48 protein-coding genes and 3 tRNA genes (1 of these 51 running past the window's edge) are annotated in these 56,933 nt (G+C 70.2%); 30 read left to right on the forward strand and 21 right to left on the reverse strand.

The window, feature by feature from the left end; genetic code table 11:
* The first annotated feature begins 30 nt into the window (after positions 1-30).
* Positions 31-639 carry a molybdenum cofactor guanylyltransferase MobA gene (gene mobA / locus HNR28_RS03380; RefSeq protein ID WP_043684307.1) on the forward strand — a complete coding sequence of 203 codons (609 nt, stop codon included), beginning with the start codon at positions 31-33 and terminating at the stop codon, positions 637-639.
* Between the two features lie 113 nt (positions 640-752).
* Here mobA and HNR28_RS03385 read toward each other — a convergent pair whose 3' ends face one another.
* The 5 genes from HNR28_RS03385 to moaC are packed head-to-tail and all read right to left on the reverse strand — an operon-like array spanning position 753 to position 3,772.
* A complete protein-coding gene (locus HNR28_RS03385; protein ID WP_043684304.1) occupies positions 753-1,961 on the reverse strand; it encodes a molybdopterin molybdotransferase MoeA in 1,209 nt (402 codons plus the stop codon).
* Between the two features lie 2 nt (positions 1,962-1,963).
* Entirely contained in the window at positions 1,964-2,491 is a 528-nt protein-coding gene (moaB, locus tag HNR28_RS03390; RefSeq protein WP_043684301.1) for a molybdenum cofactor biosynthesis protein B, read from the reverse strand.
* Positions 2,488-3,006, reverse strand: coding sequence for a molybdenum cofactor biosynthesis protein MoaE (locus HNR28_RS03395; protein WP_043684299.1), 519 nt, complete (start codon positions 3,004-3,006; stop codon positions 2,488-2,490). Before HNR28_RS03395 ends, moaB begins: the two co-directional genes overlap by 4 nt.
* 39 nt (positions 3,007-3,045) lie before the next feature.
* Positions 3,046-3,300 (reverse strand): MoaD/ThiS family protein, encoded by a 255-nt coding sequence (locus HNR28_RS03400; RefSeq protein ID WP_043684297.1) that lies wholly within the window; start codon positions 3,298-3,300, stop codon positions 3,046-3,048.
* Positions 3,278-3,772, reverse strand: coding sequence for a cyclic pyranopterin monophosphate synthase MoaC (gene moaC, locus HNR28_RS03405; protein ID WP_084330722.1), 495 nt, complete (start codon positions 3,770-3,772; stop codon positions 3,278-3,280). The genes HNR28_RS03400 and moaC overlap by 23 nt, the downstream gene beginning before the upstream one ends.
* 106 nt (positions 3,773-3,878) lie before the next feature.
* Here moaC and HNR28_RS03410 point away from each other — a divergent pair, with 106 nt between their 5' ends.
* Positions 3,879-5,432: an MFS transporter gene (locus HNR28_RS03410; protein WP_084330721.1), complete on the forward strand. Its 1,554-nt coding sequence runs from the start codon at positions 3,879-3,881 to the stop codon at positions 5,430-5,432.
* Here the strand turns inward: HNR28_RS03410 and HNR28_RS03415 are convergent.
* Together HNR28_RS03415 and bioB are read right to left on the reverse strand one after the other, a co-directional pair.
* A complete protein-coding gene (locus tag HNR28_RS03415; protein ID WP_043684293.1) occupies positions 5,400-6,293 on the reverse strand; it encodes a hypothetical protein in 894 nt (297 codons plus the stop codon). The genes HNR28_RS03410 and HNR28_RS03415 overlap by 33 nt on opposite strands.
* Positions 6,294-6,315: 22 nt before the next feature.
* A complete protein-coding gene (bioB, locus tag HNR28_RS03420; RefSeq protein WP_151023749.1) occupies positions 6,316-7,332 on the reverse strand; it encodes a biotin synthase BioB in 1,017 nt (338 codons plus the stop codon).
* A 315-nt stretch (positions 7,333-7,647) separates the two neighbouring features.
* Between bioB and HNR28_RS03425 the strand changes: the two genes are divergently transcribed.
* The 3 genes from HNR28_RS03425 (at position 7,648) to HNR28_RS03435 (ending at position 7,918) form a co-directional block, all read left to right on the forward strand.
* Positions 7,648-7,723, forward strand: a tRNA-Ala gene (locus tag HNR28_RS03425).
* Positions 7,724-7,745: 22 nt separating this feature from the next.
* Positions 7,746-7,821 (forward strand) — tRNA-Glu (locus tag HNR28_RS03430).
* Between the two features lie 20 nt (positions 7,822-7,841).
* Positions 7,842-7,918, forward strand: a tRNA-Asp gene (locus HNR28_RS03435).
* Between the two features lie 215 nt (positions 7,919-8,133).
* Here HNR28_RS03435 and HNR28_RS03440 read toward each other — a convergent pair.
* Positions 8,134-9,066, reverse strand: coding sequence for a LysR family transcriptional regulator (locus tag HNR28_RS03440; protein ID WP_151023750.1), 933 nt, complete (start codon positions 9,064-9,066; stop codon positions 8,134-8,136).
* Between the two features lie 107 nt (positions 9,067-9,173).
* Between HNR28_RS03440 and HNR28_RS03445 the strand changes: the two genes are divergently transcribed.
* From HNR28_RS03445 to HNR28_RS03470, 6 genes are read left to right on the forward strand one after another with little or no spacing between them, the layout of a single operon-like run.
* Positions 9,174-10,151: a Bug family tripartite tricarboxylate transporter substrate binding protein gene (locus HNR28_RS03445; RefSeq protein WP_043684287.1), complete on the forward strand. Its 978-nt coding sequence runs from the start codon at positions 9,174-9,176 to the stop codon at positions 10,149-10,151.
* Between the two features lie 13 nt (positions 10,152-10,164).
* Positions 10,165-11,421: a CaiB/BaiF CoA transferase family protein gene (locus HNR28_RS03450; protein WP_043684286.1), complete on the forward strand. Its 1,257-nt coding sequence runs from the start codon at positions 10,165-10,167 to the stop codon at positions 11,419-11,421.
* A gap of 24 nt (positions 11,422-11,445) precedes the next feature.
* Positions 11,446-12,396 (forward strand): SDR family NAD(P)-dependent oxidoreductase, encoded by a 951-nt coding sequence (locus tag HNR28_RS03455; RefSeq protein ID WP_052355932.1) that lies wholly within the window; start codon positions 11,446-11,448, stop codon positions 12,394-12,396.
* On the forward strand, positions 12,393-12,902 hold the full coding sequence (locus HNR28_RS03460; RefSeq protein WP_052355931.1) for a MaoC family dehydratase: 510 nt from the start codon (positions 12,393-12,395) through the stop codon (positions 12,900-12,902). The genes HNR28_RS03455 and HNR28_RS03460 overlap by 4 nt, the downstream gene beginning before the upstream one ends.
* A 40-nt stretch (positions 12,903-12,942) precedes the next feature.
* Positions 12,943-13,404: a tripartite tricarboxylate transporter TctB family protein gene (locus tag HNR28_RS03465; protein WP_043684284.1), complete on the forward strand. Its 462-nt coding sequence runs from the start codon at positions 12,943-12,945 to the stop codon at positions 13,402-13,404.
* Between the two features lie 9 nt (positions 13,405-13,413).
* Positions 13,414-14,919, forward strand: a complete 1,506-nt coding sequence (locus tag HNR28_RS03470) for a tripartite tricarboxylate transporter permease (RefSeq protein WP_043684283.1) — start codon at positions 13,414-13,416, stop codon at positions 14,917-14,919.
* 40 nt (positions 14,920-14,959) lie between these two features.
* On the opposite strand, the gene HNR28_RS03475 is transcribed toward HNR28_RS03470, so the two are convergent.
* Positions 14,960-17,704, reverse strand: a complete 2,745-nt coding sequence (locus HNR28_RS03475) for an HAD-IC family P-type ATPase (protein ID WP_043684281.1) — start codon at positions 17,702-17,704, stop codon at positions 14,960-14,962.
* Positions 17,705-18,019: 315 nt separating this feature from the next.
* Between HNR28_RS03475 and HNR28_RS03480 the strand changes: the two genes are divergently transcribed.
* Positions 18,020-20,905 carry a bifunctional diguanylate cyclase/phosphodiesterase gene (locus tag HNR28_RS03480; protein ID WP_170288403.1) on the forward strand — a complete coding sequence of 962 codons (2,886 nt, stop codon included), beginning with the start codon at positions 18,020-18,022 and terminating at the stop codon, positions 20,903-20,905.
* On the opposite strand, the gene lnt is transcribed toward HNR28_RS03480, so the two are convergent.
* The 11 genes from lnt to queA all read right to left on the reverse strand — a co-directional run bounded on the left by lnt (position 20,902) and on the right by queA (position 34,156).
* Entirely contained in the window at positions 20,902-22,584 is a 1,683-nt protein-coding gene (gene lnt, locus HNR28_RS03485; protein WP_184142491.1) for an apolipoprotein N-acyltransferase, read from the reverse strand. The two genes, HNR28_RS03480 and lnt, sit on opposite strands and share 4 nt — an antisense overlap.
* The gene (locus tag HNR28_RS03490; RefSeq protein WP_052355928.1) at positions 22,574-23,455 is read right to left on the reverse strand and encodes an HlyC/CorC family transporter; all 882 of its coding nucleotides are present in this window, start codon (positions 23,453-23,455) and stop codon (positions 22,574-22,576) included. The genes lnt and HNR28_RS03490 overlap by 11 nt, the downstream gene beginning before the upstream one ends.
* A gap of 178 nt (positions 23,456-23,633) precedes the next feature.
* Positions 23,634-24,107 carry an rRNA maturation RNase YbeY gene (gene ybeY / locus HNR28_RS03495; protein ID WP_043684279.1) on the reverse strand — a complete coding sequence of 158 codons (474 nt, stop codon included), beginning with the start codon at positions 24,105-24,107 and terminating at the stop codon, positions 23,634-23,636.
* A complete protein-coding gene (locus tag HNR28_RS03500; RefSeq protein WP_084330719.1) occupies positions 24,097-25,164 on the reverse strand; it encodes a PhoH family protein in 1,068 nt (355 codons plus the stop codon). The genes ybeY and HNR28_RS03500 overlap by 11 nt, the downstream gene beginning before the upstream one ends.
* Entirely contained in the window at positions 25,161-26,648 is a 1,488-nt protein-coding gene (miaB, locus tag HNR28_RS03505; RefSeq protein WP_151024469.1) for a tRNA (N6-isopentenyl adenosine(37)-C2)-methylthiotransferase MiaB, read from the reverse strand. The genes HNR28_RS03500 and miaB overlap by 4 nt, the downstream gene beginning before the upstream one ends.
* 495 nt (positions 26,649-27,143) lie before the next feature.
* Positions 27,144-28,112 (reverse strand): Rpn family recombination-promoting nuclease/putative transposase, encoded by a 969-nt coding sequence (locus HNR28_RS03510; protein ID WP_043684275.1) that lies wholly within the window; start codon positions 28,110-28,112, stop codon positions 27,144-27,146.
* A gap of 389 nt (positions 28,113-28,501) precedes the next feature.
* Positions 28,502-29,437, reverse strand: a complete 936-nt coding sequence (gene secF / locus HNR28_RS03515; protein ID WP_151024468.1) for a protein translocase subunit SecF — start codon at positions 29,435-29,437, stop codon at positions 28,502-28,504.
* A gap of 45 nt (positions 29,438-29,482) precedes the next feature.
* Positions 29,483-31,354 (reverse strand): protein translocase subunit SecD, encoded by a 1,872-nt coding sequence (gene secD / locus HNR28_RS03520; protein WP_151024467.1) that lies wholly within the window; start codon positions 31,352-31,354, stop codon positions 29,483-29,485.
* A gap of 70 nt (positions 31,355-31,424) precedes the next feature.
* Positions 31,425-31,766 (reverse strand): preprotein translocase subunit YajC, encoded by a 342-nt coding sequence (gene yajC / locus HNR28_RS03525; RefSeq protein ID WP_043684269.1) that lies wholly within the window; start codon positions 31,764-31,766, stop codon positions 31,425-31,427.
* A gap of 180 nt (positions 31,767-31,946) precedes the next feature.
* Complete coding sequence (tgt, locus tag HNR28_RS03530; RefSeq protein WP_043684267.1) at positions 31,947-33,083, reverse strand: tRNA guanosine(34) transglycosylase Tgt; 1,137 nt, start codon at positions 33,081-33,083, stop codon at positions 31,947-31,949.
* Positions 33,080-34,156: a tRNA preQ1(34) S-adenosylmethionine ribosyltransferase-isomerase QueA gene (gene queA, locus HNR28_RS03535; RefSeq protein ID WP_148304984.1), complete on the reverse strand. Its 1,077-nt coding sequence runs from the start codon at positions 34,154-34,156 to the stop codon at positions 33,080-33,082. The genes tgt and queA overlap by 4 nt, the downstream gene beginning before the upstream one ends.
* A gap of 308 nt (positions 34,157-34,464) precedes the next feature.
* Between queA and dacB the strand changes: the two genes are divergently transcribed.
* The 3 genes from dacB (at position 34,465) to HNR28_RS03550 (ending at position 38,341) form a co-directional block, all read left to right on the forward strand.
* On the forward strand, positions 34,465-35,913 hold the full coding sequence (dacB, locus tag HNR28_RS03540; protein WP_409360343.1) for a D-alanyl-D-alanine carboxypeptidase/D-alanyl-D-alanine endopeptidase: 1,449 nt from the start codon (positions 34,465-34,467) through the stop codon (positions 35,911-35,913).
* Between the two features lie 211 nt (positions 35,914-36,124).
* Complete coding sequence (locus HNR28_RS03545) at positions 36,125-37,735, forward strand: AMP-binding protein (protein WP_043684264.1); 1,611 nt, start codon at positions 36,125-36,127, stop codon at positions 37,733-37,735.
* 135 nt (positions 37,736-37,870) lie between these two features.
* Complete coding sequence (locus HNR28_RS03550) at positions 37,871-38,341, forward strand: MarR family winged helix-turn-helix transcriptional regulator (RefSeq protein ID WP_043687604.1); 471 nt, start codon at positions 37,871-37,873, stop codon at positions 38,339-38,341.
* Here HNR28_RS03550 and HNR28_RS03555 read toward each other — a convergent pair.
* Entirely contained in the window at positions 38,327-38,866 is a 540-nt protein-coding gene (locus HNR28_RS03555; protein WP_151024472.1) for a MarR family winged helix-turn-helix transcriptional regulator, read from the reverse strand. The genes HNR28_RS03550 and HNR28_RS03555 overlap by 15 nt on opposite strands.
* Before the next feature lie 178 nt (positions 38,867-39,044).
* On the opposite strand from HNR28_RS03555, the gene HNR28_RS03560 reads away from it, so the two are divergent.
* The 15 genes from HNR28_RS03560 to HNR28_RS03630 form a co-directional block, all read left to right on the forward strand.
* Complete coding sequence (locus tag HNR28_RS03560; RefSeq protein WP_151024466.1) at positions 39,045-41,324, forward strand: thiamine pyrophosphate-dependent enzyme; 2,280 nt, start codon at positions 39,045-39,047, stop codon at positions 41,322-41,324.
* 19 nt (positions 41,325-41,343) lie between these two features.
* The gene (locus HNR28_RS03565) at positions 41,344-42,924 is read left to right on the forward strand and encodes an indolepyruvate oxidoreductase subunit beta family protein (RefSeq protein WP_151024465.1); all 1,581 of its coding nucleotides are present in this window, start codon (positions 41,344-41,346) and stop codon (positions 42,922-42,924) included.
* A 28-nt stretch (positions 42,925-42,952) separates the two neighbouring features.
* The gene (locus tag HNR28_RS03570) at positions 42,953-44,119 is read left to right on the forward strand and encodes a thiolase family protein (RefSeq protein WP_151024464.1); all 1,167 of its coding nucleotides are present in this window, start codon (positions 42,953-42,955) and stop codon (positions 44,117-44,119) included.
* A complete protein-coding gene (locus HNR28_RS03575) occupies positions 44,116-45,372 on the forward strand; it encodes an SDR family NAD(P)-dependent oxidoreductase (RefSeq protein WP_151024463.1) in 1,257 nt (418 codons plus the stop codon). Before HNR28_RS03570 ends, HNR28_RS03575 begins: the two co-directional genes overlap by 4 nt.
* A 19-nt stretch (positions 45,373-45,391) precedes the next feature.
* A complete protein-coding gene (locus tag HNR28_RS03580) occupies positions 45,392-46,201 on the forward strand; it encodes a cyclase family protein (protein WP_151024462.1) in 810 nt (269 codons plus the stop codon).
* Between the two features lie 103 nt (positions 46,202-46,304).
* Entirely contained in the window at positions 46,305-47,471 is a 1,167-nt protein-coding gene (locus HNR28_RS03585) for an ABC transporter substrate-binding protein (RefSeq protein ID WP_151024471.1), read from the forward strand.
* Between the two features lie 61 nt (positions 47,472-47,532).
* Positions 47,533-48,735, forward strand: coding sequence for an ABC transporter substrate-binding protein (locus HNR28_RS03590; RefSeq protein ID WP_170288452.1), 1,203 nt, complete (start codon positions 47,533-47,535; stop codon positions 48,733-48,735).
* 39 nt (positions 48,736-48,774) lie between these two features.
* Positions 48,775-49,830 carry a branched-chain amino acid ABC transporter permease gene (locus HNR28_RS03595; RefSeq protein ID WP_151024461.1) on the forward strand — a complete coding sequence of 352 codons (1,056 nt, stop codon included), beginning with the start codon at positions 48,775-48,777 and terminating at the stop codon, positions 49,828-49,830.
* Positions 49,827-51,608 carry a branched-chain amino acid ABC transporter ATP-binding protein/permease gene (locus HNR28_RS03600; protein WP_151024460.1) on the forward strand — a complete coding sequence of 594 codons (1,782 nt, stop codon included), beginning with the start codon at positions 49,827-49,829 and terminating at the stop codon, positions 51,606-51,608. The genes HNR28_RS03595 and HNR28_RS03600 overlap by 4 nt, the downstream gene beginning before the upstream one ends.
* Positions 51,605-52,351 (forward strand): ABC transporter ATP-binding protein, encoded by a 747-nt coding sequence (locus HNR28_RS03605; RefSeq protein ID WP_043684246.1) that lies wholly within the window; start codon positions 51,605-51,607, stop codon positions 52,349-52,351. The genes HNR28_RS03600 and HNR28_RS03605 overlap by 4 nt, the downstream gene beginning before the upstream one ends.
* Positions 52,338-53,930 (forward strand): ATP-dependent acyl-CoA ligase, encoded by a 1,593-nt coding sequence (locus tag HNR28_RS03610; RefSeq protein WP_184142494.1) that lies wholly within the window; start codon positions 52,338-52,340, stop codon positions 53,928-53,930. Before HNR28_RS03605 ends, HNR28_RS03610 begins: the two co-directional genes overlap by 14 nt.
* Before the next feature lie 101 nt (positions 53,931-54,031).
* Entirely contained in the window at positions 54,032-54,613 is a 582-nt protein-coding gene (locus HNR28_RS03615) for a MarR family winged helix-turn-helix transcriptional regulator (RefSeq protein ID WP_242404208.1), read from the forward strand.
* 276 nt (positions 54,614-54,889) lie between these two features.
* Positions 54,890-56,050, forward strand: coding sequence for an acyl-CoA dehydrogenase family protein (locus tag HNR28_RS03620; protein ID WP_043684242.1), 1,161 nt, complete (start codon positions 54,890-54,892; stop codon positions 56,048-56,050).
* 36 nt (positions 56,051-56,086) lie between these two features.
* The gene (locus HNR28_RS03625) at positions 56,087-56,443 is read left to right on the forward strand and encodes a hypothetical protein (RefSeq protein WP_043684240.1); all 357 of its coding nucleotides are present in this window, start codon (positions 56,087-56,089) and stop codon (positions 56,441-56,443) included.
* Between the two features lie 57 nt (positions 56,444-56,500).
* Positions 56,501-56,933 carry the 5' portion of an SDR family NAD(P)-dependent oxidoreductase gene (locus HNR28_RS03630; protein WP_198408322.1) on the forward strand. It continues 311 nt past the right edge of the window, so 433 of the gene's 744 nt are visible here — the first part of the coding sequence; it begins with the start codon at positions 56,501-56,503; its stop codon lies beyond the right edge, outside the window.

Genomic DNA, 56,933 nt, shown 5'->3' on the forward strand with positions numbered 1-56,933 from the left:
ACCCTTCTGTGCCTGTCGAATCCGAGCCGCGTGCAAGCGGCGAGGTGGAGGGATGTCTCGATCTTGTTCGATGGTCTGATTCTCGCAGGCGGGCAATCCCGGCGCATGCGCTCGGCTGATGCGCCCGAGGCCGACAAGGGCTTGATGCCCTGGCGCGGCGAGCCCCTGGCGGCCCATGCCTGCCGCTATCTGCGCGCCCAGGGCGCGGATGCCGTGTGGATCAGCGCCAACCGTCATCCGGAAGACTACGCCGCCTACGGCACGGTCGTGCGCGACGATCCCGATCATGCGCAGTGCGGTCCCCTGGCCGGGGTGCTGGCGGGGCTGCGGCGGGCGCGCTCGCCCTGGCTGTTCGTGCTGCCGGTGGACGTGGTGCGCCAGCCCGGCGACCTGGCGGCGCGGCTGGCCGCCGCGGCGCGGCCCGACCGCCCGGCCTATGCGCGTACGTCCGATGGCCCGCATCCGCTCTGCCTGATGGCGCACCACGATCTGGCGGACGGACTGCAGGCCTTCCTGGACGCGGGCGGCCGCCAGGTCCAGGGCTGGCTGCGCTCCTGCGGCGCGGTCGCCGTGGATTTTTCCGATGCGGACGCGCTGATCAACCTGAACACGCCCGAGGACTGGGACCGCTGGTCCTGATCCGGACCCGCATCCGGCGGGGCCGCGTCGCCGGGACCGCGCCGTCGGGACCGCGCCCCGGCGTTCGCCTTGCCGTGCGTTTGACGATGGGGGCCGCCGACCCTGGCGGATCGTCAGACCAGCCAGTCGGACAGCGCCATCCAGTCCACTTCGGCGCCGGATTCCAGCCGCGCGCCCGCCGGGATGCGGGCCAGGCCGTGCGCCCAGGCCAGGCTGCCGAGCGCGCCCGAGCTTTGCTGCGTGTGCGGCGTCAGGCGGGGCAGCCCGGCGGCGCCCTGCGCGGCCTGGATGCGCAGGAAATCGTCGCGTTCGCCGCCGACGGGGCGGGACGTGTCCAGGATGCCGCGCCGGATGGGGGGCAGCACGTCCCGGCGGCCCTGCAGGCCCCGGATCAGGGGGCTGACCAGCAGCGTGAACACGGCGAAGGCCGAGACCGGGTTGCCGGGCAGGCAGACCACCGGGCGGCCGTTCAGTTCGGCCAGCGCGACCGGCTTGCCCGGCTTCATGCGCACGCGCCACAGGTCCAGCGTGCCGCCCAGGGCCTCGATGGCGGGCTTGACCAGGTCCTTTTCGCCGACCGAGGCGCCGCCCACGCTGAGCACCAGGTCGCAGGCTTCATTGAGTTCGGCCAGCGCCCGGCGGGTGGCGTCCGCGTCGTCGCGCGCGTGGCGCAGCAGCGGCGCGGCGGTGCCCATCCCGCCGCACAGGCCGGCGAGCATCGGCGCGTTGGAATTGTGGATGGCGGCCGGCGGCAGGGGCTGGCCGGGGGGGACGAGTTCGTCGCCGGTGGTCAGGATGCCGACCGTCAGGCGCGGGAAGACGGGCGCCCGGTCGTGGCCCTGGGCCGCCAGGACGGCCAGCTGCCCGGCGCCCAGGCGGGTGCCGCGGAGGAGGACCGTCTGCCCCGCCCGCATGTCCTCGCCCCGGCGGCGGATGTGCTGGCCGGGCGCGGGCGGCGCGAGGACGGCGACCCGGCCGGCGTCCTCGCGGCAGTCCTCCTGCATGACCACGGTGTCGGCGCCCGCCGGGATCACGCTGCCGGTGAACAGGCGGATGGCCTGGCCGGGCAGCAGGGGGTCGGGCGCCTGGCCGGCGAAGCAGCGCTGCTGGATGGGCAGCGTGGCGCCGGGGGCGGCCGCGTCGGCGGCGCGCAGCGCGTAGCCGTCCATGGCGCTGTTGTCGGCGGGCGGCAGGTCCAGGCCGGCGATGATGTCCTCGGCCAGCACGCGGCCGTACAGGGCGTCGAGGGGCAGGGTCTCGCGTCCGGCGGGCGCGCGTCCGCGCGCCGCCAGCCGCGCCTGGGCGGTATCGAAGTCGAGCATGATCAGGTTTCCGTGCGCGCGCGGTAGGCGCTGGCGAAATTGCAGGGGAGCTGGCGGCTGTCGAGCTGGGACAGGAGGATCTTTTCCCAGGCCAGGCGGCAGGCGCCCGTCGAGCCGGGCAGGCAGAACACCAGGGTGTCGTTGGCCATGCCGCCCAGTGCGTCGGACTGCAGCGAGGAGGCGCCGATGTCCAGCCAGGACAGGTGGCGGAACAGTTCGCCGAAGCCGGGCACGACCTGGTCCAGCAGCGGCGTGACGGCGGGAATGGCGGACTTGCCATGGGTGAAGCCCGTGCCGCCGTTGCACAGGATCACCTGGATGTCCGGATCGGCGATCCAGTCGCTGAGGACCTTGCGGATCCGGTAGCGATCGTCCGGGCACAGCGCGCGGGCCTGCAGGACGTGGCCCGCCTCGGCCAGCGCGGCGGCCAGGTAGTCGCCGGTCGTGTCCTCGGCGGCCGTGCGGCGGCTGGAAATCGTCAGCACCGCGCAGCGCAGGCTGACGGGCGGCAGGTCGGGACGGGCTTTCATGGCGTATCGGGGGGCGTGTTGCGGGGCGCGTCCGGGGATGTGCCGGAGGGCGTGTCCTGGGGCATGTCCCAGCGGGCGGTTTTTTCGGCGTCGGCGGCCTGCTGCTCGACCCAGAAGGCGCGGCCGTCGGCCAGGGTCTCGCGCTTCCAGAAGGGCGCGCGGGTCTTGAGGGCGTCGATGATGTATTCGCAGGCGCGGAAGGCCTGGCCCCGGTGGGCGGCGGCCGCGCCGACGAAGACGATGGGATCGCCCAGCGGCAGTTCGCCGACCCGGTGGACCACCACGGTGTCGAGCACGTCCCAGCGCTGTTTCGCCTGGTCGCACAGCGCCTGGATCTCGCGTTCGCACATGCCCGGGTAATGCTCCAGGAACAGGCTGCGGGAGCCGGCGTCGGGGCTGTAGTCGCGCACCATGCCGACGAAATGCACCAGCGCGCCGGCCCGGCCGGCCGCGCGGGTCTGCAGCAGCTCGGCCAGTTCGGCGACTTCAAAGCGTTCGGTCTGGATGCGGATCATGATGGATGCGGCTGGGTGGATGCGCCCGGGGCGTCGGCCTCAGCCGCCGGTGACGGGCTCGAACACGGCGACCTCGTCGCCCGGGCGGATCGTGGCGGCGCGCCCGGCGTGTTCCTGGTTGATGGCGAGCTTCAGGCGCGCCGAGGGGCCCAGCGCGGGGCAGCGCGCCGCCAGGGCGTCCAGCCAGTCGCCCGCCCGGATGGGCGCGTCCAGGGGCAGGGTCTCGCGCCGCAGGCCCATGTGTTCCGCCACCTGGGCGAAATACAGGACATCAATCGTTGTGCCAGTCGCCACTCTTGCCTCCGGTTTTGCTGAGCAGGCGGATCTGCTCGATGACGATGCCCTTGTCGGCGGCCTTGCACATGTCGTAGACCGTCAGGGCGGCGACCGAGCAGGCCGTCATGGCTTCCATTTCGACGCCGGTCTGGTGGCGGGTGCGGCTGGTGGCGCGGATGGTCAGCGTGCGGCTGGATTCGTCGGCCGAGAAATCCACCCCGACGAAGCTGAGCGGCAGGCTGTGGCACAGGGGGATGAGTTCGGCGCAGCGCTTGGCCGCCAGGATGCCGGCGATGCGGGCGGTGTTCAGGACCTCGCCCTTGGCGTTGGCCTGGGCCGACAGCAGGCTCCAGGCGTGGGCATTCAGGCGCACGCGGCCTTCGGCCACGGCGCTGCGGTCGGTCGGCGCCTTGGCGCCGACGTCGACCATGCGGACCTGGCCATTTTCATCCAGGTGGGTAAGGACGGGGGAGAGGTCTGTTTCGCTCATGGGCCTATGATAAACGAGGACGCCGCCGGGCGGCATGCGCCGCTGCTATGATGCCTGTTTGAGGACGCTGCTGCCGCACCGGCGGTGCTTCCGACCGGAATTCCGCATGGCCAAGACGATCGGCGCATTTTTTTCCCTGTATCTGGCAACCCTGATCCTGTTGCTCAGTTCGGGGCTGTTCAACACCTATCTGGGCCTGCGGCTGACCGCGCTGTCCGTGTCCGAGGTCTGGGTCGGGGCGATGATCGCCGCGTACTACCTGGGCCTGGTGCTGGGCGCCCGGGTCGGGCACCGGCTCATCATCGGCGTGGGCCACATCCGCGCCTACGCGGCCTGCGCGGCGATGGTCACCGTCACCGTGCTGGCGATGATCCTGATCGAGGGCCTGTGGCTCTGGCTGGCGCTGCGCTTCGTGGCGGGCATCGCCATGGTGAGCCTGTTCATCGCCATCGAAAGCTGGCTCAACGAGCAGACCGAGAACGCCTCGCGCGGGACCGTGTTCGGCTTCTACATGGTCGCTTCCTGTATGGGCACCGTGCTCGGCCAGCTGGCGCTGGGGCTGTTCCCGAAGCTGGATTCCGAGCCGCTGGTGTTCGTGGCGATCTGCAGCGTGCTGAGCCTCATTCCGGTGACGCTGACGCGCCGCCTGCATCCGGCGCTGCAGGTGCCGGCCCCCCTGGCCCTGCGCTACTACGTGGCGCGCGTGCCCCTGTCCCTGACGGTGCTGTTCCTGGCCGGCATGCTGACGGGCGCGTTCTACGGCCTGGCGCCCGTCTACGGGCTGCAGCACGGCATGGACAATCACCAGGTCGGGGTGTTCCTGGCGGTGTCCGTGGCGGCCGGCCTGGTGTTCCAGTGGCCGCTGGGCTGGCTCGCCGACCACATGAGCCGGGTGCGCCTGATCCGCATCGGCGCGCTGCTCCTGCTGTGCCTGGGGGTGCCGCTGTGGGGCTGGTTCGAGTTTCCCTACCCGGCCCTGGTGGCCTTCTCGGGCGTGCTGGGGGTGGTGCAGTTCACGCTCTATCCCATGGGGGCGGCCTTCGCCAACGACAACGTCGATCCGGAGCGGCGGGTGGGCCTGAGCGCCCTGCTGTACATGGTCTACGGCCTGGGGGCCTGTCTCGGGCCGCTGGCGGCGGGGGGGCTGATGCGGGTCTGGGGATCGGACGTGTACTTCGTCTTCGTGTCGGCCTGTGCCGCCCTGCTGGTGGTGTTCATCCGCGAGCGCAAGGTCAAGGGCACGCACCGCAGCGAGGACGCGCCCACCCAGTTCGTGCCCATGGCCGACACCCTGCAGAATTCCCATGTGATGGCGGTGCTGGATCCGCGCGTCGATCCGCAGCGCGACATCTCGCACGATCCGGTCATCGACGATCCGCTGGCGGCGCCGGCGACAGCGGCATCGGCGTCAACATCGGCACCGGCGGCAGCGACAGCGGCATCGGCACCAACACCGGCACCGGCTGCGGCATCGGCATCGGCGCCAACACCGGCACCGGCGGCGACGCCGTCACCGGCACCAACGGCGGAGGCGCCGGTTCCTGCATCGGCAGCGGCTCCGGCTTCCCGTCCGGTCCCGGTCCCAGCGTGCGGTCCGCTTTCGCCCCTGGCGCCGGGCCTGCCAGCCTCAGCGGGGAAACAGCAGGACGATGGCGCCTAGCGCCAGGACGATGCCCAGCACGTTCAGCAGGCTCAGGCGCTCGCGGAACACGCCCGCGCCCACCAGCGTGCCGATGGAGATCACGCCGATGTTCATGGCCGCGAACACCAGGGTGGGGTTGTCCGGGAAGGTCTGGTGCGCGCGGATGTAGAAGTAGATGTTGCCGAAGTTCAGCCCGCCCAGCAGGACGCCGGACGCCAGGCTGCGGGCGTGCCAGCGGGTGCCCCGGGCCAGCAGCCACAGGCCCATCAGCACGCCGGCCAGGACGAAGCTCAGCAGCAGGCTGCCGGCGAAGCCCGCGCCGATGCGCGCCATCTGCTTGAACAGGATGTCGATGCAGCCGTAGCCCGCCCAGACGCCCAGCAGCACCAGCCAGCCGCGCGACGCCCATCCCCGCGTCTCGTCCTCGGGCGCCGTCGCCGCGGCGCTCCCGGCTGCCGCGGCCGCGGCCCGGGGGCGCGTCAGCAGGCAGGCCAGGGCGCACAGCGCCAGGGCGATGCCGATGGCCTTGCGGCCCGACAGGACTTCGTGGAACACCAGGAAGGCGGCCAGGATCGGCAGGATCAGCGACAGGCGCTGGGCCGTGTCGCTGCGCACGATGCCCGCGCGGCGCACGGCGGCCGCCATGACCAGGAACACGCTGGGCAGCAGCACGCCGAGCAGGCCCAGGATCAGCCAGACGGCGGCCGGCTGCTCGAACAGCGTGTCCAGCGGCGGGTGCAGCAGCCACAGGCATAGCGCCACCGCCGTCGCGTAGTTCACGGCGATGGCCTGGTCGACGCGGATGCCGCCGCTGCGGGCGAGCTTCAGGAAGATCGAGACGGCGACGCTGAAGGAAATGCTGAGGATCAGGGTGTGCATGGTGGGGCGCGTCGGATGAGGGTCAGGCCGGACTGGCGGCCGCGTGGGTTTCCAGGGTTGCGGATACCGTGTCGTCGGGCATCGGCACCAGCCCCAGGCGCTCGAACAGCCGTGCGTCGGCCTGCGCCTGCGGGTTCGGCGTGGTCAGCAGCCGCTCGCCGTGGAAGATCGAGTTGGCGCCGGCCATGAAGCACAGCGCCTGGGTGCTGTCGTGCATGCTCTCGCGGCCCGCCGACAGCCGCACCACGGCGCGCGGCATGACGATGCGGGTCACCGCAATGGTGCGCACGAATTCGATGGGATCCAGGTCGGGCGCGTCGGCCAGGGGCGTGCCGGGCGCCTTCACGAGCTGGTTGACGGGCACCGATTCGGGATAGGGGTCCAGGCTGGCCAGGGCGGCGATCAGGCCGGCGCGGATCTCGCGCGATTCGCCCATGCCCACGATGCCGCCGCAGCAGACCTTAAGCCCGGCGTCGCGCACGCGCCGCAGCGTGTCCAGGCGGTCCTGGAACGTGCGGGTGCGGATGATCTCGCCGTAGTGTTCCGGCGCGGTGTCCAGGTTGTGGTTGTAGTAGTCCAGGCCGGCCGCTTTCAGGCGTTCGGCCTGGCCGTCCTTCAGCATGCCCAGGGTGACGCAGGTTTCCAGGCCCAGCGACTTGACGGCCTGCACGTGTTCGATCACCTGGTCCAGCTGGCGCTCGGTCGGCGACCGCCAGGCGGCCCCCATGCAGAAACGCTGCGCGCCCGCGTCGCGCGCCTTGCGCGCCGCGGCCAGCACCTGCTCCAGCGGCATCAGCGGCGCCGGCGCCACTTCGGTGTGGTAGCGCGAGGACTGCGGGCAGTAGGCGCAGTCCTCGGGACAGGCGCCGGTCTTGATCGACAGCAGGCTGGACTGCTGCACGGCGTTGGCCGGATGGTGCGCGCGGTGCACGGTCTGCGCCCGCAGCAGCAGGTCGTTGAAGGGCAGGGCGAACAGGTCCAGGATCGCCTGGACCGGCCAGACGGGCGCCAGGGTTTCGTGACGGACGCGGGCGTGCATGACGGATGGGCTCCGAGGGTGTCGAACAGCCCGGATCGTAGGCGTTCCGCACATCGCCCCGCAAGCGCCAACGCCGTGCAACCGGCGTGCAAATGGCCGGTAGTACAGTGATCTTGCTTCTTATTGTGCGATAGCCAGCATCGCTGGCCGGGCTTCTGGTCCGATCTTCTTCTGCTCGCGCAGGTGTAAGGATTTGTGATACAGCGCGCGGAAGCAGGGTTTCGAGGCGGACCCGAATAAAAAAATCCGGGCTCGCTTGCACGCCAAAAAAAATTCGTGCATAATCTCGTTTCTTCGTTAACGAAGACCTTGTTTGGGGGTATAGCTCAGCTGGGAGAGCGCTTGCATGGCATGCAAGAGGTCAGCGGTTCGATCCCGCTTACCTCCACCAAACTTTCGTTGTCGAATGTCCTGTCCCCTTCGTCTAGAGGCCTAGGACATCACCCTTTCACGGTGAGTACAGGGGTTCGAATCCCCTAGGGGACGCCAGGATTTTCTGGCACCGCTGCGGAGCGGTAGTTCAGTTGGTTAGAATACCGGCCTGTCACGCCGGGGGTCGCGGGTTCGAGCCCCGTCCGCTCCGCCAAAGAATTCAACGGGTTAGCTAGGTTTAGCTAACCCGTTTTTCTATTCCGAATTCCAATTTTGGAATATGTTTTGGGCTGGCGTCTCCAAATTGTCCGGCTTTCTGGCCGTGGCGAGGTCGCTGCGCAATCCAGGAGCAAGCCCCGGATCACCCGACGCACGCCCGGCGGCTTCCCTGGCGCCGCGCGGTCACAGGCGGGTGGCTCCTCTTCCCTTCTACAACCCCAAGGCCGCCTGCAGCAGGACGACCCGGGGATTCACCGGCCCCGACCTGAAAATCAGCGCCACCGCGCTGGCGGGCGGCGCGGGTGCGACCCGGATCTGCCTGACCGTGCCCGCCGGCACGATGCCGTGGCGCAACAGCGCCACGTCCGGCACGATTCCGATGCCCAGGCCCGCGGCCACCAGCTGGATGCTGGTGGTCGGGCTCGTCGCTTCGATGATGGGCACGGGGACGGGTACCCCCGCATGGGTGAAGCATTCCTCGATCAGCTTGCGGCCCATGGACCCCTCGACCGGCATCACCCAGGGCTCGCGCACCAGATCGATCCAATCGACGCGCCGTGCGCGCAGCAAAGGATGCGCACGGGCGGCGACGACGGCGAACGGCACCTCGAACAGCTTGACGTACTGGAAGGCGCCCGCGTCGGATTCCAGCAGCTGCAGCGGAAAAGTGGTGATCAGCGCGTCGAGCTCGCCCCGCTGCAGGGCCCCGATCAGCGCGGGCACGCGCTCTTCCAGCAGGTGCACGCGCAAGGGGGCGTCCTGCCGGACCAGCCGCTGGATCACGTCGGGCAGGTAGGTCTGCGCCACGAACGGGGGCGCGCCGATGCGGATCTTGATGGCGCAGCGGTCGGCGGCGCGGGCTTCGGAATGGAGGTGGGCCAGTTCCGTCAGCAGCAGCGTGGCGCCCCGCAGCACCACGGCTCCCTGCGCCGTGGGCGTGAGGCCGCGCGTCGTGCGCGAGAACAATGCGAAGCCGAAGGCGCTTTCGATTTCCGCCAGCGCCTTGCTGAGCGCCGGCTGGGTGAGATTGAGCGACTCGGCCGCCGCCCGCAGGCTGCCCCGGGCCTGTACTTCCGTCAGCAGGTTCAGGTGGCGAAAGCGCAGCCTGGCGACCAGGCGGTCGGATTCGGACGGCTTGTCCATCGCTGGGTATGAAAAAGTGTTATCGCAATATAAAAATATATCACTTTTTATATGCACCAGGATTCACTATCCTGCAGGCATGACAAGGACAAGATCAAGGAGACACCATGCACCGTCGCACCTTCTGTCTGGGCGCCCTGGGCGCCGGCCTGGCGTCCGGTTCCTTCGCGCGCGCCGCTGAAACCTATCCCGCGCGGCCCGTCCGCGTCGTCGTGCCCTATGCCGCCGGCGGCGGGCCGGACATCATGATGCGCCAGTTCGGCCCCACGCTCGGCGAAAGAATGGGCCAGCCCATCGTGGTCGAGAACAAGGTCGGCGCCGGCGGCGTGCTGGCCGCCCAGTCCGTCGCCCAGGCCGCTCCCGACGGCTATACCGTCCTGCTGGGCTCCAATTCGCACCTGATCCAGAAGATCCTGCAGCCCGCCCTGGCGTTCGATCCGGTCCGCGATTTCGTGCCGGTGACCCTCATCGCGGCGTCTCCCACGGTCCTGGTCGTGTCCGCCAAGTCGCCGTACCGCAGCGTGCAGGATCTGGCCGACGCCTTGCGGGCGCACCCGGGCAAGATGAATTACGCCTCGGGCGGCGTCGGTTCGGGGGCGCACCTGGGCGGCGCGACCTTCGTGTCGCTGCTGAAGGCCGACGCGGTGCACGTGCCTTTCAAGGGATCCGTGGAAATCCCGGTGTCGCTCGTGCGGGGCGACACGGATTTCGCCTTTGCCATCGCGGGGACCGCCATTCCGCAGGTGCGGGGCGGCCAGCTGCGCGCCCTGGCCGTCACCGGCGCCGCCCCCCTGGCGGAACTGCCGGGCGTCCCGCCGCTGCACGACGTCCTGCACAGCGACCTGGCGATCCAGGAATTCTGGTTCGCCTTCTGGCTGCCCCGCAATCCGTCCCCGGACGTCGTCGGCACGCTCTATCGCGCCACCACGGCCGCGCTGCGGGACCCGGCCGTGGGGCCGATGTTCGAGGCCGCGGGCAACCGCGTGGTCCGGAGCGACGATCCGCAGGCCGCGGCCGAATTCGTGCGCAGCGAATATCGGAAGTGGGCCGACATCATCAAGCTGGCCGGCGTCACCGCCGGCTGAAACGGGAGCATTCATGGCAAAGCCCCTCGAAGGCGTGCGCGTGCTGGATCTGTCGCACGTGATCGCCGGCCCCCTGGCCTCGTTCTACCTGGCGCAGCTGGGCGCCGAAGTCATCAAGGTGGAACCGCCCCTCGCCGGCGAGGTCCTGCGATCCATGAGGGACGGCGCGGACACCGATACGCCCACCGGCTTCGCCGCCATCAATGCCGGCAAGCAATCGCTGGCGCTGGACATCAGGACGCGGGAGGGGGCGGAACTGCTGCGCGGCCTGGCCGCCGACGCCGATGTCTTCATCGAGAATTTCCGCCCGGGCGTGGTCTCCCGGTACGGGCTGGACCATGCGTCGATCCGGGCGGTCAGGCCGGACATCGTCTATTGCTCCATTTCGGGTTTCGGGCAGCGGGGAGACTGGTCGCAGCGCGGCGCCTACGACCACGTGGTGCAGGCCCTGACCGGCATGATGATGATGTCGGGGGAAGGCGACGACGCGCCGCCGATCAAGGTCGGCTTTCCCGTCGTGGACGTGGCGGTCGGCATGCTCGCCGCGCTGGCCATCGTGTCCTCGCTGCACCGCCGCTCGCGCGAGGGCGCCGGCCAGTATATCGATGCGTCCATGGTCCAGGCGTCCCTGATGCTGATGTATCCGAATGCCTGCGCCTGCCTGAGCGACGGAACGCCGACCCGGCGCGTGGGCAACCGCGGCTATACCGGCAGTCCGGCCGCGGACACCTACCGGTGCGCGGACGGCTGGCTGGCCGTCGCGGCCAATACGCCGGCGCAGTTCCGCAGGCTGGCCGGCGTCCTGGGGATCGAGGCCCTGTGCGACGATGCGCGCGCCCTCGACCTCGCCGCCTTCAATGCCCCCAACGGCTTCGTCGTGCCGAACGATCGCGGATACGTTGCGGACCGGCTGCGCCAGGCCTTCGCGGCCCACAGCGCCATGCGGCTGGAGGCGCAGCTGGCCCAGGCCGGGGTGCCCGCCGCCCGGGTGCGCAAACTGGAAGAATTCCTGCACGAGGCCGATGCTTCCGGCTGCGTGAGCCTGCCCGACCATCGCTTCCGCCAGGGCGGGCGCGAGGTCCGCACCCACGGGATCGGTTTCGTCTTCGATCAGGATGGCGGGCCCACGGCGGCGGGCGCGCCGTCGCTGGGGCAGGGCGGCAAGGCGGTGCTGCTGCGGGCGGGCCTGGACGGACGCCGCATCGCGGAACTCGAACGCGCCGGCATCCTCCGGACCGCCGCCGAGGCGCCCGAGCCCCTGGCCTCCTGATCCTTTCGACCCGACGGAGATCCCATGACACCACTTCTGCAAGACCGGGTCGCCCTCGTGACGGGCGCCGGCCGCGGCCTGGGCCGCGCGCATGCGCTCGAACTGGCGCGCCACGGCGCCCGCGTGCTGGTCAACGACCTCGGCGCCGAGACGCCCGGCTCGGCGGCGCAGGCCGTCGTGGAGGACATCCGCCAGGCCGGCGGGCAGGCCCTGGCGCATGGCGCCGACGTGACCGATCCGCGGCAGGTGCGGACGATGGTGCAGGCGGCCATCGCCCAGTGGGGCCGCATCGACATCCTGGTGAACAATGCCGGCATCCTGCGCGACAGGAGTTTCGCCAAGATGAGCCTCGACGATTTCCGGCTCGTCCTGGAGGTGCACCTGATGGGTTCGGTGCATTGCACCCATGCGGTCTGGGACATCATGCGCGCCCAGCATCACGGGCGCATCGTGATGACCACTTCCTCGTCCGGTCTCTACGGGAATTTCGGCCAGGCCAATTACGGTGCCGCCAAGATGGCGCTGGTCGGCCTGATGCAGACCCTGGCGCTGGAGGGCGAGCGCTACGGCATCCGGGTCAACTGCCTGGCGCCGACGGCGGCCACGGCGATGACGGAGGGGCTGCTCGAACCGCAGGCGCTGGATCTGCTGGCGCCCGAATGGGTGAGCCCCGCGCTGGTCGCCCTGGCGGCGGACGAGGCGCCGACCCGGACCATCCTGCTGGCGGGTGCGGGCTGCTTCGAGCAGGCGCACATCACCATGACCCGGGGCATCTGCCTGGACGGCGCCGAGCTGTCCGCGAACGCCCTGATCGAACGCCTGGACGAGGTGGCCGACCGCCGCGCCGACAGCGTCCCGGCCACCGGCTTCGAGCAGCTGCGCCATGAAATTGCCAAGGCCCAGGCCCGCCGACAGCCATGCGCCGCGCATGCGTCCGACGAAGGGCGGGCACCCGACGAAGGGCGGACGCCATGACGAACCCCCGTGGGCAGCCGGCGGCGGCCCTCCGGGCATTCGATTCCGTCCGGTCGCTGCGCGATTTCGTGGGGCGGCCGGCCATCCGGTCGGCCTCGGTGGTGATCGGCCAGGACCTCATCGACCGGTTCGCGTGCGTCACGCGCGACCGCCAGTGGATCCACGTGGATCCCGTGCGGGCGGCGGCGGAGTCGCCGTACGGCGGCACCATCGCGCACGGTTTTCTCCTGCTGTCGCTGCTGAGCTGCTGGCAGTCGAGCTGCATCGCTTTTCCCGGCGCGGCCGTGGTGCTGAACTACGGTTTCGACCGCGTCCGCTTCACGGCGCCCGTCCGCTCGGGTGCGCGGGTGTCGGCCTGCTTCGCGCTGGACCAGGTGGCCGAGCCCCGGCCCGGGGAGGCCCGCTGCGCGTGGGCCGTCACGGTGCGGGCCGAGGAGTCTCCCCGGCCGGCGGTGCATGCCGACTGGCGGATCGTGGTCCGGTACGAGGAGGCCGGGTCGGGCTGAACCGCTGCGCACGGCCCATCAATAAGAGGAGACGGAGACCATGAAAATACGGTCTGAACAGGATTTCTGGTCGGGATTGATGTTCCTGGCCGCCGGCGCCTTCTTCGCCTGGCGCGCGACGGGCTATGCCCGCGGGACGGCCGCCCACATGGGGCCGGGATATTTCCCGTTCTGGCTGGGCATCCTCCTGGCGGTCCTGGGCGCGGGCATTGCGCTGGCCGCCCTGTCGCCGCGCGCCGCCGGGAGCCGGATCGAGCGGTTCGACTGGCGCGTCGCCGGCTGGATCGTCGGCACCGTTGTCCTGTACGGCGCGGCGCTCGAACCCCTGGGCGTGTATGTGTCCATCTTTCTGCTGGTCGTCCTCGGCAGCCTGGCGGGCCGCGATTTCGACTGGAGGGTCGCGGCCGGCAACGGCGCGTTCCTGGCCGTGTTCGCGTATCTCGCCTTCATCAAGGGGCTGGGGCTGGTTTTCCCCCTGTGGCCCTTCGGCCTGGGCCGTTGAGGAACCGCGATGGAACTGTTCGACCACCTGATGCTCGGCCTGTCGGTCGCCTTCACGCCCGAGAACCTGATGTACGCCTTCCTCGGTTGCCTGCTGGGCACGCTGATCGGCGTGCTGCCCGGCATCGGGCCGGTGCCCACCATCGCCATGCTGCTGCCGGTCACCTACGTGCTGCCGCCCACCGCGGGGCTCATCATGCTCGCCGGCATCTACTACGGCGCGCAGTACGGCGGCTCGACCACCGCGGTGCTGGTGGCCCTGCCCGGGGAGACCTCTGCGGTCGTCACGGTGCTGGACGGGCACCAGATGGCCCGCAACGGGCGCGCCGGCGCCGCCCTGGCCCTCGCGGCGCTGGGCTCCTTCTTCGCCGGCTGCGTCGCCACGGTCCTGCTGGCGGCCTTCGCGCCGCCGCTGGCGGCGATCGCCTTCGAGTTCGGGCCCGCGGAATATTTTTCCCTGATGGTGCTGGGGCTGGTAGGGGCCGTGGTGCTCGCCTCCGGCTCCCTGCCCAAGGCCATCGCCATGGTCGTGCTGGGCCTGCTGCTGGGGATGGTCGGGTCCGACGTCAATTCCGGGGTGATCCGCTACGACTTCGGGCTGCCGGAACTGCAGGACGGCATCGATTTCGCCATCGTCGCCATGGGGGTGTTCGGCTTCGCCGAGATCATGACGAACCTGGAGCAGCGGGAAAACCGCATCGACATGATCGACAAGGTCGGCAGCCTGTATCCCAGCCGGCAGGAATTCAAGGAAGCCTGGCCGGCCGCGATCCGCGGCACGCTGCTGGGCTCCGCGCTGGGCATCCTGCCGGGCGGCGGCGCCGTGCTGTCCTCCTTCGCCTCCTACTCGCTCGAAAAGAAAATGTCCGCGCAGCCGGAAAGGTTCGGCAAGGGCCATCCGGCGGGCGTGGCGGGCCCGGAATCGGCCAACAACGCGGCCGCCCAGACCTCGTTCATCCCCTTGCTGACGCTCGGCATCCCGGGCAATGCGGTCATGGCGCTGATGATCGGCGCCATGACCATCCACAACATCTCGCCCGGCCCGCAGGTGATGAGCAACCACCCGCAGCTGTTCTGGGCCCTGATCGTCTCGATGTGGATCGGCAACCTGATGCTGCTGGTGCTCAATCTGCCGCTGATCGGGCTCTGGATCAAGCTGCTGAAAGTCCCTTACCGCATCCTTTTTCCCGCCATCCTGGTGTTCTGCGTCATCGGGGTGTATTCGCTCAACGGCAACGTCTTCGACATCTACCTGACGGCGTTCTTCGGCCTGGTCGGCTACGTGTGGTCCAAGCTGCGCTGCGAGGGTGCGCCCCTGCTGCTCGGGCTCGTGCTCGGCCCCATGATGGAGGAGAACTTCCGGCGCGCCCTGCTGCTGTCGCGCGGGGATTACACGACGTTCGTCAGCCGGCCCCTGACCGCCTCGCTGCTGGCCGCGGCGGTCCTGCTGGTGGTCCTCGTCGCGCTGCCGTCCATACGGAAACAGCGCGCGACGGCCTTCGTCGAAGAGGACTGAGTTCCTGACGGGCCAGGGCGCCCGCCCGCCGCGGGCCTTTTCAGGTCCGGGCGGCCCGCAGCCGCTGGGCGATGAGCTTCTCGGCTTCCACGGCGAAGAAGAGCACCAGCGCGGCGGCCAGGGTGAGCAGCCATTCTCCCGCGCTCAGCGCGGCGGAGCCGAAGATGCGGTGCATGGGGCTCCAGTGGATGTAGACGAACTGGAGGAGCACGGCGATCGCCATGGTGAGCAGCGCGTAGGGGTTGCCGAACAGGCCCTCCCGGTCGAGCACGCTGCGCCGCAGCCGCCGGCTGTTGATCAGGTAGACCACTTCGCACAGCACGATGGTGTTGACGGCCATGGTGCGCGCCACCTCGATGCCGGCGCCGCTGTCGAGCTTGTACAGGAAGAGGGCCAGCGCGCCGAGCATCATCAGCAGCGACACCAGGACCAGCCGCCACAGGAAGAATGCGGTGAACAGGGGCTCTTCGGGGGGGCGCGGCGGCCGCAGCATGATGTTGTCGTCCGGCGCGTCGAACGCCAGCGCGATGCCCAGCGTGCCCGCCGTGACCATGTTGATCCAGAGCACCTGGGCGGGGGTGAGCGGCAGGGCGAGACCGAGCAGCAGGGCCGCGATGACCACCAGGGCTTCGCCGCCGTTGGTGGGCAGCATGAACAGGATGAACTTGCGCAGGTTGTCGTACACGGCGCGCCCTTCGCGCACCGCGGCCGCGATGGTGGCGAAATTGTCGTCGGCCAGCGTCATGTCCGCCGCCTCGCGCGCGGCATCCGTGCCTTTCAGGCCCATGGCGATGCCGACGTCGGCCTGCTTCAGGGCGGGCGCGTCGTTCACGCCGTCGCCGGTCATGGCGACGATGTTGCCGTTGTCCTGCAGCGCCTGCACCAGCCGCAGCTTGTGTTCGGGACTGGCCCTGGCGAAGATGTCCACGTCGGCCACCACGAGGCGCAGCCCGGCGTCGTCCAGCAGGGAGATTTCCGGGCCCGTGACCGCCGGCCTGCCCACGCCGATGCCCAGCTGGGCGCCCACGGCGCGGGCGGTGTCGGCGTGGTCGCCGGTGATCATCTTCACCCGGATGCCCGCGGCGTGGCATTGCTTCACCGCCGCGATGGCCTCGGCGCGCGGCGGATCGATGATGCCGGCCAGCGCCAGCATGACGAAGCCGTCCTCCATGTCGGCGGGCGAGAGCGGGCCGTCCGCCGGTCCGGCGGCCTTGCGGGCCAGGGCCAGCAGGCGCAGGCCGCGCGCGGCGATGTCGTTGACCATGCGCCGCCAGTAGTCCACGTCCAATGGCTGCGGGCCTTCGCCGCCGAGCTGCCAGCGGCACATGGAGAGCACGCGCTCCGGCGCGCCCTTCACGAGGATCCAGTCCGTGCTGCCGGCGTCCTTGTGGTGCGTGGCCATGTAGCGGTTTTCCGATTCAAAGGGAATGGAGTCCAGCCGCGGCCATTCCTTCGACAGCGCGGCGAGGTCCAGGCCGCCCTTCGCGCCCAGCACCAGCAGGGCGCCTTCCGTGGGGTCGCCCACGATGTGCCAGCCGTCTTCGCGCCGTTCCAGCACGCTGTCGTTGCACAGCATGCCGGCCTGCAGGGCCGGCAGCAGATCGCCGCGGCGGGCGGCGCCGGGCCCGCCGCCGTCGGCGGCGATTTCGCCTTCGGGGGCATAGCCCACGCCCGAGGCCCGGTAGACTCCGGCGCCCGTGACGACGAGCTGCACCGTCATTTCGTTGCGCGTCAGGGTGCCGGTCTTGTCGGTGCAGATGATGGTGACCGAGCCCAGCGTTTCCACCGCGGGCAGGCGGCGGATGATGGCCTTCTGGCGCGCCATGCGCTGCACGCCCAGGGCCAGGATGATGGTCATGATGGCGGGCAGGCCCTCGGGGATGGCCGACGCCACCAGCGCCACCGTCATGACGAACATGTCGGCGACGGGATGGCCGCCCAGCAGGACGCCGAAGGCGAAGGTCAGCACCGCGATGCCGAGGATGACGCTGGCCAGGCGGGCGGAAAAGCGGTCGAGCTTGCGCATCAGCGGCGTGCCCGCGCTCTCCACGCCGCTGATCATCCGCGTGATGCGCCCGATCTCCGTCTGCAGGCCGGTGGCCGTCACGATGCCCACGCCCTGGCCGCCGACCACCAGCGTGCCGGAATAGCCCATGCCGTCGCGCTCGGCGAGTGCGGCATCCGCGGCGACCGGCGCCGTGGTTTTTTCCACCGCCAGCGATTCCCCCGTCAGAGAGGCCTGGTCCAGGCGCAGGTCGCGCGCATGGACCAGGCGCAGGTCGGCCGGCACGCGGTCGCCCGAGGCGATGACGACGCGGTCGCCGGGCACGAGGAACGCCGCGTCCATCACCCGCCGCCTGCCCTCGCGGATCACCGTGGCGTGCGGCGGGAGCATGCCGCGGATGGCCGCCAGGGCGTTCTCGGCCTTGCCCTCCTGGACGAAGCCGATCAGGACGTTGACGAGCGCGGCGGCCCACAGCACGGCGGCGTCCACCCATGCGCCCAGCAGCGCCGTGATGATGCCCGCCGCGATCATGAGGTAGAGCAGCAGGTTGTGGAACTGGCGCAGCAGCCGCAGCAGGGGATGGCGGCGCCGGGCGGCGGCCAGCTCGTTGCGGCCGTGCACCCGCAGGCGGGCCCCGGCTTCGGCTTCGGACAGGCCGCCCTCGGGCGATCCGAGCGCGCGCGCCGCGAATTCCGCGCTGCGGCCATGCCAGTCGGTGGGGGCCGCCGCGGTATCGGTCGATGCGGGATCGGCTTTAATGAAGGAGTCGTCCTGGGTCATGCGGCATGCTGCCTCTGTCAATGCTGGAACGTCGGTTCCCGGATGTCGGATCCGGAACGTTGGTGCCGCGCGGGCCTCGCGGGCATGTCCATGCGTCGAATTTCCGGGGGCACATCCCTACGTTATCAAACCCTGCCCGGCTCCGGCCCGCCTGGTGTGGGCCCCGGCTGCGCGAAATCAAAACCCCGATATCCGCCCCTGGATTCCGGTTGTTAGCGTGTTGTCCTTTCCCACGCATCCAGTACCATGCCAGAGGATGGCGTCCCGGGCCGCGCATCGGCCCGCTGCCGCCGCCGTTCATCTGACAGGGAAGGCATGAGCCCTCACACATCGCACGTGGCATGGCCGGCGGTCCGATCCTCCTTCGGACCGGGCACGGCGGCAGCCGTCTTTTTCCTGTTCATGCTGGTCTTCGTGCTGGGCAATGCCGCCGCCGTGCATTCCCTGCTGTCGCGCTACGAGAGCGCGCTCGACCAGGCCGTCACCCTGGACCGCATGCGCGCCGCCAGCCAGCAGCTGGCGGTGCGGGCGATGCGCCTGTCCGACGGCGCCCTGGTGCAGGCGGGCCAGCTCAGCCAGGAAATGGACTTCATGGATCGCGCCCTGCAGGCCCTGGACCAGGGCGGCGTCATCGACGGCCGCGAGATCCCCGCCCTGGCGCAGCCGGCCTCGCGCGATTTCCTGCCCCGCATCCGGCGCGACTGGGTCACCCTGCGCGGCCGGCTGCAGACCGTGCTGCTGGGCACCTACGTGCGCGACGAGCGCGCGGCCGAGGCGCGCGAACTGCCCCAGATCGTCCAGCGCCAGTGGGTGGCCGACGACGCCGAGACCCTGTTGGGCACGCTCGACGCCTGCGCCGACGTCCTGATGCCGCTGCTGCGCGAGGACAAGGACCGCGCCCTGCTGGCCAGCGGCGGGCTGGCGCTGCTGAACCTGATCCTGCTGCTGGGCCTGTACCTGCTGCTGCGCCGCCATCTGGTCCGGCCCCTGCGCGAACTGCGCATCGCCTGCCGGCAGCTGGTCCAGGGACACTACGACGCCCGCATCGGCTATCGGGGCAAGGGCGAGCTCGGCCAGGTGGCGCAGGATTTCAACGACGGCATCCGGCAGGTCCACGACCTGCTGGCCAAGATGCGCGAGGATCAGGCGGGCCTGCTGCGGGCCGACACCATCTTCCAGGGCCTGGCCTCGAACTCCATCGTGGGGATCTTCCTGGTCGAGAACGAGCGCTTCACCTTCGTCAGCAGCAAGATGGCCGAGATCTTCGGCTACGAGCCGCGCGAGATGGTCGACGCCATGACGCTGCTGACCATCGTGGTGCCGCGCGAGCGCTTCCTGATGGCCGAATCGATCAAGGCCAGCCAGAGCCGGCGGGACGGCACGCTGCGCTTCGAGCGCCATGGCCGCCGCAAGGACGGTTCGGAGATCGACATCGAGGTGTTCAGCTCGACCGTGCGGGTGGGCGAGCAGGTCTCGGTCATCGGCATCGTGCAGGACATCACCGAGCGCAAGCAGGCCGAGTCCTCGGCCCAGCTCGCCGCCATCGCCTACGAGAACAGCAGCGAGGCCATCGCCATCACCGATTCGGCCGGGGTGGTCATCGACGTCAATCCGGCCTATTCGCGGATGACGGGCTTCTGGCCCGACGAGATCGCCGGCGAGCTGCTGCCGCTGCTGCGGCCGGGCCGCCACAACCGCGATTTCTACGACGAGATGTGGCATGCCATCAACACCCAGGGACGCTGGGAAGGCGAATACTGGAGCCAGCGCAAGTCGGGCGAGGACTATGCCGAGCGCGTGGTCATGGACACGGCCTGGAACCACGACGGCTCGGTCAACTGCCGGGTGGCGATGCTCAGCGACGTGACGCAGAAAAAGCAGATCGAGGCGCAGATCTGGAACCAGGCGCACCACGATCCCCTGACCGGCCTGCCGAACCGCCAGTATTTCAACGAGCGCCTGCAGGCCGCCGTCCAGTCGGCGGACCAGTCGGGCCAGCCCCTGGCGCTGCTGTTCCTGGATCTGGACCTGTTCAAGGAGATCAACGATTCCATGGGGCACGCGACGGGCGACCGGCTGCTGGTCGAGGTCGCCCGGCGCCTGCAGTCCTGCGCGCCGCCCGAGACCAGCTTCGTGGCGCGCCTGGGCGGCGACGAATTCGTCGTCATCCTGAACGACACCGCGGACAAGGCGCGGATCGACGCGCTGTGCCGCGCCATCCTCGACCGCATCACCGAGCCCTACCGCCTGGGCGGCGATCCGCTGCGAATCTCGGCCAGCCTGGGGGGGGCGCTGTATCCGCAGGACGCCGAGGATGCCGAGTCCCTGATGCGCCACGTGGACATGGCGATGTACGTCGCCAAGGATTCCGGCCGGAACTGCTTCCATTACTTCGACCGGAGCATGCGCGAACGCGCGCGCATGCAGCGCGACCTGATGTACGCCCTGCCGCAGGCCATCCAGGATTCGCAGTTCTTCCTCCTGTTCCAGCCGATCCACTCCTTCCGCACGGGGCGCATCGTGCAGGCCGAAGTCCTGCTGCGCTGGCGGCATCCGGAGTTCGGCGTGATCGTCCCGGCGGACTTCATTCCCTTCGCCGAGGAGCGCCTGCTGATCCGGCCGCTGGGCGACTGGGTGTTCCGCGAATCGATCCGCCAGCTGGCCCGCTGGCGCGAGGCCCTGGCGCCGGACCTGCGCCTGACGATCAACGTCTCGCCCGGCCAGCTCGGCCTGGAGGACGCCGGGCTGGACGTCGTGTTCGGGCTGTTCGATGCGCTGGATCTGCCGCCGGACTGCCTGGTGCTGGAACTCAGCGAGCAGATGCTCATGACCGAGGATCCGCAGGCGCAGGACCGGCTGCGGCGCCTGCACGAGGCCGGACTGCGCTTCAGCGTGGGCGCGGTGTCGATCGGCATGCCGGCCCTGCTGGCGGTGAACGAACTGCCGTTCGAGACCCTCAAGCTCGAACGCGCGACGACCGAGCGCCTGCTGGACGGCGAGCACGCCCCCATGGTGAGCGAAGCCATCATCGCCCTGGCGCACCGGCTGGGCCTGCGGGTCACCGCCGAGGGCATCGTCAGCCAGGCCCAGTACGAGCTGCTGCGCGACGCGGGCTGCGACGAGGGCCAGGGCTACTGGTTCGACGAGCCGCTGGACCAGGCAGCCTTCGAGCAGCGCCTGCGCAGGCAGGCCGGCGGCTAGGGCGCGTCCGCCGGCGCCGGCGGGGATGCCGGTTCTTTGCGCCGCCGCGCCCGGACGGCCAGCAGCAGTCCTAGCAGCGTCCAGGCGAGGATCGGCGCATTGCCCCAGCGCACGTAGGGCGTCAGCCCCTCGGTGCCCTGGACCTCGGCGTCCAGGACGCCCGGGCGGCCCGGTTCGAGCGCGCCCCGCACCTGGCCGCGGGCGTCGATGACGGCGGTGGCGCCGGTGTTGGTGGCGCGCACCACGGGGCGCGCGGTTTCCAGGGCCCGCATGCGGGCGATCCACAGGTGCTGGCGCAGCGCCCAGCCGTCGCCGAACCAGGCCAGGTTGCTCAGGTTGACCAGGATGCTGGCGCCCGGCGCATCGGCGCCGTCGGGCGCGACCGTGGCGGCGATTTCCTCGCCGAAGGTGTCCTCGTAGCAGATGTCGATGGCCAGGCGCTGGCCGCCGACCGCCAGCGGCGGCTGGCGCGCCGGCCCGCGGTCGAAGTCGCCCAGTGGGATCTGCATGGCGCGCACGAACCAGTGGAAGCCGGGGGGAATGAATTCGCCGAAGGGCACCAGGTGGCGCTTGTCGTAGTGCCAGTCGCCGCCGGCCGGGGCCGATGATCCGGCCTGCGGGCGCAGGGCGATGGCGCCGTTGGTGTAGCGGTCGCCGGCCGGCGTGGCGACGTGCAGCGGCGCCCCGAGCACGAAGGTCGCGCGCATCGATTCGGCGGCGGCCCGCCATTGCCGCCAGACGGCCTCGGGCACCTGGTCCTGGAAGATCGGCAGCACGGTTTCCGGCAGGATCACCACGGCGGGGCGGTCCGGCTCGCTCTTGGGGGGCAGCGCGGCCAGGCGCTGGACGCGTTCCTGGGTGGGCCGGAAGAGCTCGGGCTGGAACTTGTCGGACTGGGGGGTGGCCGGCTGGACCAGGCGCACCATCAGGGGCTCGCCCAGCGGGCGGGCCCATTCGACGTGGCTCCAGGCGATGCCCAGCAGCCCGGCCAGCAGGGCCAGGCCCACCACGGCGGCCGCGCTGCGGTCGTAGGCGGTGTCCTTGGCGCGCGCCATCAGCGCGGCGGCGGCGGCGGAGAACGCCGCCAGCCAGGCCAGGCCGTAGACCCCGGCGAACGGCGCCCAGGCGGCGAACATGCCTTCGGCGTGCGCGTAGCCGGCGTTCAGCCAGGTGAATCCCGTGAACAGCGTGCCGCGCAGCCATTCGGCCAGCGTCCAGGCCGAGGCCCAGGCGACGGCGTTGAGGATCTGGCGCGGGGCGCGCCGTTCGGGATGGCCGTGGCCGGCGCACAGCCAGGCGGTCAGGGCGCAGGCGCCCGCCGCGTAGGCGGCCATGGCCGCCGCGAACAGCAGCAGGGCGGCGATGGCCAGCGGCAGCGGCAGGCCGCCGAATTCGTGCATGCTGGTGGTCAGCCAGTAGACGCCGATGCCGAACTGGGCCAGCCCGAACAGCCAGCCCAGGCCCGCCGCCCGGCGCGGATCGGGCGCGCCGAAGGTCAGGGCCGCCAGGACGGCCAGCGCGGCGATCTGCGCGAAGGGCAGGCTCCAGGCGGGCAGGGGGCCGGGCGCGAAGCAGAGCGCCTGCAGGGCGCCGGCCAGCAGCGCCGCCAGGCGGCCGCGTCCCGCGCGCCGCGCGTCCGGCGCACCGGGGCGCGGCGCGGGCGCGGAATCAGGCGGCATGTTCCGGAGCGGGCGGCGGCGGGTCCTGCCGCTGGATGTGCAGCCAGCGCGCCCGCTTGCCGTCGGCGCTCACGACGGTGAAGACCAGGCCGCGGCGTTCGAGGCGCTCGCCGCGCCGCGGGATGTGGCCCAGCTCGGCGGCCAGCCAGCCGTTGAGCGTGTCGGCGTCCTCGTCGGGCAGATGGGTGCCGAAGGTCTCGTTGAAGTCCTCGATCTCGGTGCTGCCCATCGCGCGCCAGCTGTTCTCGCCGGTGCGGAAGATGGTCTTTTCGCCCTCGTCGTCGAATTCGTCCTCGATGTCGCCGACGATCTGCTCCAGCACGTCTTCCATGGTCACCAGGCCGCAGATGCCGCCGTGCTCGTCGATCACGATGGCCAGGTGATTGCGGCTCACGCGGAATTCGTGCAGCAGTTCGTTCAGGCGCTTGGATTCGGGGATGAAGACGGGCGGGCGCACCAGCGCGCGGACGTCCAGGGCGTGGTCCGCCAGGGCCAGCAGCAGGTCCTTGGCGAGCAGCACGCCGACGATGTTGTCGCGGTCGCCCTCGTAGACGGGGAAGCGCGAATGGCCGGTCTCGGTGATGGCCGGCATCAGTTCCGGCAGCGGCCGGGAGATGTCGAGCAGGTCCATGCGCGCACGCGACACCATGATGTCGGCCACGGTCTTGTCCGCGACGGCGAGGGCCCCGGAGATCATGGCGTACGATTCCCCGTCGAGGACGGAGTGGTCGTGGGCGGCTTCGAGGACGGCGCGGATGTCGTCGCGGTCCGCGGGCGGGGCGGGGCGCAGCAGGGCCTTGAAGCGGGACAGAAGGGAACGTGCCGGCCGGGGAGGTCGGGGCTCCGAGTCGGAGGCGTGTGGGTCGGGCATTGTCCTGAGGACGAGTGACGGATTCTGTAGCATAACCGATAAACGGCGGCTGCCGTTCGGCGGGCGAGGCGGGGCCGATGGCGGCCCGCTGCGGACCCGTCAGCCGGGACGGCCGATGATCCGCTCGCGCTGTCCGCTTATGCCGCCCCCTTATGTCCGTCCGCTTATGTCCGTCCGTTCATGTCGCGTAGGGATCGGGGATGTCCTGGGCGGCCAGGATGCGGGTCTCCAGCGCCTCCATGCGCTCAGCCTCGTCGGCCTCGATGTGGTCGTGGCCCAGGGCGTGCAGCACGCCGTGGGTGACCAGGTGGGCGGCGTGGTGCAGCAGGGGCTTGCCCTGTTCGGCCGCCTCGCGCTCCAGCACCGACAGGCAGAGCACGATGTCGCCGCTGATCAGCCCGGAAGGGTCGGCGCCGTACTCGAAGGTCAGGACGTTGGTGGCGGCGTCGCGGCCGCGCCAGGCGGCGTTCAGGGCGCGGCCTTCCCCGGCGTCGACGATGCGCAGGGTCAGGGCCACCGGGCTGCCGGCGCGCGGGTCGGGAGGCGCCAGGGCGGCCGCCAGCGCGCGCCCCACCCAGCGCCGCAGGCGCCAGCGCGGCAGCGCCGGGGCCGGGACCGCGTACTGGACCGACAGGGTGAAATCAGGATACATGGTCGCCCGCCCGCTCGTAGGCCTCGACGATGCGGCCCACCAGCGGGTGGCGCACCACGTCGCGGCTGGTGAAGCGCGTCTGGGCGATGCCTGGCACGTCGTCGAGCACGTCCAGGGCGTGCAGCAGGCCGCTCTGGTGGCCCTTGGGCAGGTCCACCTGGGACGGGTCGCCGTTGATGACGGCCTTGCTGCCGAAGCCGATCCGCGTGAGGAACATCTTCATCTGTTCCGGCGTGGTGTTCTGCGCCTCGTCGAGGATGATGAAGGCGTGGTTCAGGGTGCGCCCGCGCATGTAGGCCAGCGGGGCGATCTCGATGGTCTGTTTCTCGAACAGGCGCTGCGTGCGCTCGAAGCCCAGCAGGTCGTACAGCGCGTCGTAGAGCGGCCGCAGGTAGGGATCGACCTTCTGGACCAGGTCGCCGGGCAGGAAGCCCAGGCGCTCGCCGGCCTCCACGGCCGGGCGCGTCAGCACCAGCCGGGACACCGATTCGCGCTCCAGGGCGTCGATGGCGCAGGCCACGGCGAGCCAGGTCTTGCCGGTGCCGGCCGGCCCGACGCCGAAAGTGACGTCGTGCTTGAGGATGGCGTTCAGGTAGTCGCGCTGGCGCGGGGTGCGCGGCCGCAGGTCGGTCTTGCGGGTGCGCAGGCTCAGGCTGGCGTCGTCCACGGGCGGCAGTTCGGGCAGATCCGGCGCGCCGCCGGAAGCCCCGCCCGCGCGGGCGCCCAGTTCCACCAGGCCGAGCTGCAGGGTGTCCAGCGACAGCGGCCCCTGGGCGGCGCGTTCGTGGAACCAGCGCAGCGCCCGGGCGGCCGGCCGCGCCTGGACGCCCCGGACGGTGAAGCGGGTGCCGCGCCGGGCGATCTCCACGCCGTAGGCCTGGGCGATCTGGCGCAGGTTCTCGTCCAGCGGGCCGCACAGACTGGCCAGGTGGTCATTGTCGGCCTCCAGCTGGAGGGCGAGCGGGCGGGCGGCCTTCGAGGGGGCTTCCGGAGCCGTTGCGGCGGCGCGGCGGGCCGGGGTCTTAGGACCGCTTCTGGTGCTGTTTTTCGTGCTCATGCCGCTCCCTGGGCGACGTGCGCCTCGGCCGAATCCGTCGTGACGATCTCGCCGCGCAGGGTGTTGGCCAGGGCTTCGGTGATGCGCACGTCCACCATCTGGCCGATCAGGCGCGGCTGGCCGGCGAAGTTGACGATGCGGTTGTTTTCCGTGCGGCCTTTCATGTCGCGGGGATCCTTTTTCGAGGGGCCTTCGACCAGCAGGCGCTGGACGCTGCCGACCATGGCGCGGCTGATGGCGGCGGCCTGCTCGTTGATCAGGGCCTGCAGGCGGTACAGCCGGCCGAGCTTTTCGGCTTCCGGCGTGTCGTCGTGCAGGTCGGCGGCCGGGGTGCCCGGGCGGCGCGAATACACGAAGGAGAAGGACTGGTCGAAGCCCACGTGGCGCACCAGGTCCAGCGTCTTCTGGAAGTCGGCCTCGGTCTCGCCGGGGAAGCCGACGATGAAGTCCGAGGACAGCGTCATGTCGGGCCGCGCGGCGCGCAGGCGGCGGATGATGGATTTGTATTCCAGCGCCGTGTAGCCGCGCTTCATGGCGGCCAGCACCCGGTCGCTGCCGGCCTGGACCGGCAGGTGCAGGAAGGGGACGAGCTTGGGCAGCCGGCCGTGCGCCTCGATCAGCCGCGCGGTCATTTCCTTGGGGTGCGAGGTGGTGTAGCGGATGCGCTCGATGCCGGGGATGTCGTGCACGTAGTCCAGCAGCATGGCGAAGTCGGCGATCTCGCCGTGCTCGCCGGCCGGGCCCCGGTAGGCGTTGACGTTCTGGCCCAGCAGGGTGACCTCGCGCACGCCCTGGTCGGCGAGGTCGGCGATTTCCACCAGCACGTCGTCGAACGGCCGCGAGACTTCCGCCCCGCGGGTGTAGGGCACGACGCAGAAGCTGCAGTACTTGCTGCAGCCTTCCATGATGGAGACGAAGGCCGCCGGCCCGTCGACACGGGCGGGGGGCATGGCGTCGAACTTCTCGATTTCCGGGAAGGAGATGTCCACCTGGGACTGGCCGGTGGCGCGGCGCCGGTCGATGAGTTCCGGCAGGCGGTGCAGGGTCTGCGGGCCGAACACCACGTCCACGTAGGGTGCGCGGCGCACGATGGCCTCGCCTTCCTGGCTGGCCACGCAGCCGCCCACGCCGATCACCAGGTCGGGGTTCAGCCGCTTCAGGTGCTGCACGCGGCCCAGGTCGGAAAAGACCTTTTCCTGGGCCTTCTCGCGCACCGAACAGGTGTTGAAGATGATGATGTCGGCGTCGTCCGGACTCTGGGTGAGCTCCACGCCCTTGGCCGCGTGCAGCACGTCGGCCATTTTCTCGGAGTCGTATTCGTTCATCTGGCAGCCGAAGGTGCGGATGAACAGTTTCTTCACGCGGCCGGGCTCGGCGGGCTGCAGCAGGGCGGCCAGGGCTTCTTCGCCGGCGGAGTCCGCGGGGGAGGGGGCGGATGCAGCGGCGGGCGCGAGGCCGGCGCGGCGCAGGGTGGTTTCTTGCATGGCGGTGCCGTGACGGGTTTACATCCCGGGGGCGGAGTGTGGAAACCCTTGATTGTACTGTGTGAAGCCGGGATGCCGGAGGCTGCCGCGTGTACAAGGGGAGCGTGATTGGATTCGGGTTCTGAATCCGCGCGCGGCGACGGGCGGTTCCGTGCCTGGTGAATCCACTGGAGCGCGTGGTGGCGGGTGGTTCCCCGACAACCGCGCGAGGCGCCGGCGGCTTCCGAAGGGAGGCCGGGGGAAGTCGGCGGGCGTGTCCGAGCCGCGCAGCAGCGAGTTCGCCCGCCGCTCGGCCGGGCGAGGAAGGGCCGGGCAGTCCGACCGCAGGGAGGACCGCCGAGCAGGGCGGAGGGGAACCGCCCGTCGCCGCGCGCGGGTTTAGAAAGCGATGCTCCATGCGGCGAGCATCCCCGCTGCATCATCCCGCATGGGTCGAGAGCCCAAAAAAACAGGGCTGGCCATCCGAAGAGGCCGGCCCTGATCCGGATGATCCGTTCAGTCGTGGAACACGTCGTCCAATGAAGGAGCGTCCACGAAATTCAAGGACCACAGCATCAGCTGCGATTCCGTGGCGTTCTGGACGCGTTGCGTCACGTCGTCAGGGATGGGCCCGAAGCGCCGTTCGATCAGGCGCAGCAGCAGGTCGGCCTGGCCTTCCAGTTTGCCTTCCAACCTGCCTTCCTGTTTCCACTGTTGCGCCCAGACGCCGGGTTTTTCGCTGATCATCATGGCCAGTTCCTCCAGAGTATTGACGGGGGGCAGGGGTTCGTCGAGGGCGGCGTTGGATTGGGCCACCAGCAGTAGCCAGGCTGTCATGCTGCGATTCAGTTCCTGGAATTCAGGGCCCTGGGTCGCCTGAACGAGAGTGTGCACCAAAGCCCGCCATTGCTCAATCTCCCGGCTGGCGCCCAGGCGGAACATCAGGGCGGCCAGGTTCGTGTCGGGCAATCCGCCGGCTTGCAACAGGGCACGTTCTTCCACCAGCAGATAACGCATCTGCAACTGATAGGGCCGCAGATCGTTGGGCATGTCGGCGATCAGGCCAGCCATGTCCGGCGAGGCCCGCCAGGGCGTGGTGCCGCTGTACAGCACGACAGGCAGTACCGGCGGCAAGGGCAGTTCGATGTGGAGGGCCCGCAATAGGGACTGATACGACAGGCCCGTGTAGACGGCGGTACGCAGCGGCATCGTCGCATCGGATTCGCTCTGATGTTCCAGCAACAGCAGAATGCACAGATAGCCTGGTGGCGATGCGTCCCCTGGCCTGCGTCGGCGGGAAATCAGCCAGGCGATGTCGCCTGATCGTTTTTTCAATCGGTCGCTGATGTAATTGGTCGGGACGGATTGCGCGCCATTCCAGTCCAGGGCATCGAACAGCGTGGCGGAGAGTGTGCAGGCCATCAGATCGCGCACCATGGCGGGGTGCTCGAACAGGCGTCGGTAGGCGGCATCGGTCTTGCCCATGATCGGTGTCCATCGGGTTGGCGATGGAAGTCATGATGCAGGGGGAGGGGCTGCTATGAAAGCGTATTTGGGTGATTTTGATCAGGTTTGTCACTGAGGAAAAATCCCCGATTTGCCGTTGCCTGTCGTGGTCAACCCCCAGTCAGGGTCCTGCAGAGTCTTGGACATGCCCTGACGGAGCGCGCGTCGGCGAGCGGTTCCCCGACAACCGCGCGAGGCGCCGGCAAGGCGGAGGGGAACCGCCCGCCGACGCGCGCGGGTCAAGAAAGCGATGCTCCATGCGGCGAGCATCCCCGCTGCGTCATCCCGCATGGATCGAGAACCCAAAAAAACAGGGCCGGCCATCCGAAGAGGCCGGCCCCGTGCGTGGCGCGGGAGAACGGGGGACGTTATCCGAGCTCGACCTCGGGCCCGTCCTTCTTGACCGGCTTGACCAGGTCCTCGCGCTTGATGCCCATCCACATCGCCAGGGCGGCGGCCACGAACACCGACGAATAGATGCCGAACCAGATCCCGATCGTCAGGGCGAGCGAGAAGTTGTGCAGCGTCGGCCCGCCGAAGAAGAACATCGACAGCACCATCATCTGCGTCGAGCCGTGCGTGATCACCGTCCGGGAGATGTTCTGCGTGATCGAGGCGTTGATGATCTCGCGCACCGAGGCCTTGCGCTGCTTGCGGAAGTTTTCGCGGATCCGGTCCATCACCACCACGGATTCGTTCACCGAGTAGCCCAGCACCGCCAGCACCCCGGCCAGCACCGACAGCGAGAATTCCCACTGGAAGAAGGCGAAGAAGCCCAGGATGATCACCACGTCGTGCAGGTTCGCCAGCGCGCACGAGGCCGCCAGCTTCCACTCGAAGCGCACGGCCAGGTACACCATGATGCCGACCACCACGAAGAGCAGCGCCATCAGGCCGTTGTGCAGCAGTTCCTGGCCGACCTGCGGCCCCACGAATTCCACGCGGCGCAACTGCACGCCGGGGTTCTGCGCCTGCAGGGCCGACAGCACGGTGCGGCTCTGGGCGGCGGTGTCTTCGTTCGGGCGCACCGGCAGGCGGATCATCACGTCCTGCGAGGTGCCGAAGTTCTGCACCTGGAAGTCGGTGTAGCCCAGGGCGTCGATGGCCGTGCGGATCTCGGACACCGGCGCGGACTGCTCGTAGTGGACCTCCATCACCGTGCCGCCGGTGAATTCGATCGACAGGTGGAATCCCCGGGTGGCGATGAAGAAGACGGCGGCCAGAAAGGTCAGCAGGCTGATGACGTTCAGGATCAGCGCATGCCGCATGAACGGGATGGTGCGATGGATGCGGAAGAATTCCATGATGTGTCCTGGGTGCGGGGTGGACGGGCTCGGGGCGCGGGCCCGTCAGTCCTGCTTGGGTTTCCAGATCTGGCCGATGGAGATCGACTTCAGCTTGCGCTGGCGGCCATACCACAGGTTGGCCAGGGCGCGCACGCCGACCACCGACGAGAACATCGAGGTCAGGATGCCGATGCAGTGCACCACGGCGAAGCCGCGCACCGGGCCGGTGCCGAAGGCCAGCAGGGCGACGCCCACGATCAGGCTGGTGAGGTTGGAGTCGAAGATCGTCGCCCAGGCGCGGTCGAAGCCCAGGTGGATGGCCTGCTGGGGCGGCAGCCCGGCGCGCAGTTCCTCGCGGATGCGCTCGTTGATCAGCACGTTGGCGTCGATCGCCATCCCCAGCGTCAGGGCGATGGCGGCGATGCCGGGCAGGGTCAGCGTGGCCTGCAGCATGGACAGCACCGCCAGCAGCAGCAGCACGTTGAAGCTCAGGCCCAGGGTGGAGAACAGACCGAACAGGTGGTAGTACAGGATGATGAAGATCGCGATGGCGGTGAAGCCGTACAGCGTCGAGTCGAAGCCCTGCTTGATGTTGGCGGCGCCCAGGCTCGGGCCGATGGTGCGTTCCTCGATGATGTGCATCGGCGCCGCCAGCGAGCCGGCGCGCAGCAGCAGGGCCACGTCGGCGGCTTCCTGCGCGGTCATGCTGCCGGAGATCTGCACCTGGCCGCCGGGGATCTCGGAGCGGATCACCGGGGCGGTGACGACTTCGCCCTTGCCGTTCTCGAACAGCACGATGGCCATGCGCTTGCCGATGTTGTCGCGCGTCACGTCGCGGAAGATGCGCGCGCCCTTGGAGTCCAGCGTCAGGTTGACGGTGGGCTGCTGGGTCTGATGGTCGCGGCCGGGCTGGGCGTCCTGCAGGTTCTCGCCCGTCAGGATCACCTGGCGGCGCAGCAGCAGGGGGCGGCCGTCGCGGTCGGTGTAGCGCACCAGGCCGAAGGGCACGCGGCCCGAGGCCAGCGCGGCCGTGGCGGTGGGCGAGTCGTCCACCATGTGGATTTCCAGGGTGGCGGTGCGGCCCAGGATGTCCTTGGCCTTGGCCACGTCCTGCACGCCCGGCAGCTGGACCACGATGCGGTCGCCGCCCTGCTGCTGGATCACGGGCTCGGCCACGCCGAGTTCGTTGATCCGGTTGTGCAGCGTCTGGATGTTCTGCTTCAGGGCGTTGTCCTGGACCTGGGTGATGGCGGCCGGGCTGAGCGTGCCGTCCACCAGCCACTGCTCGCCGGACTGCCCGGTCGTGAAGACCATTTCGGGCATCGCGCGGCGCAGCGCGTCGACGGCGGCGTCGCGGTCGGCCTGGGTGGCGAAGGTGGCGCGCACCGACTGCTGGTTGCGCTCGACGTCCTCGACCTTGAGCTTGGCGTCGCGCAGCGTGGTGCGCGCCTCGCCCGCCATGGAATCGTAGCGGCTGGTCAGGGCGCCCTGCATGTCCACCTGGAGCAGGAAGTGCACGCCGCCGCGCAGGTCCAGGCCCAGGTACATCGGGTGCGCGCCCAGGGATGAGAGCCAGTTCGGCGAGGCCGACATCAGGTTCAGGGCGATGGTGTAGTCGGGGTTCTGCGGGTCCGGGTTCAGGGCCTTTTCGAGCTGGTCCTTGGCCTTGAGCTGGGTGTCGGTGGAGTCGAAGCGCAGCCGCACCGTGCCGACCGGGCCGTTCATCTCGAAGGAGCCGGCGGTCGGCTGCAGGCCGGCCTGGTCCAGGACCTGCTCGGCCCGCGACAGGGTGTTCTGATCGACCTTGACGGCCGTCTTGGCTCCCGCGATCTGGACCGCCGGCGATTCACCGTAGAGGTTGGGCAGCGTGTAGAGCACGCCGATCAGGACGGCGGCCAGAACGATGAGGTATTTCCAGAGAGGGTAGCGGTTCATGGTCGATCGGGTGGGGCGGGTCTGGAGAGACGAGGCGCCGCGGGGGCGGCGCCCGCCGGGCGAACAGGTCCTAGAGCGACTTGATCGTGCCCTTGGGCAGCACGGCCGTGACGGCGCTGCGCTGCACGATGGTTTCCACGGCCTTGTCGCCCGACTGCGCGATTTCGACGGTCAGGTAGTTGTCGCTGACCTTGCTGATCTTGCCCAGCATGCCGCCCGTCATGATGATTTCATCCCCCTTGGCCAGGGCTTCGACCATCTTCTTGTGGTCCTTCTGGCGCTTCATCTGCGGACGGATCATCAGGAAATACAGGATGACGAACATCAGGATGATGGGCAGCATGCTCATCAGCGGGTTCGCTTCGCCGGCGGCTTGGGCCGGGATCAGGGACAGGGTGTCGACGAGGGACATGGAGGCTCCTGCGGGTCGGTGGGGTTCGATGGACGGACACGAGCCGCAGGGCATCGGGCTCATGAAGCATGAGGCCCGTGCACGAAGCTCGTGTATGAAATTAACTCTTGATTGTAGCGGGATATCCGCCGGGCCGCGTCCGGGTGCCCGTGCGCCGGGCGCCCGCACGGCAGGCGAGGCTCATTCGATGCCGCGCGCCCGGTCGCGGTGGAAGGCCGCGCGCCAGGACTCGAAGCGGTCCTCCTCGATGGCCGTGCGCATCTCCGCCATCAGGCGCAGGTAGAAATGCAGGTTGTGCAGGGTGTTCAGGCGGGCGCCGGTGATTTCCCCGGCGCGCTGCAGGTGGTGCAGGTAGGCGCGCGAGAAATGCCGGCAGGTGTGGCAGCCGCAGGCGGGGTCCAGCGGGCGGGTGTCGTCGCGGTAGCGGGCGTTGCGGATCTTCAGGTCGCCGTGGCGGGTGAACAGCCAGCCGTTGCGCGCGTTGCGGGTGGGCATGACGCAGTCGAACATGTCCACGCCCCGGCTCACGCCCTCGACCAGGTCCTCGGGCGTGCCCACGCCCATCAGGTAGCGCGGCGCCTGGGCGGGCATGCGCGGGGTCACGTGGGCCAGCACGCGCATCATGTCCTCCTTGGGCTCGCCCACCGACAGGCCGCCGATGGCGTAGCCCTCGAAGCCGATCTCCGTCAGCCCAGCCAGGGACTCGTCGCGCAGGTCCTCGTACATGCCGCCCTGGATGATGCCGAACAGGGCGTTGGGGTTGCCCAGCTCCAGGAAGGCCTGGCGCGAGCGGCGCGCCCAGCGCAGCGACATGCGCATCGAAGCGGCGGCCTCTTCGTGGGTGGCGGGGCGCTCGCCGATGCGGTAGGGCGTGCATTCGTCCAGCACCATGGCGATGTCGGAATTCAGGCTGCGCTGGATGCGCATCGATTCCTCGGGCGTGAGGAACAGGCGCGCGCCGTCGATGGGCGAGGCGAAGCGCACGCCTTCCTCGGTGATCTTGCGCATGCCGTCCAGGCTGAAGACCTGGAAGCCGCCCGAATCGGTCAGGATCGGCCGGTCCCACTGCATGAAGCCGTGCAGGCCGCCGTGGCGGTCCAGGATGTCGGTGCCGGGGCGCAGCCACAGGTGGAAGGTGTTGCCCAGCACGATCTGGGCGCCGATCTCCTCCAGCTCGTGCGGCAGCATGGCCTTGACGCTGCCGTAGGTGCCCACGGGCATGAAGATCGGCGTCTGGACGACGCCGTGGTTCAGCGTCAGGCGGCCGCGGCGGGCGGCGCCGTCGGTGTGCAGCAGGTCGAATCGGAGTCCGGTCATGGGGTCGGGGCCTGGGGCTGGTCTGCGGGGGCGAGGTCCTGGGCGGCCTCGATGAACATGGCGTCGCCGTAGCTGAAGAAGCGGTAGCGCGACCGCACGGCGTGGGCGTAGGCGCGGCGGATGGGCTCCAGGCCCGCCAGGGCGGACACCAGCATCAGCAGCGTCGATTGCGGCAGGTGGAAATTGGTGATCAGGGCATCGACGTGGGCGAAGCGGTAGCCGGGCGTGATGAACAGCCGGGTGTCGCCTTCGCAGGCGTGCTCGCCGTCGCCGTCGTGCGCGGCGGCTTCCAGGGAGCGCACGCTGGTGGTGCCCACGGCGATCACGCGGCCGCCGCGCGCGCGGGTCTCGCGGATGCGGCGCAGGGTGTCGGCCGGCACGACGTAGCGTTCGGCGTGCATGACGTGCTCGCTGATGCGCGCGACGCGCACCGGCTGGAAGGTGCCGGCGCCCACGTGCAGGGTGACGAAGGCGCGCTCCACCCCCATGGCGTCCAGGCGGTCGAGCATGGCCTGGTCGAAGTGCAGGCCGGCGGTCGGCGCGGCCACGGCGCCCGGCTTGGCGGCGTAGACGGTCTGGTAGCGCGCCTCGTCCTCGCTGCCGGCGCCGTGCGTGATGTAGGGCGGCAGCGGCACGCTGCCGTGGCGCTCCAGCAGTTCCAGCACGGGGGCGGGGAAGGCCAGCTCGAACAGTTCGTCCCGGCGCCCCAGGACCTCGGCCTCGAAGGCGCCGTCGGCCAGCGCCAGCCGCGTGCCGGGGCGGGGCGACTTGCTGGCGCGCACGTGGGCCAGCGCGCGCCGGGGCTCGGTGATGCGCTCGATCAGGACCTCGACCTGGCCGCCGCTGTCCTTGCGGCCGCGCAGCCGGGCCTTGATGACGCGGGTGTCGTTGAAGACCAGCAGGTCGCCGGCGCGCAGCAGGCCGGGCAGATCGGTGAATTGCAGGTCGTGCAGGCCGCCGGCGCCGTCCAGGCGCAGCAGCCGGCTGGCGTCGCGCCGCGCGGCGGGGTGCTGGGCGATGAGTTCGGGAGGAAGTTCGTAGTCGAACTGGGCAATGTCGAGGGAATCGGTCACGGGCAGGCCGGGCGCGGGCGAGGGCGTCCGGGGAAGGAAACGGTCGGGGGAATGGAAACGGGAGGTATTTTAGTCCGATGCGTCCGCGCGATGCGCCGCCGGTCCCGCGCGTCGGCGCGCCGGCGTCCCGTCCGGCCGGATGGCGCGCCCCGCGGGCCCTTGCCTGCGCCCGCCCGCTTTGGATTATGCTGGCGTTTTTTGGCGCCGGGCCGCCCCAAGGCAAAATGCGCGCCCTTTCCGGGGCGGCGAGCCGAGGGCGCGGCGCGGGGCGTTTCACAGCGGGTGGCGGCATGCGGTTGGCGGGACGGATGATGCGGGGATCGGGGCACTCACGGTGGCTGCGGCGCCTGGGCGCGGGGCTGGCGGCATGCCTGCTGGCGGGCGCGTCGCTGCGCGCCGGCGCGCAGGCCCTGCCGCCCGAGCTGCAGAAGGCCTGGAAGGCCACGAAACTGCCGCTGTCGGCCCTGTCGCTGGAGATCCGCGAGGCCGGCGGGCCGGTCATCGCCCGCATCCAGGCCGACGAGCCGCGCAACCCGGCCTCGGTGATGAAGACCGTGACCACCTGGACCGCGCTGTCGGCGCTGGGGCCGGACTACGTCTGGCGCACCCGCTTCCTGTCCGACCCGGGCGCCGACATCGACGACCAGGGCACCCTGTCGGGGCCGCTCTACGTCCAGGCCGCCGGCGATCCCTGGTTCCGCCAGGAAGACCTCTGGAACATGCTGCGCGAACTGCGCCTGCGGGGGGTGAAGAACCTGTCCGAGGTCGTGGTGGACCGCGGGCGCTTCGGCAACGTGGCCATCGACCCGGGCGACTTCGACGACGCCCCGGACCGCCCCTACAATGCCAGCCCCGATGCGATGATGGTCAACTTCGGCGCGACCCGGGTGGTGTTCCTGCCCGATGCCCATGCGCGCCAGTGGGTTCCCTTGCTCGATCCGCCCACGCGCGACGTGCGCGTCGAGGGCCGGCTCGAATGGCTGGACGGCGCCTGCAAGGGCTCGCCCGTGGTGGCGGCCGACGTGCGTCCCGAGGGGCCCGGTTCCGTGATCCACGTCGCCGGCAAGGCCGTCGGCGCCTGCGGCGAGTTCAGCGTGTACCGCCTGGCCGGCGATCAGGACGACCATTTCGAGGCCCTGTTCCGCCTGCTCTGGCGCGAGCTGGGCGGCACGCTGTCGCGCGGCTTCCGCGAAGGCGCCGTGCCCGCGCGCGCCAAGCCGCTGGCCTGGCACGATTCTCCCACGCTGGCCGAGGTGATCCGCCAGATCAACAAGTTCAGCAACAACGTCATGGCCCGCATGACCCTGCTGACCCTGGGCGCGGAGCTGAACGGCCCGGGCGCCACGCCCGACAGCGGCGGCCGCGCGGTCCGGCAGATCCTGAAGAACCAGGGCGTGGACACCACCGGCTGGGTGCTGGACAACGGCTCGGGCCTGTCGCGCCAGGGCCGCATCACGGCGCGCGGCCTGGCGCAGATGCTGGACGTGGCCTGGCGCTCGCCGATGATGCCCGAGTTCATCTCCTCGTTGGCGATCTCGGGGGTGGACGGCACGGTGCGCCGCCGCCTGCGCTCCGAGGACACGCGCGGCCAGGCCCACCTGAAGACCGGCACCCTGCGCGACTCGCGCGCGCTGGCCGGCTACGTGCGCGGGGACAGCGGCAAGCGCTACATCCTGGTCAGCCTGGTCAACGATCCGGGCGCGGCCGCCGTGCGGCCCTTCGATGATGCCCTCGTCGAGTGGCTGGCGGACCGCTGAGCCGCGCGCGGCTCGACACGCCCTTCGCGGCGGGGCGGGGCTCCGGCGTTGCCGGCATGCCCGCCGCGCCCGCATGCCCGCCGCACCCGCATGCCCACTGTTGACAATCTATTAGTTTATTTCTAAATTAATATGAACTAAATTAAAGAGCGCGTGAGGCGGAGCCGTGCCGGTCGAGCCCGGGACGATTCGTCTTGACCGAGGAGACAATATGACCACCGCGCATGTGGACACCTTCGCCCGCGACCATCTGCCGCCGCCCGGGCAGCAGCCCGAATTCCTGTTCGAGCTGCCCGAACTCCGGTTTCCCGAGCGCCTGAACTGCGCCACCGAGCTGCTCGACCGCCACGTCGCCGAAGGGCGCGGCGGCCGCGTCTGCATCCGCGCGCCGGGCGTGACCTGGACCTATGCGGACCTGCAGGAGCGCGCCAACCGCATCGCCCACGTGCTGGTCCGGGAGATGGGCCTGGTGCCGGGCAACCGCGTGCTGCTGCGCGCGCCCAACAATCCCATGCTGGCGGCCTGCTGGTTCGCCGTCATGAAGGCGGGCGGCATCGCGGTGGCGACGATGCCGCTGCTGCGGGCCAAGGAGCTGAAGGCCGTCCTGGAGATCGGCCAGGTCACGCACGCCCTGTGCGACGCCACCCTGGCCGAGGAAATGGATCTGGCGGCCCGGGCGTGTCCCGTGCTGCGGCAGCTGCGGTATTTCAAGCAGGACGGCCCGGACGGCCTGGAGGCCGCCATGGCGCGGATGCCGGGCGAGTTCCGCAACGTCGAGACGGCCGCCGACGACACCTGCATCCTGGGCTTCACGTCCGGGACCACGGGCGTGCCCAAGGCCACCATGCATTTCCACCGCGACGTGATGGCGATCTGCGACTGCTGGCCCAAGTACGTGCTGCGGCCGGTGGCCGACGACGTGTTCATCGGCAGCCCGCCGCTGGCCTTCACCTTCGGCCTGGGCGGCCTGCTGCTGTTTCCCCTGCGCGTGGGCGCTTCCGTGGCGCTGCTGGAAAAGGCCGGCCCGCCGCTGCTGCTCGAAGGCATCCGCGAGTTCGGCGCCACCGTGCTGTTCACCGCGCCCACCTCGTACCGGGCGCTGGCGGCCCATGGCGCCGAACTGCGGCGCACGCCGCTGCGCAAGTGCGTGTCGGCGGGCGAGGCGCTGCCGGCGGCCACGCGCGCCCTGTGGAAGGAAGCCACCGGCATCGAGCTGATCGACGGCATCGGCGCCACCGAAATGCTGCACATCTTCATCTCGCACGACGAAAGCAACGCCCGGCCCGGCGCCACCGGCAAGCCGGTGCCCGGCTACCGTGCCAGGGTGGTGGACGACGCCGGCCGGGAGGTGCCCCCCGGCACCATCGGCAAGCTCGCCGTGCAGGGCCCCACGGGCTGCCGCTACCTGGCCGATCCGCGCCAGAAGACCTACGTGCGCGACGGCTGGAACCTGACCGGCGACGCCTACCTGATGGACGCCGACGGCTACTTCTTCTACCAGGCGCGCACGGACGACATGATCGTCTCGTCGGGCTACAACATCGCCGCGCCCGAGGTCGAGGAGGCCCTGATGCAGCATCCCGCCGTGGCGGAGTGCGCCGTGATCGGCGTGCCCGACGCGGACCGCGGCCAGATCGTCAAGGCCTTCGTGGTCCTGCGGTCCGGCCAGGCGCGGGACGAGGCGATGGCCAGGGCGCTGCAGGATTTCGTGAAGGCGACGATCGCGCCCTACAAGTATCCGCGCGCCGTGCAGTTCCTGGATGCGCTGCCCCGCACCCAGACCGGCAAGCTGCAGCGTTTCCGGCTGCACGAGCAGGAGTGAGCCCCTGCGCGCTTCGAGCGGCTGCCTGGGCCGCCCGGCTTGACGTATGATGCGCCAGGAGCGCGCCGCCCCGGCCGGGGGCGGGCCTCCGTGTGCAATCAGGCGGAAACCCAGGCGGAAAATCAGGCGGACATCATGGCTGACATCGACCCGCGGCGCTTCATCCCGGAAGGCAAGGACTTCCATTACGACGAGTTCCCGTTCTACTGGCTGGTCCGCCTCCACGCCCTCTACACGCTCGAACTCGAACGGGTCCTCAAGCGCCTGAAGACCGGCATTCCCCAGCGGCGGGTCCTGATCGTCCTGCGGCAGCACGGCGTCGTCAGCATCTCCACGCTGGCCATGCACGTGGTCATCAAGCCGTCCACGCTGACGCGCATCCTGCAGCGGATGCGCGAGGCGGGGCTGATCGAGATGCGCACCAACGCCGAGGACGCGCGCGTGACCGACGTCCTGATCACCGCCGAGGGCGAGGCGCTGGCCGTCCGGATCGAGGAGGCGACCCACCGGATCTTCGTGCGCGGCTACCGCGGCCTGGATGCCGGCGAGCTGGAGCACCTGATGAAGACGCTCAGGCACATGTTCGAGAACCTATCCGAGCACTGACCCGGCGTCGGCGGCATCGGTGCCGGTGCCGGCTTCAGCATCGGCGGAGGCATCGGCATCGGCGCCCGCGCCCGGTCGCCCCGTGTGCAGATCGATGATCTGGCGCAGCGTCTTTTTCAGCTCCTCGGCGCGGGCGAGCCCGAAGGGCGCGAGCACGCGGCTTTCGTGCTCGCGCGCCAGGCCGATCAGGCGCTCGATCGTGCGCGACCCCTGGGGCGTGATGCGCACCAGGGTGATGCGCCGGTCGCTCGGGTGGGGCAGCCGTTCGACCTGGCCCTTCGACTCCATGCGGTCCAGCAGGCGGGTGACGGTGGGCTGCTTGGTGACGGTGACCTGGGCCAGCTCGCCGATGCTGATGGGATCGCCGTCGGCCAGGGAGGCCATCACGCGCCACTCGGACACCGAAAAGCCGTGCTGGCGGACCACCTCGTGGAATTCCCCCGAAATGAGCCGGCTCGCCAGCGCCAGCAGGGCGGGCAGGTAGCCGTCGACGAAGCGGGCGGGGGCGGGCGGGCTGGATTCCATGGCGTGCGGCATCTGATTCCTGAGGAGGGGACGACGGCCTCAATTCTATGCCCGTCCGGTGGCCGGAGCGCATGGGCTTAGGGTAAATCATGATAATGAATATGTTCACTCATAAACTATAATCCGACCAGAAGCCGTCCCCCGAGAGACGGCGTATCCACGATTCTGGAGCGAGACCATGGCCGAGCGATCATTCGTCGCCGAAGTCGAGAAGCTGCGATTGCCGGCGGGAGAAGTCTTCCGCGGCGAGGGCATCCTCGCCATCACCAAGGCGCTGCTGGAGTCCGGGGTGGCCTACATCGCGGGCTACCAGGGCGCGCCCATTTCGCACCTGATGGACGTCCTCGCGGATGCGCAGGACATCCTTGCCGAATACGGCATCCGCTTCGAGAACAGCGCCAGCGAGGCCACCGCCGCCGCGACGCTGTCGGCCTCGGTGAACTATCCCCTGCGCGGCGCGGTCACGTTCAAGGCCACCGTCGGCACCAACGTGGCCTCCGACGCGCTGGCGAACCTGTCCTCGGGCGGGGTCACGGGCGGCGCGCTCGTGATCGTGGGCGAGGACTATGGCGAGGGTTCCTCGATCATGCAGGAGCGCAGCCACGCCTTCGCCATGAAGTCCCAGATCTGGCTGCTGGATCCGCGCCCCAATCTCCCCTGCATCGTGCAGGCCGTCAAGGACGGCTTCGAGCTGTCCGAGGCCAGCCATACGCCGGTGATGCTGCAGGTGCGCATCCGCTCCTGCCACCTGCACGGCCAGTTCGTCGCGTCGGACAACCGGGCGCCGGCGTTCTCCGTGCGCGACGCGCTGGAAAACCCCGTGCGCGACGTCGGCCGCATCGTGCTGCCGCCGGCCAGCTTCGTCCACGAAAAAGAAAAGATCGAGGAACGCTGGCCCGCGGCCGTGCGCTTCGTCCAGGAGCGCGGGCTCAACGAGTTCTTCTCCGAGAAGGCCGCGGACGTGGGCATCGCCCTGCAGGGCGGGCTCTACAACACCGTGATCCGCGCGCTGCAGCGCCTGGGGCTGGCGGACGTGTATGGCGAGTCGCAGATCCCGCTGTACGTGATGAACGTCACCTACCCCCTGGTGGACGACGAGTTCGAGCGCTTCTGCCAGGACAAGAAGGCCCTGCTGGTGCTGGAAGAGGGGCAGCCGAACTTCATCGAGCAGAACGTCGCCTCCATCGTGCTGCAGCGGCGCCTGGACGTGCGCCTGCATGGCAAGGACGTGCTGCCGATGGCGGGCGAATACACGGCCGCCACGGTGCGCACCGGCCTGCGGGCCTTCCTGGAGCAGTACGGCTGGACCCTGCCGGGCGTGGCCGCCGAGGCCGCGCCGCCGCGGACGGCACAGGCCGCGCCCGCCGAAACCCCGGCCTCGGCCACGGCCGAAGCCGCCGGATCGGCCGTGGCCGAGGCCGTGATCCCGGCCGCCGTCCCGGCCGGGGCCGCCGGGGCGCGGGACGAGGACATCCTGCCGCCCTTGAGCGAGACCGTGTATCCGCGCCCCCCCGGGCTGTGCACCGGCTGTCCCGAGCGGCCCATTTTTTCCGCCATCCGGCTGGTCGAGCGCGAACTGGGGACGCACCACATCAGCGCCGACATCGGCTGCCAGCTGTTCTCCATCCTGCCGCCTTTCGACCTGGGCAACACCACCATGGGCTACGGCCTGGGCGGGGCGAGCGCCGCCGCCCTGAACGTCGCCCCCGGCAGTGCGCCCGCCAGCCGCCGCGCCATCTCCGTCATGGGGGATGGCGGGTTCTGGCACAACGGCCTGACCAGCGGCGTGGCCAACGCGGTGTTCAATCAGAGCGACAACCTGACCATCATCGTGGACAACAACTACACCGCCGCCACCGGCGGGCAGGACATCCTGTCCACGCACAACACCGTCAATCCCACCCGCAGCACCGGCCACGAGATCGAGGACGCCGTGCGCGGGGTGGGGGTGAAGTGGGTGCGCACGATCCGGCGCACCTACGACACCAAGGCCATGACGGCCGCCCTGCGCGAGGCGCTCACCACCCTCTCGGCCGGCCCCAAGGTGCTGATCGCCCAGAGCGAATGCATGCTCAACCGCCAGCGGCGCGAAAAGCCGCTGCGGCGCAAGGCCATCGCCGAGGGCAGGCGCGTCGTGCGCGAGCGCTTCGGCGTCGATCCCGACACCTGCACCGGCGACCATTCCTGCATCCGTCTGTCGGGCTGCCCCTCGCTCACCATCCGGGACAATCCCGACCCGCTGCGCCAGGAGCCCATCACCGCCGTGGAGGACACCTGCGTGGGATGCGGCCACTGCGGCGAGGTCGCGCACGCCGCGGTGCTGTGCCCCTCGTTCTACAAGGCCAGCATCATCGACAACCCCTCCGGCTGGGACAAATGGAAGCACCGCACGCGCGGGGCGATCATCGCCTGGTTCCAGCGCGGCCTGGCCCGCCGGCGCGACCGGCATGCCTTCTAGCGGCGGGGGACGATCCGACATGTATTCCGAACCGATCAAGATCGCGGTACTGGCCATGGGCGGCGAGGGCGGCGGCGTGCTGGCCGACTGGATCGTCGATCTGGGCGAGGAGAACGGCTGGTTCGCCCAGACCACCTCCGTGCCCGGCGTGGCGCAGCGCACCGGCGCCACCATCTATTACGTCGAGCTGTTCCCGGGCGCGGACCAGCCCGATGCCCGCGTGCCGGTGCTGGCCCAGTCGCCCATGCCGGGCGACGTGGACATCGTCCTGGCCTCCGAGCTGATGGAGGCGGGGCGGGCCGTGCAGCGCGGCTTCGTCACGCCGGACCGCACCACCCTGATCGGCTCCACGCACCGCGTCTATGCGATCGCCGAGAAATCCCACCTGGGAGACGGCCGGGTCGACAGCAACGCGCTCCAGCGGCAGATCCGCCGCGCGGCCCGGCGGCTGATCACCTTCGACATGGCCCGGACGGCCGAGCGCAACGGCAGCGTGGTCAGCGCCGTGCTGTTCGGCGCGCTCAGCGGCGCCGGAGTGCTGCCCTTCAACCGCGCCCAGTTCGAGGCCACCATCGAGCGCGGCGGCGTGGGCGTCAAGGCCAGCCTGGCGGCCTTCGCCGACGCTTTCGAGCAGGCCCGGCTGACGCAGAGCGAATCCTCGCGCCCCACTGTGCGCGCCCGGGAGGGCGGCCGGCCGGCCGCCGATGCCAAGCCCGCCCTGCCGGACCCGGCCGCGGTGGCGCCGCGCCATCCGGAGGTGGCGCGGCTGGTCGAGCATGCCCGCGGCTATCCGGCGGAGATCCAGCCCATCGTGATCGAGGGCATCCGCCGCTGCGTGGACTACCAGGACCCGGCCTACGGGCGCCTGTACCTCGACCGCCTGGATGCGCAGCGGGCGGCGCCCGGCGGCCAGGATGCCGAGATGATGCGCGAGGTGGCGCGCCACCTCGCCCTGTGGATGACCTACGAGGACACCATCCGGGTGGCCGACCTCAAGATCCGCGGCAGCCGCTTCGAGCGCGTGCGCGGCGAGGTGCGCTCCACCGACGGGCAGGTGCTGTCGATCTCCGAATACATGCACCCGCGCATCGAGGAAATCTGCGAGACCCTGCCCGCCGGCCTGGGACGCTGGCTGTCCAGGCCGCATGCCGTGCATCGCCTCGTGGCCCGCCTCACCCGCGATGGCCGCGTGGTCACCACCAGCTCGCTGGGCGGGTTCTTCCTGCTGTATGCGCTGGCGTGGTGGGGGCGCTGGCGGCGCGTCACCCTGCGCTACGCCGTCGAGACCGCGCGCATCGAGGCCTGGCTGGGGCGCCTGCGCGCGGCGGCCGCCATCGATCCCCGCCTGGCGCTGGAGGCGGCCAAATGCCAGACGCTGGTGCGCGGCTACAGCGACACGCACGAGCGCGGCCTGCGCAATTACGAGATCATCATGACGGTGCTGGACCGCCATGCGAAGGCCCTGGCGCCCGCCATCCTGCGCGAACTGCGCAACGCGGCGCTGGCCGACGAGCATGGGCGCGTCCTGCGCGACGCCCTGGCGCGCCGCGGCTTCCCGCTCGACGGGCTGTTCGCCGGGGCCGAAAGGAGCTGTCCATGATCAAGACCCTCACCGGAGGAACCTCCTGATGGCGCGCCTGGGGTATGACGACGTCGCCGTGGCCGTGCCGGTCACCGTGCCTTATCAGCGGTTCTCGAACGAAGGCGCGCACTGGTTCATCGGCCAGGCCGTGCGCGGCCTGGTCGAGCGCAGCGGCGTGGCCAAGGAACACATCGACGGCCTGTGCCTGTCCAGCTTCTCGCTGGTGCCCGATACGGCCGTGGGCGTCACCCAGCACCTGGGCCTGTCGCCGCGCTGGCTCGACCACGTGCCCACCGGCGGGGCGTCGGGCGTCATGTGCCTGCGGCGCGCCGCCCGGGCGGTCCAGGTGGGCGACGCCGACATCGTGGCCTGCGTGGCGGCCGACACCAATCACGTGGATTCGTTTCGCCAGACGCTCGGGGCGTTCAGCGATTTCTCCCGGGACGCCACCTATCCGTACGGCTCGGGCGGGCCCAACTCGGTCTTCGCCATGATCACGGCGCACTACATGCGCACGTTCGGCGCCCGGCGCGAGGACTTCGGCCGCATCGCCGTGGCGCAGCGCGAGAACGCGCTGCGCAACCCCAACGCCCTGTTCAAGAAGCCGCTGACGCTGGACCAGTACATGGCGGCGCGGCCGATCGCCGATCCCCTGCACCTGTTCGATTGCGTCATGCCCTGCGCCGGCGCCGAGGCCTTCCTGGTGATGAGGCAGCAGCGCGCCCGCGACCTGGGGCTCGACCACGTCCTGGTGCGGGCCGCCATCGAGCGCCACAACGCGTTTTCCGACGACCCGGTGATGGTGCGCGGCGGCTGGCGCCAGGACCGCGACGAGCTCTATGCGCAGGCGGGCGTCGGGCCGGACGACATCGACCTGCTGCAATCCTACGACGACTATCCCGTCATCGTGATGATGCAGTTCGAGGACCTGGGATTCTGCGAAAAGGGCGAAGGCCCGGAGTTCGTGCGGTCCCACACCCTGACGGTGGACGGCAGCTTTCCCAACAACACCGGCGGCGGCCAGCTGTCGGCCGGCCAGCCGGGCGCGGCGGGGGGATTCATGGGACTCACGGAGACGATCCGCCAGCTGACGGGCCAGGCCGGCGACCGCGCCGTCCCGGGCGCGCGGCTGGGCCTGGTGGCGGGATTCGGCATGGTGACCTACGACCGCTGCCTGTGCACCGGCGCGGTGATTCTCGGGAGCAGCCAATGACCATGCCCCTGATGCGGCCTCCGCGCAAGAACCCGGTGCTGCGCACCCGGCAGATGAACCTGCCTCCCTGGGCGCGCGGCCGCGTGGCCCTGGGCATGACGGCGGCCGCCGCCGAGGGCCGCTTCGAGCTGCAGGCCTGCGATGCCTGCGGGGCGCTGCAGTATCCGCCGCGCTCGGCCTGCCACCGGTGCCTCTCCAGCCGGCTCGTCTGGCGCGAGCAGGGCGGCGAGGGCGAGCTGCTCACGGAGACGACGCTGCATCACAGCAACGACCTGTTCTTCCGCGAGCGCCTGCCCTGGCGCCTGGGGTTCGTGCGCCTGGATGCCGGTCCCACCCTCATGGTGCACGTGCACGGCGACGTCGGCCCCGCGCCGCAGCGGGTGCGCGTGGGCGCCCGGCTCGATCGCGCCGGGCAGGCCGTCTTGATTGGATTCCCGATGGAAGGAAGTGCGAACATGGCAGACGATCCGATGCTGCGCGAAATGGGCTGCGACCCCAAGTTCCGCAAGGTGCTGGTCACCGACGGCAAGACCCCGGTGGGGCAGGCCCTCGTGCGGGCGCTGGTGGCGGCCGGGGCCGACCTGGTCTGGGTGGGCCATGCCGAGCCCTGGAAGCGGCTGGGCGGGCTGGAGGACATCGCGGCCCTGCCGCAGGTGTCGCTGGTGCCGCTGGACCTCAGCGACAACCGCAGCGTCGTCGAGCAGGCGGGCTCCATCGGCGGCAAGGTGGACATCGTGGTCAACAACGCCGAGGTGCACCGCACGCATGGCATCGCCTCGCGGCGCGGCACCGACGTCGCGCGGGCCGAGATGGACATCAATTATTTCGGCCTGCTGCGGCTCGCCCAGGCGTTCGGCCCCGCGCTCAAGGGGCGCTCGGCCGACGGCACGGCCAGCGCCACGGCATGGGTCAACCTCCTGTCGATCTACGCCCTGTCGAATTTCCCGCCGCAGGGCACCTACAGCGCCAGCAAGGCGGCGGCGCATTCGCTGGCGCAGTGCCTGCGGGCGGAGATGGCGCTGGCCGGCATCCGCGTCATGAACGTCTATCCGGGGCCGGTGGACGACGAATGGAACCAGAACGTGCCGCCCCCCAAGCTGAGCCCCGAGGCCCTGGCCGCCGCGGTCGTCAAGGCCCTGAAGGAAGGGGTCGAGGACGTGTATCCCGGCGACGTGGCGCAGGAGTGGCTGCAGCGCTGGCGCGACAATCCCAAGGTCCTGGAACGTGAACTCTCGATGAACCGTGGCGCCTGACGGCCTGGAGAAGCAAAGCATGACATCCCACACCGATCCGACGACGGGCGCCGAGGCCCTGCTGGGGTTCGCCCGGGCGCTGCTGGGCGGCGGCATCCGCGTCGTCGACCTCACCCAGACCCTGACGCCCGAATTCCCGCAGATCGCGCTGCCGCCCGAATTCGGCCAGTGCTGGCCTTTCCGCATCGAGGAAGTCTCGAAATACGACGAGCGCGGGCCGGGCTGGTACTGGAACAACTTTTCCTGCGGCGAGCATACCGGCACGCACTTCGACGCCCCCATCCACTGGATCTCCGGCCGCGACCTGCCCAACAACTCGGTGGACACCATCCCGGTGCGCCATTTCGTGGCGCCCGCCTGCGTCATCGACTGCTCGCCGCAGGTGAAGGACGACCCCGACTACCTGCTGACCATCCAGGACATCGAGACGTGGGAGGCCGCGCACGGCCGCATCCCGGCGGGCTCGTGGGTGCTGATGCGCACCGACTGGTCCAAGCGCACCGACCCGAAGGAATACCAGAATTACGACGAGACCGGCCAGCACACGCCCGGACCCAGCGCCGAGGCCGTGCGCTTCCTGATCGAGCAGCGCGACGTGCTGGGGTTCGGCTCCGAGGCGATCGGCACCGATGCCGGCCAGGGCTACCATCTGCGCCCGCCCTATCCCTGCCACTACCTCATGCATGGCGCCGGCCGCTACGGCCTGCAGTGCCTGTGCAACCTGGACCTGCTGCCCGCCAGCGGCGCGGTGCTGATCTGCCCGCCGCTGAAGATCGAGAAGGGCAGCGGCAGCCCCCTGCGGGTGCTGGCCCTGGTGGCGGACGCCTGAAGCGGGTGCCTCCCCCGATTCCCGGCATGCCGTCTTTATCGTTGATGAGTAAATTTTTTATAACTTAATACTTCGGTCCTCTCCCTTTCTGAAGGAGCCCATGATGAAGTCTCTTCGTTCCCTGCGCGCCCTGGCCGCCACCGTCTCGGCCACGGCGCTGGTCGCCGCGGTTCCCTCGGCCCGCGCGGCCGATTACAAGGTCGGATTCATCACCTCCCTGGTGGGTCCGGTCTCCTCCCTGGGCATCCCCTACCAGAAGGGCATCAAGGCGGGCCAGGCCTACCAGTCCGAGATCGACGGCAAGAAGGTCCAGCTCATCCAGCTCGACGATGCCTCCGACCCCAGCACGGCGGCGCGCAACGCCCGCAAGCTGATCGAGGAGGACAAGGTCGATGCCATCATCGGCACGGCCGGCTCGCCCGGCGCTCTGGCCATCGCCGCGGTGGCGCGCGAGTCCAGGACGCCGCTGATCTCGATCGCCCACGCCGACCTGTCGGGAGCCGAGGCCGAGTGGGTCGTGACGGTGCCGCAGCCCGCCACCCTGATGATCAGCGCCGTGGTCGATCACATGAAGCAGGCCGGCGTCCACACCCTGGGCTACATCGGCTTCTCGGACGCCTGGGGCGACCAGGTCTACGAGGCGCTGGAGAAGACCACGCCGCAGGCGGGCATCAAGGTCGTGACCAACGAGCGCTACGCGCGCGGCGACGCCTCGGTGGCCGGCCAGGTGCTGAAGATCGTCTCGCAGCGCCCCGACGCCGTGATCACGGGGAACTCGGGCACGCCCGGCGCGCTGCCCTACCTGGCGCTGGCCGACCGCGGCTACAAGGGCAAGCTCTACGGCACCCACGCCCTGATCAATCCGGCCTTCATCAACGTCGCGCGCAGTTCCGTCGAGGGCCTGCTGGCGCCCACCGGCCCGGTCATCGTGGCCGAGCAGCTGCCCGAGGACAATCCCATCCGCAAGGTGGCGATGGCCTATCGCGACGCCTACCAGAAGGCCAACGGCGCGCCGGCCGCCGACGCCTTTTCCGCCTATTCCTTCGACGCCTGGCTGATCTTCCTGGACGCGGCCAAGCGCGCCTCGGCCACCGCCGAGCCGGGCACGCCGGAATTCCGCGTGGCGCTGCACGACGCGATCAACAGCACCAAGGAGCTGGTGGGCACCCACGCGGTCTACAACTTCCGGCCGGACACGACCTACGGCACGGACGAGCGTTCCCGTGTGGTGGTCAGGCTTGAAAAGGGCCAATGGAAGCTGGTGCCCTGAGCGAGGCCGGTCCCCGAGGCGGCGGCCCGGCCGCCGCCATTCCCGGTTCCTGGAGAGAGCGATGAATTTGTTTCTGGAGACATTCCCGGCGCCGCCGCGCGTGCTGCGCTGGCTGATCCTGGCGGGCGCGGCCTGCCTGTCGATGAGCGCCTCGGGGGCGGAACTCAAGGTGGGCGTGATCAGCTCCCTGTCCGGGCCGGTCTCGGCGCTGGGGATCCCCTACGAAAAGGGGATCCGCGCCGCGCATGCCCGCTTCCCCGAGGTGGCCGGTCACCGGGTGGAACTCATCGTCCTGGACGATGCCTCCGACCCGACCACGGCGGGGCGCAATGCGCGCAAGCTGGTCAACGAGGACAAGGTGGACGTGCTCATCGGCACCTCGGGCGTGCCCGGCGCGATGGCGATCGCCGCCGTCGCGCAGGAGCTGAAGACGCCGCTGATCTCGCCCACGCCCATCTCGCTGCCTGGCCGGGAACACGACTGGACGGTGGCGGCCTCGCAGCCGTTCGAGCTGATGGTGTCGGCCGTGGTCAAGCGCATGAAGGCCGAGGGCGTCAGGACCGTGGCCTTCATCGGCTTCTCCGACGCGCTGGGGGACCTGGCCTACGACTCGCTGGTCCGCAGCGCCGGCGAGCAGGGCATCGAGGTGGTGGCCAACGAGCGCTATGCGCGCGGCGACATGTCGGTGGCTGGCCAGGTGCTGAAGATCATGGCCAGGCGGCCGGACGCCGTGTTCGCCGGCAACAGCGGCACGCCCGGCGCGCTGCCGTACCTGGAGCTTGCCAACCGCCGCTATGCCGGGCGCCTCTACGGCACCCACGGCCTGATCAACGCCGATTTCGTGCGGGTGGGCGGCCGTTCGATCGAAGGCCTGGAGGTGCCCAGCGGACCGGTGCTGGTGGCCGAGCAATTGCCGGCCGGCGATCCGATCCGCGCGGTCTCGATGGCGTTCCGCGCCTCGTACCGGCAGCTTTATGGCGCGCCGCCGACGGACGCCTTCTCGGCCTACACCTACGACGCCTACCTGGTGCTGGCCGACGCCGCCGCGCGGGTCGGCGCGGACGCGGGGCCGCCGGGCACGCCGGCCTACCGGCAGGCGCTCAAGGACGCCATCGTGTCGACGCGGGAGCTGGCCGGCACGCACGGCATCTACAACTTCGGGCGCGACAGCCGCTACGGCTCGGACGAGCGCGCGGTCGTCATGGTGCGCATGGAAGGCGGGCAGTGGAAGCTGGCCGCGCAGCCCAAGCCGCCGGGCCGCTGAGCGGCGGCCCGCGGCGATGAAACGAAGGGATTTGACATCATGACATGGGATATCGCCCTCATCCTGGGCATCGACGGCCTGGCCAACGGCGCCATCTACCTGCTTGCGGGGCTGGGGCTGGTGCTGGTCTTTTCGGTCACGCGCGTCGTGTTCGTGCCGTTCGGGGACATCGCGGCCTTCTCCGCCCTGAGTCTGGCGGCCTTCGAGGCGGGCCAGGTGCCGCCGACCATCGGCCTGGTGGCTTTCCTGGCCGCGGCGGCGCTGCTGACGGAAGTCGGCAGCCTGGCGCGCAAGGGCGAGGGGCGCCGCATTCCCCGCGCGCTGCTGCTGTGGGGCGTGCTGCCCCTGCTGCCCTGCCTGATCGCCTGGGCGGCCGCGCGCTTCGGGGCGCCAGCGCCCGTCCAGGTGGTCGCGTCGGTGCTGCTGGTGGTGCCGATGGCGCCGCTGCTGGCGCGCGTGGTGTTCCAGCCCATCGCCGACGCCTCCGTGCTGGTGCTGCTGATCGTGTCGCTCGCCCTGAGCTTCCTGCTCTCGGGCCTGGGCCTGCTGTTCTTCGGTCCCGAGGGCACGCGCACGGCGCCCCTGGCGTTGGGCTCGCTGGCGCTGGGCGACGGGGTCGAGGTCGGCGGCCAGGTGATCCTCATGGTGGGCACGGCGATCGTGCTCAGCGGCCTGTTCTTCCTCGCCTTCGAGCGGACCGCGATGGGCAAGGCGCTGCGCGCCACGGCGATCAACCGCGTGGGCGCGCGGCTGGTGGGGATCCGTCCCGCCCGCACCGCCATGCTGGCCTACGGCTATTCCTCCCTGCTGGCGGGGTTCATCGGCATCCTGATCGCGCCCGTCACCACCATGTACTACGACTCGGGCTTCCTCATCGGCCTGAAGGCCTTCGTGGCCGCCATCATCGGCGGGCTGGTGAGCTATCCGGCCACGGCCCTGGGCGCCCTGGCCGTCGGCCTGTTCGAGAGCTTCGCGTCTTTCTGGAGCGGCGCGCTCAAGGACGCGATCGTGTTCAGCCTGCTGATTCCCGTGCTGATGGCGCGCTCCTACCTGGCACGCCACCACGAGGAAGAAGCCGAGGAGATCGATCAATGAAACCGTTCGCACCCAGGATCCTCGTGGCGGTGCTGATCGCCGCCCTCATCCTCGCGCCGCTGTTCGCGGGCACCTTCACCGTCTCGCTGCTCAACGAGATCGGCATCGGCGCCCTGGTCGCCCTCGGGCTGGTGCTGCTGACCGGCGTGGGCGGCGCGACCTCCTTCGGCCAGGCGGCGTTCGTCGGCATCGCCGCCTATGCCAGCGCCTGGCTGACGACCGCGCAGGGGATGTCGCCCTGGCTGGGCCTGATCTTCGCGCTGGCGCTCACGGGGCTGTCCGCTCTGGCCATCGGCATGCTGACCCTGCGCCTGGGCGGGCACTTCCTGGCCCTGTCCACCATCGCCTGGGGCCTGTCGATCTCCATGCTGTTCGGCAATCTCGATGCCCTGGGCCGGCATACCGGCCTGTCGGGCATCCCGCCCGTGACGATCGGCGGCTGGTCGCTGATGGAGCCGCAGGCCATGTACTACCTCGTCTGGACGGTGGTGGGCCTGGCGTTCCTGTTCAGCCGCAACCTGCTCGACTCCCGTCCGGGGCGCGCCATCCGCGGCCTGCGCGGCGGCGCGACGCTGCTCGCCAGCGTCGGCGCGGACGCCTACCGGCTGCGGCTGTCCCTGTTCGTCACGGCGGCGCTGCTGGCGGGCCTGGCGGGCTGGCTGTACGCGCACATGAACCGCTTCGTCAGCCCCTCGCCGTTCAGCGTGCACGCCAGCATCGAATACCTGCTGATGGCGGTGGCCGGCGGCCTGGGCAGCCTGGCCGGCGCCCTGGTGGGCTCGGGCCTGGTGCTGGCCCTCAAGAACGTCCTGCAGGACGTGCTGCCGTGGCTCACGCAGCGCTCCGGCCAGCTCGATTCCATCGTGTTCTCGGCCCTGTTCATCGCGCTGCTGCACTTCGCCCGCGGCGGCCTGATGGCCTACGTGCGCCGCTGGCGGCGGCGCCATGGCGCGGGCCGTCCGGCCGCGGCGCCCGTGGCGCCGGCCCGGCCGCTGCCCAATCGCGCCATGCCGGCCCGCGGGACGCCGATCCTGTCGGTGCAGGGCGCGGTCAAGCGCTTCGGCGGCCTGGTCGCGGTCAACGACGTCAGCTTCGAGCTGAACGCGGGCGAGATCCTGGGGCTGATCGGGCCCAACGGCGCGGGCAAGTCCACCATGTTCAACCTGCTCACCGGCACGATTCCCATGACCTCCGGGCGGGTGCGGTTCCTGGGGCGCGACGTGTCCGGCATGCTGCAGCTGGAAATCGCCCGCCTGGGCCTGGGGCGCACCTTCCAGCACGTCAAGCTGCGCCCGCACATGAGCCTGCTGGACAACGTCGCGCTGGGCGTCCATGCCAGGACACGGCCCAGCATGCTGCGCGCCGGCCTGCGCCTGGACCGCGAGGAAGAGCGCCGCATCCTGTACGAGGCGCGGCGCCAGCTCGACCGGATCGGCCTGGGCGACCGCGCCCATGAAATGGCCGGCAGCCTGCCGCTGGGCACCCAGCGCATCCTGGAGATCGCGCGCGCCCTGGCCTCCGATCCCGTCCTGCTGGTGCTGGACGAGCCGGCCGCGGGCCTGCGGCGCCAGGAAAAACTCGCCCTGGGCGACCTGCTGCGCAAGCTGCGCGAGGAAGGCATGACCATCCTGATCGTGGAGCACGACATGGATTTCGTGATGAATCTGGTGGACCGGCTGGTGGTGATGAACTTCGGCTCCAAGCTGGTGGAAGGCGTGCCGGCGGCCGTGCGCGCCGACGAGCGGGTGCAGGCCGCCTATCTCGGGGGGACGGTATGAGCGCGACGACAGGGACGCCGATGCTGGAAGTGGGGGACCTGCGGGTCGCGTACGGGCGCGTCGAGGCGGTGCGCGGGGTTTCGATCGCCCTGCAGCCGGGCCAGATCGTCTCGGTCATCGGGCCCAACGGCGCGGGCAAGACGACGCTGCTGTCGGCGGTGATGGGCCTGCTGCCCTCGCGCGGCACGCTGCGCTTCGAGGGCGAGGACCTGGCCGGCCTGGACGTCGAGTCGCGCGTGGAGCGCGGCCTGTGCCTCGTGCCCGAGACGCGCGAGCTGTTCGGCGAGCTCTCGGTGCTGGACAATCTGCGCCTGGGCGCGTATTCGCGCCGGCTGCGGCCGCAGGCCCTGCGCGGCCGCCTGGATTCGGTGTACGCGCGCTTTCCGCGGCTGGCCGAGCGGCGCTCGCAGCGGGCGGACACCTTGTCCGGCGGCGAGCGCCAGATGCTGGCGGTCGGGCGCGCGCTGATGTCGGCGCCGCGCCTGCTGATGCTCGACGAGCCCAGCCTGGGGCTCGCGCCGCTCATCGTGCGGGAGATCCTGTCCATCGTGCGCGCCTTGCGCGAGGACGGCGTGTCGATCCTGCTGGTCGAGCAGAACGCCCGCGCCGCGCTGGAGAGCTCCGATTTCGGCTACGTGCTGGAAACCGGCGAGATCGCCCTGTCGGGCGATTCCGCGGCGCTCGCCGAGGATGCGCGCGTGCGGGCCACTTATCTTGGAGGAGGCACCGATGACGATGCATGAAGGACTGCCGCCCGCACAGCGGACCGTGCCGCGGATGCTGCTGCGCCAGGCGGCGCTGTTCGCCGGGCGGCCGGCCCTGAAGCTGGGCGCGGCCCGCTGGACGCACGCGGATGCGGCGCCGATCGCGGCGCGGCGGGCAGGCGCGCTGCGCGCGGCCGGCGTGGGCCGGGGCGACCGCGTGGCGATCATGAGCGCCAACCGCGAGGAATTCCTGGAGGCCTTCCTCGGCTGCGGCTGGTCGGGCGCGGTCGCCGTGCCGGTCAACACCGCGTCCCGCGGGCCGCAGATCGAATATTTTCTGGCCAACAGCCAGGCCCGGCTGCTGGTGATCGAGGCGCAGTACCTGGACCGGCTGGCGACGGCCGACCTGGGCAAGACTTCCCTGCGGCAGATCTGGGTGCTGGACGGCGCCGGCGCGGCGGGGGCGATCGGCGAGGTGCCGGCGGCGCCGTGGCCGCCGGGCGGGCCGGCGCTGGAGGCCGAGGCGGTGGGGCCGGGCGACACCCTGGCGATCCTCTACACTTCCGGCACCACGGGACCGTCCAAGGGGGTGCTCTGCCCGCATGCGCAGTACTACTGGTGGGGCGTCAACACCCTGCGCGTCCTGGGCGTGACGCAGGACGACGTCCTGTGCACCACGCTGCCGCTGTTCCACATCAATGCCCTCAACACCTACGCGCAGGCGGCGCTGGCCGGCTGCGAGGTGGTGTTCGAGCCGAAATTCTCGGCTTCGGGCTTCTGGACTTCGATGGCCGCCTGCGGCGCGACCGTCGTATACTTGCTCGGCGCCATGGTGCCGATCCTGCTGGCGCAGCCGTCGGCGCCGGCGGAGCGGGCGCATCGCGTGCGCATCGGGCTGGGGCCGGGCGTGCCCGCCGAAGCGGGCGAGACGTTCCGCGCGCGCACCGGCGTGCAGCTGCTCGAAGGCTATGGTTCGACGGAAACGAATTTCGTGATCGGCACCGCGCCGGATTCGCCGCGGCGCGGGGTGATGGGGTGGGTCCTGCCGGGCTTCGAGGCGCGCGTGGCCGACGAGGACGACGTGGAAGTGCCGGTCGGCCAGGCCGGCGAACTGCTGGTGCGCGCGCACGAGCCCTATGCCTTCGCCTCGGGATACTTCAACATGCCCGAGAAGACGGTCGAGGCCTGGCGCAACCTCTGGTTCCATACCGGCGACCGGGTGCTGCGCGAAACCGACGGAGCGTTCCGTTTCGTCGACCGGATCAAGGACGCAATCCGCCGAAGAGGGGAAAATATCTCGTCTTTCGAGGTCGAACAAGTGCTGCTGAGTCATCCGGCCGTGGCGGCCGCCGCCGTCTATCCCGTCGGCTCCGAACTGGCCGAGGACGAGGTCATGGCCGCGCTGGTCGCGCGTCCCGGCCAGGTCCTGGACCTGCCGGAACTGGCGGTCTGGTGCGAGTCCCGGCTGCCGCATTTCGCGGTGCCGCGCTACATCGACGTGCTGGAAGACCTGCCGCGCACCGAGAACGGCAAGATCCAGAAGTACAAGTTGCGCGAACGCGGCGTCACCGCGGCCACCTGGGAACGTCCCCAGGCGCCGCGCAGGCAGCGGGCTTGAGCGCGGATGATTGTTCCAGGCCCGGGGGCGGCACGGCTCCCCCGGCGCAAGATGACGGAGCCCGACATGGCCGGCAATTCGATCGAAAGGAGGGGATGCGCGTGACCGCTCATGCCAAACATTTCCGACTGGTGCAGTCCCTGGGCGATGACCACATCGGCCTGGAGGCGCGCGCGCAGATCGACGATCACATGGAAACCAAGATCTGGCTGCGGCTGCTCGCCTGCAGCACGCAGATCGAGCACCAGATCCGCCAGCTGCTGCGCGTGCGCTTCGCCACCAGCCTGCCGCGCTTCGACTACCTGGCCCAGCTCGACCGTCACCCGGACGGCCTGCGCATGAACGTGCTGTCGCGCTACCTGATGGTGACCGGCGGCAACGTGACGGGGCTGACCGACCAGCTCGTCAAGGAAGGGCTGGTGCGCCGCATCGTCAATCCCGAGGATCGCCGCTCCTGGCGCGTGACGCTGACCGACAAGGGGCGCGCCGAGTTCGCGGTCATGGCCGCCGAGCACGAGCGCTGGCTGGTCGGGATGTTCAAGGGCCTGCCGGTGGAAAGCCGCGACGCCCTGTACGAGCACCTGGGCCATTTGCGGGTCCTGCTGGCGAACCGCCAGGCCGAGGTCGAGACCGAGGCCGCGGCGAGCCCGCCCCGGCGGCGCGGGAGCAAGACGAGCGCCTGATTCGGGATAGTCCCTATTGATGCGTTCCGTCGCATTCAATAGCATCATAACTAAATATATGATTTTGGATTGATTTAGAGCAGTAGAAACAAGCGGCAAGGAGCAGCACCGCCCCGGCACGTACGCAAGCACTTTCCGGGGTCGTTTTTCCGGACATTTAATTCAAAAATCAATTGAAATCGGAAGTAATTTCGCAGGGCGCATCCGCGGTGCGATGCGCGGTCCGGCCCGCCGGGCCGCCCTGCGAAACCGCCACCGACAGATGGAGACAAGACGATGAGCGACATTCTTTCCCTGCCCGCGGGCGTGCGCGCGCACGGCGCCGAGCTGGACCAGCTCCTGCGCGACGTCCATGAGCGCCGGCGGGAATTCGAGGCCCTGGGCTACGTGCCGCAGGACATCATCGACCGGTTCAAGGCCATGGGCGTCTACCGTTCGCTGGTTGCGCGGCGCTTCGGCGGAGACGAATGCTCGCCCGCCGAGTTCTGCCGCCTGATCGAGCGGATTTCCCAGGCGGACGGCTCGACGGGCTGGGTCGCCAGCTTCGCCATCGGCCCGATCTACCTGTCGGCCCTGCCGGTCCCCACGCTGGAGCGGCTGTACGCCGAGGGCGGCGTGGACCAGGTCTTCGCCGGCGGGATCTTCCCGCCGCAGCCGGTCCAGGCCGTCGAGGGCGGGTACAAGGTCTCCGGGCGCTGGCATTTCTCCAGCGGCAGCATGGGGGCGGACGTGGTCGGCGTGGGCATCATCCCGCCCGCCGAAGGCGGGGCCGCGCTGCCGCGCATGGCCGTCATGCGCCGCGACCAGATCCGCATCGAGCAGAACTGGGACGTCATGGGCCTGAAGGCCACCGGCAGCAACGATCTCGTGGCCGACGGCGTCGTGGTGGCGCAGGACTGGACTTTCGTGCGGGGCGGCGCCTCGTCCCTGGACACGCCGCTGTACCGCTATCCGGCGCTGGCCTTCGCGGCGCAGGTCCTGGCCGTGGTCGCGCTGGGCATCGGCCGCGCGGCGATCGACGAAGTCCTGCAGATGGCCGGCGGCCGCAAGTCCGTCACCGGGGCGCCCAACCTGGGCGAGCGCGTCTACGTGCAGCTGGAGGTCGCCCGGATCGAGGCCGAGCTGCGCGCGGCGCGCAGCTGGTTCTACGAGGCCATCGACGACATCTGGCGGGTGCTGGTGGCCGGCGGCAGGCCCGAGGACCACCTGGTCAGCATGCTGCGCCTGTCGGCCACGCATGCCGCGCGGGTCGGGGCCGACGTGGCCCGCCGCGCCCAGATGCTCAGCGGCATGACCGGCGTCTACGAGGCCAGCCCGCTGGCCCAGCAGGTGCGCGACGCCCAGATGGTGACCCAGCACGCCTTCATGGGCGACATCACCTACCAGAACGCGGGTGCCATGCGCTTCGGCCTGGCGCCCCTGCCGGGCTATCTTTGAGCGTGGCCCGTCCCGATTCCATACCAGGAGGATGACATGGAAGACAAGAAACCCCTGCGCGTGCTGTTCTGCATCGGCGTCAATCAGAATTTCATGGACGGCACCGCCGCAGACATGAAGGATGTCTGGGTGGCCTTCCTGGCCATGATGCGCGGCATCCGGGACCTGCCCGGCGTGCGCGTGCTGGGCAATCTGGACGACGACCGGATCATGGTCGGCCCGTCGGTCCAGTTTCCCTGGACCACCTACGTGCTGGCCGACGTACCCGACTTCGAGACCGTGGTCGAGGCCTGCAACCTGTTCCGCGCCACTCCGGTGGGCGACGGCACGTACAAGCTGTGGAAGTACATGCGCGTCGAAGCCCGCGTCGGGCGCGAGCTGGTCATCGATTGACGCCGGCCCCGGCGCCCCCCGCGGCGGGCGCCGGGACCCGGCCCTCTCAGGAGAGACATCATGGATCGGATCGCACTCGTGACCGGCGCCGGCCAGGGCCTGGGGCTCGCCATCGCCGGGCGCCTGCACTCGGCGGGATTCCAGGTGGCCGTCACGGACCACCGGCTGGATATGGCGCAGCGGGCGGCGGCGCAGATCGACGCCCGCGGCGAAGGCGTGCTGCCCCTGCGCCTGGACGTGACGCGCAAGGAAGACTTCGAGGCGGCGCTGGCCGCCGTCCTGCAGCGCTGGGGCGGTCTGCAGGTCCTGGTCAACAACGCCGCCATGACCAAGGCCACGCCCGTGATGGAGATCGGCCCCGAGGAATTCGACGCGGTGCTGGCCACCAACCTGCGCGGCACGCTGTTCGGCTGCCAGGTCATGGGCGCCCACATGGCCGAGGCCGGCTACGGGCGGCTGATCAACATGGGCTCGCTGGCCGGCCAGAACG

The organism is Castellaniella defragrans (genome assembly GCF_014203015.1).
Lineage (GTDB): Bacteria > Pseudomonadota > Gammaproteobacteria > Burkholderiales > Burkholderiaceae_B > Castellaniella > Castellaniella defragrans.

Coding starts and splice junctions, on each gene's coding strand:
- HNR28_RS03385 (WP_043684304.1), bottom strand. CDS start 1,961: ATGCTCGACTTCGATACCGCCCAGGCGCGGCTGGCGGCGCGCGGACGC.
- moaB (WP_043684301.1), bottom strand. CDS start 2,491: ATGAAAGCCCGTCCCGACCTGCCGCCCGTCAGCCTGCGCTGCGCGGTG.
- HNR28_RS03395 (WP_043684299.1), bottom strand. CDS start 3,006: ATGATCCGCATCCAGACCGAACGCTTTGAAGTCGCCGAACTGGCCGAG.
- moaC (WP_084330722.1), bottom strand. CDS start 3,772: ATGAGCGAAACAGACCTCTCCCCCGTCCTTACCCACCTGGATGAAAAT.
- HNR28_RS03410 (WP_084330721.1), top strand. CDS start 3,879: ATGGCCAAGACGATCGGCGCATTTTTTTCCCTGTATCTGGCAACCCTG.
- HNR28_RS03415 (WP_043684293.1), bottom strand. CDS start 6,293: ATGCACACCCTGATCCTCAGCATTTCCTTCAGCGTCGCCGTCTCGATC.
- bioB (WP_151023749.1), bottom strand. CDS start 7,332: ATGCACGCCCGCGTCCGTCACGAAACCCTGGCGCCCGTCTGGCCGGTC.
- HNR28_RS03440 (WP_151023750.1), bottom strand. CDS start 9,066: ATGGACAAGCCGTCCGAATCCGACCGCCTGGTCGCCAGGCTGCGCTTT.
- HNR28_RS03445 (WP_043684287.1), top strand. CDS start 9,174: ATGCACCGTCGCACCTTCTGTCTGGGCGCCCTGGGCGCCGGCCTGGCG.
- HNR28_RS03450 (WP_043684286.1), top strand. CDS start 10,165: ATGGCAAAGCCCCTCGAAGGCGTGCGCGTGCTGGATCTGTCGCACGTG.
- HNR28_RS03455 (WP_052355932.1), top strand. CDS start 11,446: ATGACACCACTTCTGCAAGACCGGGTCGCCCTCGTGACGGGCGCCGGC.
- HNR28_RS03460 (WP_052355931.1), top strand. CDS start 12,393: ATGACGAACCCCCGTGGGCAGCCGGCGGCGGCCCTCCGGGCATTCGAT.
- HNR28_RS03465 (WP_043684284.1), top strand. CDS start 12,943: ATGAAAATACGGTCTGAACAGGATTTCTGGTCGGGATTGATGTTCCTG.
- HNR28_RS03470 (WP_043684283.1), top strand. CDS start 13,414: ATGGAACTGTTCGACCACCTGATGCTCGGCCTGTCGGTCGCCTTCACG.
- HNR28_RS03475 (WP_043684281.1), bottom strand. CDS start 17,704: ATGACCCAGGACGACTCCTTCATTAAAGCCGATCCCGCATCGACCGAT.
- HNR28_RS03480 (WP_170288403.1), top strand. CDS start 18,020: ATGAGCCCTCACACATCGCACGTGGCATGGCCGGCGGTCCGATCCTCC.
- lnt (WP_184142491.1), bottom strand. CDS start 22,584: ATGCCGCCTGATTCCGCGCCCGCGCCGCGCCCCGGTGCGCCGGACGCG.
- HNR28_RS03490 (WP_052355928.1), bottom strand. CDS start 23,455: ATGCCCGACCCACACGCCTCCGACTCGGAGCCCCGACCTCCCCGGCCG.
- ybeY (WP_043684279.1), bottom strand. CDS start 24,107: ATGTATCCTGATTTCACCCTGTCGGTCCAGTACGCGGTCCCGGCCCCG.
- HNR28_RS03500 (WP_084330719.1), bottom strand. CDS start 25,164: ATGAGCACGAAAAACAGCACCAGAAGCGGTCCTAAGACCCCGGCCCGC.
- miaB (WP_151024469.1), bottom strand. CDS start 26,648: ATGCAAGAAACCACCCTGCGCCGCGCCGGCCTCGCGCCCGCCGCTGCA.
- HNR28_RS03510 (WP_043684275.1), bottom strand. CDS start 28,112: ATGGGCAAGACCGATGCCGCCTACCGACGCCTGTTCGAGCACCCCGCC.
- secF (WP_151024468.1), bottom strand. CDS start 29,437: ATGGAATTCTTCCGCATCCATCGCACCATCCCGTTCATGCGGCATGCG.
- secD (WP_151024467.1), bottom strand. CDS start 31,354: ATGAACCGCTACCCTCTCTGGAAATACCTCATCGTTCTGGCCGCCGTC.
- yajC (WP_043684269.1), bottom strand. CDS start 31,766: ATGTCCCTCGTCGACACCCTGTCCCTGATCCCGGCCCAAGCCGCCGGC.
- tgt (WP_043684267.1), bottom strand. CDS start 33,083: ATGACCGGACTCCGATTCGACCTGCTGCACACCGACGGCGCCGCCCGC.
- dacB (WP_409360343.1), top strand. CDS start 34,465: ATGATGCGGGGATCGGGGCACTCACGGTGGCTGCGGCGCCTGGGCGCG.
- HNR28_RS03545 (WP_043684264.1), top strand. CDS start 36,125: ATGACCACCGCGCATGTGGACACCTTCGCCCGCGACCATCTGCCGCCG.
- HNR28_RS03550 (WP_043687604.1), top strand. CDS start 37,871: ATGGCTGACATCGACCCGCGGCGCTTCATCCCGGAAGGCAAGGACTTC.
- HNR28_RS03555 (WP_151024472.1), bottom strand. CDS start 38,866: ATGGAATCCAGCCCGCCCGCCCCCGCCCGCTTCGTCGACGGCTACCTG.
- HNR28_RS03560 (WP_151024466.1), top strand. CDS start 39,045: ATGGCCGAGCGATCATTCGTCGCCGAAGTCGAGAAGCTGCGATTGCCG.
- HNR28_RS03565 (WP_151024465.1), top strand. CDS start 41,344: ATGTATTCCGAACCGATCAAGATCGCGGTACTGGCCATGGGCGGCGAG.
- HNR28_RS03570 (WP_151024464.1), top strand. CDS start 42,953: ATGGCGCGCCTGGGGTATGACGACGTCGCCGTGGCCGTGCCGGTCACC.
- HNR28_RS03575 (WP_151024463.1), top strand. CDS start 44,116: ATGACCATGCCCCTGATGCGGCCTCCGCGCAAGAACCCGGTGCTGCGC.
- HNR28_RS03580 (WP_151024462.1), top strand. CDS start 45,392: ATGACATCCCACACCGATCCGACGACGGGCGCCGAGGCCCTGCTGGGG.
- HNR28_RS03585 (WP_151024471.1), top strand. CDS start 46,305: ATGAAGTCTCTTCGTTCCCTGCGCGCCCTGGCCGCCACCGTCTCGGCC.
- HNR28_RS03590 (WP_170288452.1), top strand. CDS start 47,533: ATGAATTTGTTTCTGGAGACATTCCCGGCGCCGCCGCGCGTGCTGCGC.
- HNR28_RS03595 (WP_151024461.1), top strand. CDS start 48,775: ATGACATGGGATATCGCCCTCATCCTGGGCATCGACGGCCTGGCCAAC.
- HNR28_RS03600 (WP_151024460.1), top strand. CDS start 49,827: ATGAAACCGTTCGCACCCAGGATCCTCGTGGCGGTGCTGATCGCCGCC.
- HNR28_RS03605 (WP_043684246.1), top strand. CDS start 51,605: ATGAGCGCGACGACAGGGACGCCGATGCTGGAAGTGGGGGACCTGCGG.
- HNR28_RS03610 (WP_184142494.1), top strand. CDS start 52,338: ATGACGATGCATGAAGGACTGCCGCCCGCACAGCGGACCGTGCCGCGG.
- HNR28_RS03620 (WP_043684242.1), top strand. CDS start 54,890: ATGAGCGACATTCTTTCCCTGCCCGCGGGCGTGCGCGCGCACGGCGCC.
- HNR28_RS03625 (WP_043684240.1), top strand. CDS start 56,087: ATGGAAGACAAGAAACCCCTGCGCGTGCTGTTCTGCATCGGCGTCAAT.